This is a genomic window from Sphingobium cupriresistens LL01 (assembly GCF_001046645.1).
Taxonomy (GTDB): Bacteria; Pseudomonadota; Alphaproteobacteria; order Sphingomonadales; family Sphingomonadaceae; genus Sphingobium; species Sphingobium cupriresistens.
On record NZ_KQ130434.1, the window covers coordinates 2,465,031 to 2,521,733 of the forward strand.

At 62.4% G+C, this 56,703-nt stretch carries 55 protein-coding genes and 1 tRNA gene (2 of these 56 running past the window's edge); 21 read left to right on the forward strand and 35 right to left on the reverse strand.

Annotated features, from left to right (window positions below):
• Positions 1–146 carry the 5' portion of a ComF family protein gene (locus tag V473_RS11890; RefSeq protein WP_066604235.1) on the reverse strand. 595 nt of this gene lie to the left of the window's left edge, so the window shows 146 of its 741 coding nt (coding positions 1–146); the start codon lies at positions 144–146; the stop codon falls past the left edge of the window.
• 41 nt (positions 147–187) lie between these two features.
• On the opposite strand from V473_RS11890, the gene V473_RS11895 reads away from it, so the two are divergent.
• Complete coding sequence (locus V473_RS11895; RefSeq protein WP_066604237.1) at positions 188–1,039, forward strand: methyltransferase domain-containing protein; 852 nt, start codon at positions 188–190, stop codon at positions 1,037–1,039.
• A gap of 12 nt (positions 1,040–1,051) precedes the next feature.
• Here V473_RS11895 and V473_RS11900 read toward each other — a convergent pair whose 3' ends face one another.
• Positions 1,052–1,834 (reverse strand): helix-turn-helix domain-containing protein, encoded by a 783-nt coding sequence (locus tag V473_RS11900; RefSeq protein ID WP_066604240.1) that lies wholly within the window; start codon positions 1,832–1,834, stop codon positions 1,052–1,054.
• A gap of 78 nt (positions 1,835–1,912) precedes the next feature.
• Positions 1,913–2,791 carry a metallophosphoesterase family protein gene (locus tag V473_RS11905; protein ID WP_066604242.1) on the reverse strand — a complete coding sequence of 293 codons (879 nt, stop codon included), beginning with the start codon at positions 2,789–2,791 and terminating at the stop codon, positions 1,913–1,915.
• Positions 2,792–2,872: 81 nt separating this feature from the next.
• Between V473_RS11905 and V473_RS11910 the strand changes: the two genes are divergently transcribed.
• Entirely contained in the window at positions 2,873–3,769 is an 897-nt protein-coding gene (locus V473_RS11910; protein ID WP_066604244.1) for a diacylglycerol/lipid kinase family protein, read from the forward strand.
• Between the two features lie 70 nt (positions 3,770–3,839).
• Here V473_RS11910 and rpsI read toward each other — a convergent pair whose 3' ends face one another.
• From rpsI to V473_RS11930, 4 genes are all read right to left on the reverse strand, one after another.
• On the reverse strand, positions 3,840–4,400 hold the full coding sequence (gene rpsI, locus V473_RS11915) for a 30S ribosomal protein S9 (protein ID WP_082679078.1): 561 nt from the start codon (positions 4,398–4,400) through the stop codon (positions 3,840–3,842).
• On the reverse strand, positions 4,400–4,879 hold the full coding sequence (gene rplM, locus V473_RS11920; protein WP_082679079.1) for a 50S ribosomal protein L13: 480 nt from the start codon (positions 4,877–4,879) through the stop codon (positions 4,400–4,402). The genes rpsI and rplM overlap by 1 nt, the downstream gene beginning before the upstream one ends.
• Positions 4,880–5,015: 136 nt before the next feature.
• Positions 5,016–5,804, reverse strand: coding sequence for a hypothetical protein (locus tag V473_RS11925; RefSeq protein WP_066604247.1), 789 nt, complete (start codon positions 5,802–5,804; stop codon positions 5,016–5,018).
• Positions 5,801–6,844, reverse strand: a complete 1,044-nt coding sequence (locus V473_RS11930; RefSeq protein WP_066604250.1) for a COX15/CtaA family protein — start codon at positions 6,842–6,844, stop codon at positions 5,801–5,803. The genes V473_RS11925 and V473_RS11930 overlap by 4 nt, the downstream gene beginning before the upstream one ends.
• A 149-nt stretch (positions 6,845–6,993) precedes the next feature.
• Here V473_RS11930 and V473_RS11935 point away from each other — a divergent pair, with 149 nt between their 5' ends.
• Positions 6,994–9,036: a hybrid sensor histidine kinase/response regulator gene (locus V473_RS11935; RefSeq protein WP_066605611.1), complete on the forward strand. Its 2,043-nt coding sequence runs from the start codon at positions 6,994–6,996 to the stop codon at positions 9,034–9,036.
• 3 nt (positions 9,037–9,039) lie between these two features.
• Here the strand turns inward: V473_RS11935 and V473_RS11940 are convergent, their stop codons facing one another.
• Entirely contained in the window at positions 9,040–9,672 is a 633-nt protein-coding gene (locus tag V473_RS11940; RefSeq protein WP_066604252.1) for a 2-dehydro-3-deoxy-6-phosphogalactonate aldolase, read from the reverse strand.
• A gap of 4 nt (positions 9,673–9,676) precedes the next feature.
• Entirely contained in the window at positions 9,677–10,573 is an 897-nt protein-coding gene (locus V473_RS11945) for a 2-dehydro-3-deoxygalactonokinase (protein ID WP_066605613.1), read from the reverse strand.
• A 154-nt stretch (positions 10,574–10,727) separates the two neighbouring features.
• Between V473_RS11945 and V473_RS11950 the strand changes: the two genes are divergently transcribed.
• The 4 genes from V473_RS11950 (at position 10,728) to V473_RS11965 (ending at position 15,922) form a co-directional block, all read left to right on the forward strand.
• Positions 10,728–12,530, forward strand: coding sequence for an IlvD/Edd family dehydratase (locus tag V473_RS11950; protein WP_066605615.1), 1,803 nt, complete (start codon positions 10,728–10,730; stop codon positions 12,528–12,530).
• Positions 12,531–12,672: 142 nt separating this feature from the next.
• Complete coding sequence (locus V473_RS11955; protein ID WP_066604254.1) at positions 12,673–14,250, forward strand: aldehyde dehydrogenase (NADP(+)); 1,578 nt, start codon at positions 12,673–12,675, stop codon at positions 14,248–14,250.
• A complete protein-coding gene (locus V473_RS11960) occupies positions 14,247–15,170 on the forward strand; it encodes a Gfo/Idh/MocA family protein (protein ID WP_066604257.1) in 924 nt (307 codons plus the stop codon). The genes V473_RS11955 and V473_RS11960 overlap by 4 nt, the downstream gene beginning before the upstream one ends.
• Positions 15,171–15,187: 17 nt before the next feature.
• A complete protein-coding gene (locus tag V473_RS11965; RefSeq protein WP_066604259.1) occupies positions 15,188–15,922 on the forward strand; it encodes a FadR/GntR family transcriptional regulator in 735 nt (244 codons plus the stop codon).
• A 96-nt stretch (positions 15,923–16,018) separates the two neighbouring features.
• On the opposite strand, the gene V473_RS11970 is transcribed toward V473_RS11965, so the two are convergent.
• From V473_RS11970 to V473_RS11985, 4 genes are read right to left on the reverse strand one after another with little or no spacing between them, the layout of a single operon-like run.
• Positions 16,019–16,708, reverse strand: a complete 690-nt coding sequence (locus V473_RS11970) for an aspartate/glutamate racemase family protein (RefSeq protein WP_066604261.1) — start codon at positions 16,706–16,708, stop codon at positions 16,019–16,021.
• 36 nt (positions 16,709–16,744) lie between these two features.
• Positions 16,745–17,398: an NAD(P)(+) transhydrogenase (Re/Si-specific) subunit beta gene (locus tag V473_RS11975; RefSeq protein ID WP_066604262.1), complete on the reverse strand. Its 654-nt coding sequence runs from the start codon at positions 17,396–17,398 to the stop codon at positions 16,745–16,747.
• Entirely contained in the window at positions 17,395–17,691 is a 297-nt protein-coding gene (locus tag V473_RS11980) for a hypothetical protein (RefSeq protein WP_066604269.1), read from the reverse strand. Before V473_RS11980 ends, V473_RS11975 begins: the two co-directional genes overlap by 4 nt.
• A 37-nt stretch (positions 17,692–17,728) precedes the next feature.
• On the reverse strand, positions 17,729–17,851 hold the full coding sequence (locus V473_RS11985; RefSeq protein WP_066604273.1) for an aa3-type cytochrome c oxidase subunit IV: 123 nt from the start codon (positions 17,849–17,851) through the stop codon (positions 17,729–17,731).
• A gap of 152 nt (positions 17,852–18,003) precedes the next feature.
• On the opposite strand from V473_RS11985, the gene V473_RS11990 reads away from it, so the two are divergent.
• The 3 genes from V473_RS11990 to V473_RS12000 all read left to right on the forward strand — a co-directional run bounded on the left by V473_RS11990 (position 18,004) and on the right by V473_RS12000 (position 20,654).
• On the forward strand, positions 18,004–19,446 hold the full coding sequence (locus V473_RS11990) for a sigma-54-dependent transcriptional regulator (RefSeq protein ID WP_066605617.1): 1,443 nt from the start codon (positions 18,004–18,006) through the stop codon (positions 19,444–19,446).
• A 79-nt stretch (positions 19,447–19,525) separates the two neighbouring features.
• Positions 19,526–20,161: a hypothetical protein gene (locus tag V473_RS11995; RefSeq protein WP_066605620.1), complete on the forward strand. Its 636-nt coding sequence runs from the start codon at positions 19,526–19,528 to the stop codon at positions 20,159–20,161.
• A gap of 13 nt (positions 20,162–20,174) precedes the next feature.
• Positions 20,175–20,654, forward strand: coding sequence for a GNAT family N-acetyltransferase (locus V473_RS12000; protein ID WP_066604276.1), 480 nt, complete (start codon positions 20,175–20,177; stop codon positions 20,652–20,654).
• Between the two features lie 21 nt (positions 20,655–20,675).
• Here the strand turns inward: V473_RS12000 and folP are convergent, their stop codons facing one another.
• Both folP and V473_RS12010 read right to left on the reverse strand, forming a co-directional pair.
• Positions 20,676–21,800 carry a dihydropteroate synthase gene (gene folP, locus V473_RS12005; RefSeq protein ID WP_066605623.1) on the reverse strand — a complete coding sequence of 375 codons (1,125 nt, stop codon included), beginning with the start codon at positions 21,798–21,800 and terminating at the stop codon, positions 20,676–20,678.
• 121 nt (positions 21,801–21,921) lie between these two features.
• Entirely contained in the window at positions 21,922–23,064 is a 1,143-nt protein-coding gene (locus V473_RS12010) for a site-specific DNA-methyltransferase (protein ID WP_066604279.1), read from the reverse strand.
• Between the two features lie 292 nt (positions 23,065–23,356).
• Here V473_RS12010 and V473_RS12015 point away from each other — a divergent pair, with 292 nt between their 5' ends.
• Positions 23,357–23,695: an ArsR/SmtB family transcription factor gene (locus V473_RS12015; protein WP_129927089.1), complete on the forward strand. Its 339-nt coding sequence runs from the start codon at positions 23,357–23,359 to the stop codon at positions 23,693–23,695.
• Positions 23,696–23,838: 143 nt separating this feature from the next.
• Here V473_RS12015 and V473_RS12020 read toward each other — a convergent pair whose 3' ends face one another.
• The gene (locus V473_RS12020) at positions 23,839–24,291 is read right to left on the reverse strand and encodes a hypothetical protein (RefSeq protein ID WP_408021511.1); all 453 of its coding nucleotides are present in this window, start codon (positions 24,289–24,291) and stop codon (positions 23,839–23,841) included.
• A gap of 148 nt (positions 24,292–24,439) precedes the next feature.
• Between V473_RS12020 and betI the strand changes: the two genes are divergently transcribed.
• The 3 genes from betI (at position 24,440) to ahpF (ending at position 27,556) form a co-directional block, all read left to right on the forward strand.
• On the forward strand, positions 24,440–25,057 hold the full coding sequence (gene betI / locus V473_RS12025) for a transcriptional regulator BetI (protein ID WP_066604287.1): 618 nt from the start codon (positions 24,440–24,442) through the stop codon (positions 25,055–25,057).
• Between the two features lie 146 nt (positions 25,058–25,203).
• Positions 25,204–25,767 (forward strand): alkyl hydroperoxide reductase subunit C, encoded by a 564-nt coding sequence (ahpC, locus tag V473_RS12030; RefSeq protein ID WP_066604289.1) that lies wholly within the window; start codon positions 25,204–25,206, stop codon positions 25,765–25,767.
• 208 nt (positions 25,768–25,975) lie between these two features.
• Positions 25,976–27,556 carry an alkyl hydroperoxide reductase subunit F gene (gene ahpF / locus V473_RS12035; RefSeq protein ID WP_066604291.1) on the forward strand — a complete coding sequence of 527 codons (1,581 nt, stop codon included), beginning with the start codon at positions 25,976–25,978 and terminating at the stop codon, positions 27,554–27,556.
• 20 nt (positions 27,557–27,576) lie between these two features.
• On the opposite strand, the gene V473_RS12040 is transcribed toward ahpF, so the two are convergent.
• Positions 27,577–28,887, reverse strand: coding sequence for an MFS transporter (locus V473_RS12040; RefSeq protein ID WP_066604293.1), 1,311 nt, complete (start codon positions 28,885–28,887; stop codon positions 27,577–27,579).
• Positions 28,888–28,978: 91 nt separating this feature from the next.
• Positions 28,979–29,587 (reverse strand): L,D-transpeptidase family protein, encoded by a 609-nt coding sequence (locus tag V473_RS12045; RefSeq protein ID WP_066605630.1) that lies wholly within the window; start codon positions 29,585–29,587, stop codon positions 28,979–28,981.
• Between the two features lie 325 nt (positions 29,588–29,912).
• Between V473_RS12045 and ilvD the strand changes: the two genes are divergently transcribed.
• Positions 29,913–31,763 (forward strand): dihydroxy-acid dehydratase, encoded by a 1,851-nt coding sequence (gene ilvD / locus V473_RS12050; protein WP_066604296.1) that lies wholly within the window; start codon positions 29,913–29,915, stop codon positions 31,761–31,763.
• A gap of 687 nt (positions 31,764–32,450) precedes the next feature.
• Here ilvD and V473_RS12060 read toward each other — a convergent pair.
• Positions 32,451–35,846: a glycosyl hydrolase gene (locus tag V473_RS12060; protein WP_082679081.1), complete on the reverse strand. Its 3,396-nt coding sequence runs from the start codon at positions 35,844–35,846 to the stop codon at positions 32,451–32,453.
• 63 nt (positions 35,847–35,909) lie between these two features.
• Positions 35,910–38,576, reverse strand: a complete 2,667-nt coding sequence (locus V473_RS12065; protein WP_066604304.1) for a TonB-dependent receptor domain-containing protein — start codon at positions 38,574–38,576, stop codon at positions 35,910–35,912.
• 843 nt (positions 38,577–39,419) lie between these two features.
• On the opposite strand from V473_RS12065, the gene V473_RS24390 reads away from it, so the two are divergent.
• Together V473_RS24390 and V473_RS12075 are read left to right on the forward strand one after the other, a co-directional pair.
• Positions 39,420–39,509, forward strand: coding sequence for a hypothetical protein (locus V473_RS24390; protein WP_244884419.1), 90 nt, complete (start codon positions 39,420–39,422; stop codon positions 39,507–39,509).
• 477 nt (positions 39,510–39,986) lie between these two features.
• Positions 39,987–40,265 (forward strand): hypothetical protein, encoded by a 279-nt coding sequence (locus tag V473_RS12075; RefSeq protein ID WP_066604309.1) that lies wholly within the window; start codon positions 39,987–39,989, stop codon positions 40,263–40,265.
• Between the two features lie 256 nt (positions 40,266–40,521).
• Here V473_RS12075 and V473_RS12080 read toward each other — a convergent pair whose 3' ends face one another.
• The 14 genes from V473_RS12080 to V473_RS12145 all read right to left on the reverse strand — a co-directional run bounded on the left by V473_RS12080 (position 40,522) and on the right by V473_RS12145 (position 52,247).
• Entirely contained in the window at positions 40,522–42,624 is a 2,103-nt protein-coding gene (locus V473_RS12080) for an EAL domain-containing protein (RefSeq protein WP_066604311.1), read from the reverse strand.
• 51 nt (positions 42,625–42,675) lie between these two features.
• Positions 42,676–42,954, reverse strand: a complete 279-nt coding sequence (locus tag V473_RS12085) for a hypothetical protein (RefSeq protein ID WP_066604313.1) — start codon at positions 42,952–42,954, stop codon at positions 42,676–42,678.
• Positions 42,955–42,969: 15 nt separating this feature from the next.
• Complete coding sequence (locus V473_RS12090) at positions 42,970–43,620, reverse strand: TadE/TadG family type IV pilus assembly protein (protein ID WP_066604316.1); 651 nt, start codon at positions 43,618–43,620, stop codon at positions 42,970–42,972.
• Complete coding sequence (locus tag V473_RS12095; protein ID WP_066604318.1) at positions 43,617–44,204, reverse strand: TadE/TadG family type IV pilus assembly protein; 588 nt, start codon at positions 44,202–44,204, stop codon at positions 43,617–43,619. Before V473_RS12095 ends, V473_RS12090 begins: the two co-directional genes overlap by 4 nt.
• A 26-nt stretch (positions 44,205–44,230) precedes the next feature.
• Positions 44,231–46,210: a pilus assembly protein gene (locus V473_RS12100; RefSeq protein ID WP_066604321.1), complete on the reverse strand. Its 1,980-nt coding sequence runs from the start codon at positions 46,208–46,210 to the stop codon at positions 44,231–44,233.
• 605 nt (positions 46,211–46,815) lie between these two features.
• Positions 46,816–47,982, reverse strand: a complete 1,167-nt coding sequence (locus V473_RS12105) for a site-specific integrase (RefSeq protein ID WP_066604323.1) — start codon at positions 47,980–47,982, stop codon at positions 46,816–46,818.
• Between the two features lie 287 nt (positions 47,983–48,269).
• Positions 48,270–49,532 (reverse strand): VapE domain-containing protein, encoded by a 1,263-nt coding sequence (locus tag V473_RS12110; RefSeq protein WP_066604325.1) that lies wholly within the window; start codon positions 49,530–49,532, stop codon positions 48,270–48,272.
• A 2-nt stretch (positions 49,533–49,534) separates the two neighbouring features.
• Positions 49,535–49,831 (reverse strand): hypothetical protein, encoded by a 297-nt coding sequence (locus V473_RS12115; RefSeq protein ID WP_066604327.1) that lies wholly within the window; start codon positions 49,829–49,831, stop codon positions 49,535–49,537.
• 311 nt (positions 49,832–50,142) lie between these two features.
• Positions 50,143–50,385: a hypothetical protein gene (locus V473_RS12120; protein ID WP_066604328.1), complete on the reverse strand. Its 243-nt coding sequence runs from the start codon at positions 50,383–50,385 to the stop codon at positions 50,143–50,145.
• Complete coding sequence (locus V473_RS12125; RefSeq protein WP_066604330.1) at positions 50,376–50,765, reverse strand: hypothetical protein; 390 nt, start codon at positions 50,763–50,765, stop codon at positions 50,376–50,378. The genes V473_RS12120 and V473_RS12125 overlap by 10 nt, the downstream gene beginning before the upstream one ends.
• Positions 50,766–50,860: 95 nt before the next feature.
• Positions 50,861–51,238, reverse strand: a complete 378-nt coding sequence (locus tag V473_RS12130; protein ID WP_066604332.1) for a hypothetical protein — start codon at positions 51,236–51,238, stop codon at positions 50,861–50,863.
• Positions 51,239–51,293: 55 nt separating this feature from the next.
• A complete protein-coding gene (locus V473_RS12135; RefSeq protein ID WP_148648370.1) occupies positions 51,294–51,524 on the reverse strand; it encodes a hypothetical protein in 231 nt (76 codons plus the stop codon).
• A gap of 26 nt (positions 51,525–51,550) precedes the next feature.
• Positions 51,551–51,880 (reverse strand): hypothetical protein, encoded by a 330-nt coding sequence (locus tag V473_RS12140; protein ID WP_066604336.1) that lies wholly within the window; start codon positions 51,878–51,880, stop codon positions 51,551–51,553.
• A gap of 4 nt (positions 51,881–51,884) precedes the next feature.
• Entirely contained in the window at positions 51,885–52,247 is a 363-nt protein-coding gene (locus V473_RS12145; RefSeq protein ID WP_148648371.1) for a hypothetical protein, read from the reverse strand.
• Positions 52,248–52,431: 184 nt separating this feature from the next.
• Between V473_RS12145 and V473_RS12150 the strand changes: the two genes are divergently transcribed.
• Both V473_RS12150 and V473_RS12155 read left to right on the forward strand, forming a co-directional pair.
• On the forward strand, positions 52,432–52,605 hold the full coding sequence (locus V473_RS12150) for a helix-turn-helix domain-containing protein (RefSeq protein WP_244884396.1): 174 nt from the start codon (positions 52,432–52,434) through the stop codon (positions 52,603–52,605).
• A gap of 44 nt (positions 52,606–52,649) precedes the next feature.
• A complete protein-coding gene (locus V473_RS12155; protein ID WP_148648372.1) occupies positions 52,650–54,110 on the forward strand; it encodes a hypothetical protein in 1,461 nt (486 codons plus the stop codon).
• A gap of 148 nt (positions 54,111–54,258) precedes the next feature.
• On the opposite strand, the gene V473_RS12160 is transcribed toward V473_RS12155, so the two are convergent.
• Positions 54,259–54,331: transfer RNA gene (locus V473_RS12160), tRNA-Thr, on the reverse strand.
• A gap of 193 nt (positions 54,332–54,524) precedes the next feature.
• Between V473_RS12160 and V473_RS12165 the strand changes: the two genes are divergently transcribed.
• Positions 54,525–55,835 carry a PAS domain-containing protein gene (locus V473_RS12165; protein WP_066604346.1) on the forward strand — a complete coding sequence of 437 codons (1,311 nt, stop codon included), beginning with the start codon at positions 54,525–54,527 and terminating at the stop codon, positions 55,833–55,835.
• A gap of 312 nt (positions 55,836–56,147) precedes the next feature.
• Positions 56,148–56,703: the start of an NAD-glutamate dehydrogenase gene (locus tag V473_RS12170; protein WP_066604349.1), read on the forward strand. 4,109 nt of this gene lie beyond the right edge of the window; only the first 556 of its 4,665 coding nucleotides appear in the window; the start codon lies at positions 56,148–56,150; its stop codon lies off the right edge, out of view.

Genomic DNA, 56,703 nt, shown 5'->3' on the forward strand with positions numbered 1-56,703 from the left:
CCCAGCAATTCCATGCCGCTCCAGCAGGACAGGCAGAAGGCGAAATCCGCCCCCACGATGGCGCCGCAACCGGGGCAGCGCGGTGGCAGCGCATAATCGACCGCAGGCTGCAAAACGCCCTTGAGAAGCGGGAGGAGCGACATCATCTGCCTTGTCCGCACTTCGCGCCCGATGCACAAGGCCCGCCATGGATGACCGCCCCGACATTTTCGACCGCGCCCGGCGTGCGCGCCAGCGCGACCGGATGCTGCCCGTCTTCGCCGATCATGACTTCCTCTATCGCGCGATGCTGGACGAGTTGATCGATCGCTTGGCCGATGTGCAGCGCGACCTGCCCGAAGCGCTGGTGATCGGCTGCCCGGACGGCAGCGCGAAGGCGGCGCTGGAGGCGATAGGCAAGCGCGTCGCCTGCGCCGATCCCGGCTTCCTCGCGGCTAAAGCGGCGGGCGGCGTCCAGATGGACGAAGACGCCCTGCCCTTCGCCGACGACAGTTTCGATCTGATCGTCGCCTGCGGCACGCTAGACAGCGTCAACGACCTGCCCGGTGCGCTGATCCTGATGCGCCGCGTGCTGCGCCCCGATGGGTTGATGCTCGCGGCCTTTGCGGGTGCGGGCAGCCTGCCCCGCCTCAAATCCGCCCTGCTCGCCGCCGAAGCCGACCGGCCCGGCCAGCATGTCCATCCGCAGGTCGATGTGCGATCGGCCGGTGATCTGCTCAGCCGCGCCGGATTCGCCATGCCGGTCGCGGACGGCGAGACGCTGGCCATCCGTTATGGCGATGTCGTACGCCTGATGCACGACCTGCGCTTCATGGGCGCGGGCAATGCGCTGAACATGCGCGCGCCGGCGCTGACCCGCGACGCGCTGACGCGCGCGGCGGGCCATTTCGCCGATGCCGCCGACCCGGATGGGCGGACGGCGGAGCGGATGGCGCTGGTCTATCTGTCCGGCTGGAAACCCGATCCCAGCCAGGCCGGACCGGCCAGGCGCGGCAGCGCGACCATGTCGCTGGCCGCCGCGCTCAAAGGGGAAGCCTAGCGCTTTCGCGTGTCACTCGATCATGACGGCCACCACACGCCAGACGCCATTTTCGCGTTCCAGCGTCACCGACTCCGTCGCCTCGGCCTTGTTGGCGAAGCGCGTGCGAAACTTTACCATCTCAAAGCCATTGGGCGGTGCGAGCAGATATTCCTGGCTGAGCAGGTCGCGGGATATCAGCGTACCCAACGGCGTGCGCACCTTTTCCTGCACCGATGCCCAGAGCTGGGGCGTATTGGCCTTGCGAAAGGATGATCCGGTCGTCCGATAGCCATCGTCCCAGCGCCCCTGATCCCCTAGCGCCAGCCATCGCCGCGCCGCATCGACCACTTCGGCGTTTGACGCCGCCTGGGTGACGGCCGGCGCTTGGGACGACGGCGCGGAAGCAAGTTGCGGCAAGGCGGCAAGCGCCAGCAGGCCAAGAACAAACGTCATGAGAACTACTCCGATGATGAGCCGGTAAGGACGGGTTGCCCGTCCCGCGCCGCCGGTCGGCGCGCTGTCCTCATCCATCTCAGTCGCAGCCACGTCTGCCCCGATTTCTCTGTCCCCCACATAATCGGGGGCCTCCCCCGGATCGCCACTCTCAGCCTCCAGCAGCATCCGGGCGGCCTCCCGGCTGCTGGACACCGCCATCTTGCGCCGCGCGTCGCGGAGCCGCTCGTTGATCGTATGGACCGACAGGCCCAGGCTGCGGGCGATCGACTTTGCGTCATGGCCGCGGACGATCAGGCGCAGCGTCTGCTTCTCCTTCTCGCTCAGCGCCCAGCCCATATCCGTCATCTGCGTGCTCATAATGAAAAGACCTATGTCAGGCCTTGGGTGGCAGCTACCCCGAAAAATTTGTATCGTAACCGGCAGATCGCTCCGCCATCATCCCAGTCCCCGCCGCCCCTCCAACTCACCCACGGTCGGCGCCTCCGCAACCTCCCGTGATGCCCATGCCTCGCCGTCATGCCGATATTCCACATGGCTCGCGCGCCGGAACGCCGCCCCGTCCCACACGATCACCTGCAACTCCATCTCGTTGTTGCGCCGCACATGCAGCCAGTTGAAGCTTTGCGGCTCGGCGTTGCGCAGCCGGGTCGATGTCGCCGTGCCGGCCTGAATCACCAGCGCGCCGCCGCTATGCTCGACCATTTTGCGCGCAGCCTCCGCATAGGTGCGGTGGAAATGGCCGGCGAGCGCCAGATGCACCCCGGCTTCGCACGCGGCCTTGATCGCGTCGTCATGCTGACCCACCGCTTCGCTCAATTCCCCGCCCCGGCCGATCGGCATGGAAAAGAGCGGATGATGGGTCACGAGGATGCGGGTCTTGTCCGGAGCGACATGGGCGAAGCGCGCGCGCAGCATGTCCATCTGGTCATGGTTGATCCGCCCGTCCTTTATCGTCAGCGAACGGGCGGTGTTGAGGCCCAGGATCGCAACCTCGCCATCTTCGTAAAAGGGGCACAGGTCGTTGCTGATATAGCGTTTGTAGCGGTCCAGCGGCGCCGCGAAACGCCGCACCACGTCGTAAAGCGGCACGTCATGATTGCCCGGAATGACCAGCGTCTTGAGCCCCGCGGCCTTTAGCCGCCCCAGCCAGACTGCGGCCTGCTTGAACTGCTCCACCCGCGCGCGCTGGGTGAAGTCGCCGCTGATGACTACCAAGTCGGGGCGGCGCTCCTCCAGCCAGGCCGTGGCGGCATCAACGATCTTGGGATCGTTGGCGCCGAAATGAATGTCGGAGAGATGTGCGATGCGAGCCATGCCAGGGTAACGAATCCATGCCCTATGGTTTCCCTGCGATTTCCGATGCACCCTAAATCGATCTGGCGGAGTTATTGCGGCATGGAAACGAAACCACTCCCCAAAGACGCCATATTGGTCGTCAACGCCCATAGTCGCCGCGGGCAGGATAATTTCGCGCAGGCGAAGGAGAAGCTGGAGGCCGCTGGCGTCCGCCTGATCGCCGCCCATGCGGTGGAAGAGCCGGAGAAGATGGCGCAGATCGTGCGGGACGCCGTGGCGAGCGGCGCGCCGATGGTGATCGTGGGCGGTGGCGATGGCTCCATGTCCGGCACGGTGGACGAATTCGTCGGCAAGGATTGCGTCTTCGGCGTGCTGCCGCTGGGGACCGCGAACAGTTTCGCACGGACACTGGGCCTGCCGCTGGACCTGGATGGCGCGGTGCAGGCGATCGCGACTGGCCAACGCCGCCGCGTCGATCTGGGCATGATAGATCAGGATTATTTCGTCAACGCGGCCTCATTGGGCCTGTCTCCGATGATCGGCCAGACCGTGCCGCACAAGCTGAAACGCTATCTGGGACGGATCGGCTATCTGATGTGGGCGGTGAAATGCTCGGTCGGCTTCCGCGCCTTTCGCCTGACGATCGACGATGGCGAAAACCAGCGTCGCATGTGGTCGACCGAAGTGCGTGTCCTCAACGGTCCCTATCATGGCGGGGTCGAACTGTCGGACCATGCCGATGTCGATACCGGTGAAATCGTAATTCAGGCGGTGGTCGGGCGCAGCAAGCCGCGCCTGGCCTGGGACTGGTACGCCAAATTCTTCAAGCTGCGCGATCGCGACGCCCATACCGAGGAATTTCATGGGCAGTCGTTCAGGATCGAAACCAAGCCGCGCCAGCGCATCTCGATCGACGGCGAAGTGCTGGCGAAGACGCCCGTGACCGTGAAGATCGCGCCGGGTGCGGTCGATGTGGCGGTGCCGGCGAACGGATAGCTCCATCTGTACGCGCAACAAAAAAGGGACCGGAAACCGGCCCCTTTCCTGTTTTGATGTTCGAAAAAGCTTAGCGCTTCGAGAACTGGAAGCTACGACGGGCCTTCGCCTTGCCGTATTTCTTACGCTCGACGACGCGGCTGTCGCGGGTCAGGAAGCCTTCGGCCTTGACCGCGCTGCGCAGCGCGGGCTCATACTTCGTCAGCGCCTGGGCGATGCCATGCTTGACCGCGCCGGCCTGGCCCGACAGGCCGCCGCCCTTCACGGTGGCGATCACGTCATACTGACCGTTGCGATCGGTCACGCCGAACGGCTGGTTGATCACCAGACGCAGGGTCGGACGGGCGAAATAGACTTCCTGATCGCGACCATTGACCGTGATCTTGCCGGTGCCGGGCTTCACCCACACGCGGGCGACGGCATCCTTACGACGGCCGGTCGCATAGGCGCGGCCCTGGGCATCGATTTCCTGCTCGCGCAGCGGCATGGTCGAAACCGGGGGCGCGATCGGCGCAGCAACGGCTTCTTCACCTTCGACCGCTACGGCAGGCGCGGCGGCGGCGACCGGAGCGGCGGCGGCTTCGGCGGCGATCGCCGCGAGGTCGGACAGGGACTGGCGGTTATCGGACATTATGCACCCACCTTGTTCTTGCGGTTGCGCGACGCGAAGTCGAGCACTTCGGGGTTCTGGGCTTCGTGGGGATGCTCGGTGCCGGCGAAGACGCGCAGGTTGCGCATCTGCTGGCGGCCCAGCGGGCCACGGGGGATCATGCGCTCGATGGCCTTTTCAAGCACGCGCTCGGGGAAACGGCCTTCCAGGATCTTGGCAGGCGTGGTTTCCTTGATGCCGCCGGCATAGCCGGTGTGCTTGTAATAGACCTTGTCCGTCAGCTTCTTGCCGGTGAACTTGACCTTGCCCGCGTTGATGATGATGACATTGTCACCGCAATCGACATGGGGCGTGAAGCTGGTCTTGTGCTTGCCACGCAGGATATTCGCCACGGTCGAAGCGAGACGGCCCACGACGAGGCCGTCGGCGTCGATCAGGACCCACTTCTTTTCGACCGTCGCCGGGGTCGCCGGCTTGGTGGTCTTCATCAGCGCCTTCATGGTGCCAATACTCCAGAATGAAAAAATGAAACCGGGCGCCGTCGCCGACACCCGGAAGTGGGGCGCTAATGACGGGTGAGGCCCGACAAGTCAAGAGATTCGGTCGCTTTGCTGACGGGTAAAATAATACCGCCCTTCATTTGACTGGGGTCAACATCCGGCTTTCGGTCAGGGCGAGCGATCCCACGGCCAAGCTGCGCTGCTGCGTTTCCACCAGCCCGCTGGTGCGCGACAGGCGATAATGGATGCCGACCTGTACGCCTGCGCCCGCCAGTTTCTCCTCCAGGTCCAGCGCATCGGCCGGCTGCCCCACGACGCGCAACGTGCCTTCGACCGGCACTGGCCGGCCCAGCGGCGATCCCGCCACGGTGCGCAGCCCGCGGCCCTCGCCCCCCGCCACGCTGCTGCCTGCGAACAGGAAGAGCGGCTGGACTTCGCCCGCCAGCAGCGCAAGCCGGCCGTCGGGCGACAGGCTGGCGAACAGCGCCTTTACATTGGCGGCCGCCTTGTGCCGCGGGGTATCGGGCGCGAAATTGGCCAGCATCGCGTCGATCCCCGCCTGCGCCGCGCCCCAGGCGGCGTCGACATTGTCGAGGCCGACGATCCGCCCCTGCCCGTCCAGCCGGAACCGCAGAACCACGCCGATCAGGGGGGTCAGCGCAGCGCGATAGGGCTCCGCCCCGGCGGCCGGCGCATCGCTGTCGATGTCGCGCAGCGTCACCTGCAAGATATAGCCCTCGCCCGCCCGTTCGAACCGCATGTCGCGGGTCGCGCTGAACATGCGGGTCGCGCCTTCCACCGGCCGATGCTGCTCGATCCGATAGATTAGCGCCCGGTCGGTGGGCGGTGCGAAAGGGATGGCTATGCCCTGCGCCGCTGCAGGCTGGCCGAGGGCGACAAACGCGGCGACCAGCAGCCGCCTCAACGGCGCGCGCCCACGGCATGGGCGCCCCAGGCGGCGGCGGCGACCAGCAGCGCGCCGACCGCCTGGTGCAGCACGGCGAGCGGCAGCGCGATGCCGCTGATGACGGTGGCGATGCCCAGCAGGATTTGCGTGCCGACCGCCGCGTTGATCGCGATCGACGCGCCCCGCCGCCCGGCCTGTTTCGCCCGCCGCGCCAGCAGAATCAGCGCCACGGCGGCGACCCAGGCCCACCAGCGATGCAGGAAATGGACGAGATAGGGATCGCTCGACACCGTGGCCCAGAGCGACCCCAGCCACTGGATGCCTTCGGGCACGACATGGTCGTTCATCAGCGGCCAGGTGTTCGACACATAGCCCGCATCCAGGCCGGCGGTGAAGGCCCCCAGCATCAACTGGACCAGCAGCACCAGCAGCACCAGCAGCGCGAAAGGACGCAGCGCAGCAGGACGCGCCCGCGGCGATCGCGCCAGCGCGCGCAGGTCGAGCGCGGTCCACACCAGGCCGCCGATGATGAACAGCGCCGTCAGCAGATGCACCGCCAGCCGGTAATGGCTGACGTCGGTGCGCACCGACAGGCCCGACTTCACCATCCACCAGCCGATCGCCCCCTGCAACCCGCCCAGCGCCAGCAAGGCGACCAGCCGAGCGCCATAGCCCGCGGGGATCGCCCGCCGCGCCGCGAACCAGAGCAGCGGCAAGGCGAAGGCGACGCCGATCAGGCGGCCGAGTAGCCGATGCGCCCATTCCCAGAAGAATATGAACTGGAAATCGCCCAGAGTCATGCCGCGGTTGATCTGCTGATATTCGGGGATCTGCTGATAGAGGCGAAACGCCTCCATCCACTGGTCATGGGTCAGCGGCGGAATGGCGCCGGTGATCGGCTTCCACTGCGTAATCGACAGGCCGGATTCGGTCAGCCGGGTGATGCCGCCCACGACCACCATGCAGAAGACCAGCAGGGCGACGACCAGCAACCAGCGGGCGATGGCGGCGGGACGCGAAACGGGCGGAGCGGCGCGGGTGAAGGGAGACACTGTCATGCCGGGTCCATGCGCTCATGCCCTGCCCTTTTCAAGCCGTCCCGCCCGACATTGCCCATGGACAAATCAGCCCAGCCGCTGGCAGGGGTGGGGAAACAAAAGCCCCGGCGGGCGTATCATCCTAACTTGGTTTAATGCAGGGACTTTTCATGATCGCCGCATCGACGGGAACAGCCGCGATGATCGCCGCACAGGGACCGATCGGCGCTCTGACCGCCCGGCTGGACACAGCCTCCCCCCTCGGCCCGGTCGATGGCTGGTCGCCCATCCTCGTCTCTACCGTGCGCCTCATGCTGTCTTCTAAAGCGGAGATCGTGCTGTTCTGGGGGCCTGATTTCTGCGCGCTTTATAATGAATCCTACGCGCCAACGATCGGCGACAAGCATCCCCTGGCGCTGGGCCGCCCGGCGCGTGAAGGCTGGCGTGAATTGTGGGACGATCTTGGTCCGCTGCTCCGGTCCGTCCTCGACACCGGAGAAACCATCCACGCAAAGGACCGCGCCTTCTATATCGAGCGTGACGGCGGGCGCGGCGAGGACGTCTATTTCGACATCAGCTATTCCCCCGTGTTCGAAGCCGACGGGTCGATCGGCGGCGTGTTGTGCATCGTCAGCGAGACGACCAAGCGCGTGCTGGCGGAACGGGCCATGCTGGCCGATCGCAACCGGCTCTGGGCGCTGGCGCGCGACCCGTTCCTGATCGCCGACACGACCGGCGTCTGGCTCGCGGCCAGCCCGGCCTGGACCGAGATATTGGGCTGGACCGAGGCGGAACTGATCGGCCGCAACGCCGAATGGATGGAGCATCCCGACGACATCCAGCCAACCCGCGATCAGATTGACGGGCTGGCGCACGGCCAGCCGGTGCTGCGCTTCGACAATCGGTTTCGCACCCGCGACGGCGATTATCGCACCTTCAGTTGGACCGCAGTCTCCCAAGACGACATCGTCTATGCCGTCGCCCGCGACGTCACTGAGCAGCGCGCCCATGCCCGCGCGCTGGCCGATGCCGAAGCCGCGCTACGCCAGGCGCAGAAGATGGAGACGCTGGGCCAGTTGACCGGCGGGGTCGCGCACGACTTCAACAATCTGCTCCAGATCGTGACCGGTAATCTGGAGCTGCTGCAACGCGCCTTGCCCGCCGACGACACAAGGCTCCAGCGTATGATCGGGCGCGCCGCGGCCGGGGCGGACCGCGCGGCGGTGCTGACGCAGCGGTTGCTCGCCTTCTCCCGCCGCCAGCCGCTCGACCCGCGACCGACCGATCCCAACCGACTGGTCGCCGGCATGTCCGACATGCTACACCGGACGCTCGGCGAGACCGTCAGCGTGACGACGATGGACGCGCCCGAACCCTGGCCCATCGCCGTCGACGTCAACCAGATGGAAAATGCGCTGCTCAATCTGGCGGTCAACGCCCGCGACGCAATGCCGGACGGAGGCAAGCTGACGATCGAAGTGTCCAACAGCTATATCGATGCGCAGCAGGCCGCGCGCGAAACCGACCTGGCGCCCGGCCCCTATGTGATGATCGGCGTGTCGGACACCGGCGAAGGCATGGACGACGCGACGCTGGCGCAAGCGATCGAGCCTTTCTTCACCACCAAGGATGTCGGGCGCGGCACCGGCCTTGGCCTGTCGATGGTCTACGGCTTTATCAAACAGTCCGGCGGCCATATGCGGGTCTATTCGGAGCCGGGTCAGGGCACCAGCGTCATGCTCTATCTGCCGCGCCATCATGGCTGCACGACCATGGAGGACGCGCAGGAAACGCCTGCGTTCGCGGCGACGGGCGGACAGGAAACCATCTTGCTATGCGAGGATGACGATAATGTCCGCGCCTATTCGCATGAAGCGCTGCGCGACCTTGGCTATCATGTCATCCCTGCGGCCGACGGCGCGGCCGCGCTGGCGGCGCTGGAGGCGGCCGAGGGACCGGTCGACCTGCTTTTCACCGATGTCGTGCTGCCCGGCGGCATGACCGGCGCCGATCTGGCCGCCACGGCCAAGCTGCGCTGGCCTGGCCTCAAGATCCTGTTCACCACCGGCTATGCCCGCAACGCCATCGTCCATCACGGCCGGCTGGACGAAGGCGTCGACCTGCTGACCAAGCCCTTCAGCTATGCCGATCTGGCCGCCAAGGTCCGGGATGTGCTGGACAGGCCTGCGGACGTGCCGGAAACGGTCGCCTGACTGTCAGCGCAGCGTCGCCTGCCACGCCGCGACCAGATCGCGGCCGCGCTGGCCGACCGTCGCCGCGTCGTCACCCGGCTTGTAGAGCGCGCCGCCCACGCCGATGCCTTCGCAGCCGCCCGCCAGCCATTCGCCGATCGTGTCCGCGCCGGTGCCGCCCACGGCCCACACGCCCACCTCGCGCGGCAGCACGTCCTTGACCGCCTTCACATAGGCCGCGCCCAGACGGGCCGCCGGGAACAGCTTGATCCGCTTCGCCCCTGCCGCGATGGCGGCGAAGGCTTCGCTGGGCGTCATGAAGCCGGGCAGCAGGTCCAGCCCCAATGCCGCGCCGCGCGCGATCACCGCCGGATTGGTGTTGGGGGTGACCATGATGCGCCCGCCCGCATCATGTAGCGCCTCGACCGCCTCGACGCTCAGCACCGTGCCGGCGCCGATCAGCCCGCGGTCGCCAAATTCGGCCTGCATCGCCGCGATGCTGGCCAGCGGATCGGGCGAATTGAACGGCACTTCCAAAATGCGGATGCCCGCATCGACCAAAGCGGCGCTCACGTCGATCGCCTCGTCGGGCCTTATGCCGCGCAGGATCGCGCAGATGGGCGGCGCGCCATCGGCCAGCAGGTCGTCCAGGGTCATGCTATCAAATCTCCCTCAGGCCAAGGCCGGCGAGCGCACAGGCGTCGCCGTCCAGCATGTGCGTGGCCACGCCCTGCCTGTCCAGCGCCTGCGCATAGCGGGCGGACAGGCGCGCGTCGCCGATCAGGATGATGCTGTCCGTTACCCCCAGCGTGTCGCGCATCTCCGCGACCTCGCATCCGATCAGCAGGCCCGACAGATAGCCCAGCGCCCAGTCGGGCGAGCGGCCCTGGCGCAGCCGCATGGCGCGCGCTGCGAACAGCGACTGCAACAGCTTCCCGTCGCGCGCGCGGTCCAGCCCCTCGGCGAAGCCGGCCGCTTCTTCGACCGGGTTGGCGGCACCGACCTTCGGCCCCAGGGTCGAATGGTCGCGCAGCAGCGCGAAGATTTCGCCGGTGGGCATGGTGCGAAAGGCGGTGATGCGGCCATCTTCAACCAGCGACCATTTATTGTGGGTGCCGGGCAGGACGATCATGTGCCGTCCCGCACCCAGCGCCGGGTCACGGGCAATCGCCCCGAATATCTGGGTTTCCTCGCCCCGCATGACATCGGCGATGCCGTCAGCGCCCTGGCAGGCCAGGCCCGCCATGATGGCGACCGGCGCGCCGCTCCAGTCGAAGCGCATCGCCGCCTGCCGCCATAGCGCCGCATCGGCGGGGCAATCCGCGTAGGGCGCCTCGACCCAACCGTCGCGCGCGCCGGCCATGCCGCACAGGGTGATCGATTCGGGCGGGCCGTCGGCCAGCCAGGGGGCGATCGTGTCGGCGAAGGCCGCCTCCGCCGCGCCGCCCACCGCGCCGATCCCCGGCCCGTCGCGCCGCGCCGCCAGCACGGCCTTTTCGACCCGGAACAGCCGCAGACGGCTCGTCCCCCAGTCCCCGACGACGGAATAACCACTCACCAGCACGCTCTCCGGCCTTTATTTATGGTAGCGCTCACATTTCCCCGCTTGGGGTGCTTGAATTTCTATTTGTCTGAGTATATCAGGAGGCGGAGCGCGTCAACGCGCCATGCCCAATTTTTGCGTCAGCCATTTCTTGAATCAGGATGCCCCGATGAGCGATTCGCCCAAGACCTTCCCCAAGCTGCGCAGCCGCGCCTGGTTCGACAACCCGGACAATATCGACATGACCTCGCTCTATCTGGAGCGCTATCTGAACTTCGGCCTGAGCCTGGACGAACTGCGCAGCGGCAAGCCGATCATCGGCATCGCCCAGACCGGCAGCGACCTGTCGCCCTGCAACCGCCACCATATCGTGCTGGCCGAGCGGATGCGCGAGGGCATTCGCGAAATGGGCGGCATCGCGCTCGAATTTCCCGTCCATCCGATCCAGGAAACCGGCAAGCGGCCCACGGCCGGCCTCGACCGCAACCTCGCCTATCTGGGCCTGGTCGAAGCGATGTACGGCTATCCGCTCGACGGCGTGATCCTGACCACCGGCTGCGACAAGACCACGCCTGCGCTGCTGATGGCCGCCGCCACCGTCAACATCCCCGCCATCGCTCTGTCGGTCGGCCCGATGCTGAACGGCTGGTTCAAGGGCGAGCGCACCGGGTCGGGCACGATCGTCTGGAAGGGGCGCGAGTTGCTGGCCGCCGGCAAGATCGATGACGAAGGCTTCATCAAGCTCGTCGCCTCCTCCGCGCCGTCGACCGGCTATTGCAACACGATGGGCACGGCATCGACCATGAACAGCCTGGCCGAAGCATTGGGCATGATGCTGCCGGGTTCCGCCGCCATCCCCGCCCCCTATCGCGATCGCCAGGAAGTCGCTTACCTGACCGGCAAGCGCATCGTCGACATGGTCGCCGAAGACCTCAAGCCGTCGGACATCATGACGCTGGACGCCTTCCACAACGCCATCGTCGTCAATTCGGCGATCGGCGGATCGACCAATGCGCCGATCCACCTGTCCGCCATCGCCCGCCATATGGGCGTCGACCTGCCGCTCAAGGATTGGGAGACGGTCGGGCATAAGGTGCCGCTGCTGGTCAACCTCCAGCCCGCCGGCGAGTATCTGGGCGAGGATTATTATCGCGCCGGCGGCGTTCCCGCCGTGGTCAGCCAGTTGATCGACCAGGGCCTGATCCGGACAAGCGCGATGACCGTCAATGGCAAGACCATGGGCGAAAATTGCAAGGGCGTGGAGATCGAGGATGAGAAGGTCATCCGTCCGTTCGACCAGCCGCTGGTCACGGACGCCGGCTTCCTCGTCCTGTCGGGCAATCTGTTCGACGCCGCCGTCATGAAGACCAGCGTCATCAGCGTCGAGTTCCGCGATCGTTACCTGTCCAACCCCGACGATCCCGAAGCCTTCGAAGGCCCGGCGGTCGTGTTCGACGGGCCGGAGGATTATCATCACCGGATCGACGATCCGGCCACCGGCATCACCGCCAACTCGCTGATGTTCATGCGCGGCGCCGGGCCGATCGGCTATCCGGGCGCGGCAGAAGTCGTGAACATGCGTCCGCCCGCCTATCTCATCACCGAAGGCGTCAGCGCTCTGCCCTGCATCGGCGATGGTCGCCAGTCGGGCACGTCGGGCAGCCCGTCCATCCTCAACGCCTCGCCCGAAGCGGCGGCAATGGGGGGCCTGGCCCTGCTGGAAACCGGCGACCGGGTCCGCATGGACCTGAAAGCCGGTACGGTGAACGTCCTGATTTCGGACGAGGAACTGGCCGAGCGCCGGGCGAAGCTGGAGGCCGCGGGCGGCTTCCAATATCCCGCCTCGCAAACCCCCTGGCAGGAAATCCAGCGGTCGGTCGTCGGCCAGTTGAACACCGGCGCCATATTGGAAGGCGCGGAAAAATATCAGCGCATCGCCCAGACCATGGGCCTGCCGCGCGACAACCACTGATCCGTTGAAGGCGGGGGCGTCCATCGCCATCTGCGGCGCCCCCGCCTTAACCACCTTTGCATCACCTGCGCCGGAAATCGATCAGCGCTTCCCGGCGCGAGCATCTAACCAAATTCCATTGCCCCCTATTCAGGAGAACATCATGTTCAACGGAGCCATCCTCATCGGCGCGAGCGAGCGCACCGGCGGCGCGCCTTTCTACGCCATCGACCCATCGAGCGGCGCGAAGGGCGAGGTCGCCTTTTCCAACGCATCGATCGCCGATGTCGCGGATGCGACCGCGCTGGCGGACGCTGCGTTCGAAAGCTTCTCCACCCTGACCCCCGACGCGCGCGCCACCTTCCTGGAAAGCGTCGCCGACCAGATCGTCGCCATCGGCGACCTGCTCATCACCACCGCGATGAGCGAATCCGGCCTGCCGCGCGGTCGTCTGGAGGGCGAACGCGGCCGCACCGTCGGCCAGTTGCGCCTGTTCGCCAGCTATGTCCGCCAGGGCGACTGGCTGGACGCCACCATCGACAAGGCGCTGCCCGACCGCACGCCGCTGCCCCGCAGCGACCTGCGCCGCGTCAACCAGGCGCTTGGTCCCGTCGCCGTGTTCGGCGCATCCAACTTCCCGCTCGCCTTCTCGGTCGCGGGCGGTGACACCGCGTCCGCCTTCGCCGCCGGTTGCCCGGTCGTGGTGAAGGGCCATCCCGCCCATCCCGGCACCGGCGAACTGGTCGCCCGCGCGATCATCGCGGCGGTCGCGGCCTGCGGCCTGCCCGAAGGCGTCTTCTCCTACCTGCCCGGCACCACCAATGATCTGGGTGGCGCGCTGGTCGCCGATCCGCAGATCAAGGCGGTGGGCTTCACCGGATCGCGCGGCGGCGGCATTGCGCTGATGCAGATTGCGGCCAAGCGCGAAGAGCCGATCCCGGTCTATTCGGAAATGTCGTCGATCAACCCGGTCGTCCTGCTGCCCGGTGCGCTCGCTGCGCGCGCCGAAGCACTGGGCACCGCATTCGTCGGTTCCATGTCGCTGTTCGCCGGCCAGTTCTGCACCAATCCCGGCATGGTGATTGCGCTCGACAGCCCCGATCTCGACACGTTCGTCGCCTCAGCGGCCAAGGCGCTGTCGGCCAATGCGGCGCAGGTCATGCTGACGCCCGGCATCCACGCCGCCTATGAAAAGGGCGTCGAGGCACTGGCCAGCGCGGACGGCGTCACTACCGTCGCGCGCGGCACCGAAGCGGACGGCGCCAATCGCGGCCAGTCCGCCTTCTTCGCCACCGCGTCCGACCAGTTCCGCGCCAACCCGGCGCTGGCGCATGAAGTGTTCGGCGCGTCCTCGATCCTGGTGAAGTGCGCCACGATCGAGGACGTGATCGCCACCATCGCCGATCTGGAAGGCCAGTTGACCGCGACGCTCCAGATGGAAGCCAGCGATGCGGACAATGCCGCCAAGCTGTTGCCCACGCTGTCGCGCAAGGTCGGCCGCGTCCTCGCCAATGGCTGGCCCACCGGCGTCGAAGTGACCCATGCCATGGTGCATGGCGGCCCCTTCCCCTCGACCTCGGACGGCCGTTCGACCTCGGTCGGCACCTTGGCGATGATGCGCTTCCTGCGTCCCGTCTGCTATCAGGACCTGCCCGACGCGCTGTTGCCGCCCGCATTGCAGGCCGCCAACCCCTGGGGCCTGACGCGCCGTAACGAAGGCAAGCTGGAACTGGCCGCATGACGATCAGGGCAGGTCTGGTAGGGCTCGGCAAGATCGCGCGCGATCAGCACCTGCCCGCCATCGAAAAGATCGACGGCATCGACCTGGTCGCCGTCGCCAGCCGCAACGCGCAGGGGGAAGGGGTGAATAATTACCCCGACCTCGGCGCGATGCTGGCGGGCGAACCCGACCTCGACGCCGTCATCCTGTGCCAGCCGCCGCAGGTCCGCTATCATGCGGCCCGGCAGGCGTTGCTGGCGGGCAAGCATGTATTTCTGGAAAAACCGCCGGGCGCGACCGTGTCCGAAGTGGAGGCATTGACGGCGCTGGCCAAGTCGCAGGGCGTGACGCTCTATGCCAGCTGGCACAGCCGCTATGCCGCCGCCGTCGCGCAGGCGAAAGCCTGGATCGCGGAGCGCAAGGTCGAGCGGATCGACATTCAGTGGCGCGAGGATGTCCGTCACTGGCATCCGGGCCAGCCCTGGATCTGGGAAGCGGGCGGCTTTGGCGTGTTCGATCCGGGCATCAACGCCCTGTCGATCCTGACCGAAATCGTCGGCGAACCGATCACCGTGCTATCGGCCGAACTGGAAGTGCCGTCCAACAAGCAGGCGCCGATCGGCGCGACGCTGGCCATGGCGACGGCATCCGGTGCCGCGATCGACACCCTGTTCGACTGGCGCCAGACCGGGCCGCAGACCTGGGACATTGCGGTCGAGACGGACAAGGGCAGCCTGCTCCTGTCCGAAGGCGGCAATACGCTGCGTCTGGACGGCGAAGTGCAGATGAAGGCGCAGGACGAGGAATATCCGATCATGTACCGCCGTTTCGTGCGCCTGGTGGCGGACAGGGCGATCGACGCCGATACCGCGCCGCTGCGTCTGGTGGCGGACGCCTTTCTTTGCGGACGGCATTGCCCTACGGCAGCATTTGAGGACTAGACTATAGGAGCGGGGATTTGGGTAGCGGGCGCAAGATCGGATCGGAGGAAGGCGTGCTGCGCATCCATCAGACGATCGCCCGCGACCTGGGCACCGCGATCCTTACGGGCAAGCATCGCCCAGGCGAATTGTTCGAGGGTGAGATCGAGGCGTCGGAGCGCCTCGGCGTCTCCCGCACCGCCTATCGCGAGGCGGTGCGCATCCTGATCGCCAAGGGGATGCTGGAAAGCCGCCCCAAGGCCGGCACCCGCGTCCTGCCGCGCAGTCGCTGGAACGTGCTCGACCCCGAAATGCTGGCCTGGATGTTCGCAGGGGAACCGGACGCCAATTTCATCCACGACCTGTTCGAACTGCGCGGCGTGATCGAACCGGCCGCCGCCGAATTCGCCGCCCGCCGCCGCACCGACGAGCAACTGGCGACGATGGAGGCCGCGCTGGCGGAAATGGGCCGCTTCGGCCTGTCGACGCCCGACGGCCGCGCCGCAGACCAGCGTTTCCACCATGCCATCCTGGCCGCCACCCATAATGACGCGCTGGAGGCGCTGGCCAGTTCGGTTGGCGCGGCGGTCAGTTGGACCACGACCTTCAAGCATCGCAAGAAGCTGTTGCCCCGTGATCCCCTGCCCGACCATCGCGCCGTGTTCCAGGCGATCGCCGCCCGCGACACCGCCGCCGCGCGCACAGCCATGGCCGAACTGCTGCGCCTGGCGCTGGCGGACATGGATATCGCGCTGGCGGAGCCGGGCCGATAAATACATCACGATTTCCTCGCGCAGGCGGGAACCCAGCACCGCCCTCGCGATCATCGGCCGGCTTGGGACTGGGCTCCCGCCTGCGCGGGATGGCGCTCACCCCAATATGAATTCCACCCCCGCCTTGGCGTGGATGCTGGTGCAATCATAGATGGGCAGGACATTGGCCTTCACGTCCACGATCAGCTCCAATTCGGTGCAGGCCAGCACCACCGCCTGCACATCCTCCTTCGCGATGTCGGTCAGTTCCGACTTCATATAGCGTTCGGATTCCTTGCTCACCTTCCCCACGGTCAGTTCGTCATAGACGATCCTGTCGATCCGTTCGGCCAGTTCCATGTCGGCGGGCAGCAGCGAAATGCCATGCGCGACCAGCCGCTGGCGATAGAATTTCTCGGTCATCACGTTGCGCGTGCCGATCAGCGCCGCCTTTTCGATGCCGTCCGCCTTCATCTTCTTGCCGACGATATCGGCGATATGCAGGATCGGGATGCCGACCGCCACCTGCACCCGGTCATAGACGCGATGCATCGAATTGGCGCAGATCAACAGCGCGCCTGCGCCGCCCTGCTCCAGCCTCTGGGCCGCGCCGATCAGCTGCCCTGCCGCGCAGTCCCAGTCATTTTCCGTGGCGCAGCGCGCGACTTCGGCGAAATCCAGGCTCTCGATCAGCAACGGCGCACTATGCTGCCCGCCCAGCGCGCGGTGGACCGCCTGGTTGATGATGGCATAATAGCGCGCGGTGGAGGTCCAGCTAAGGCCGCCGATCAGGCCGAGTTTGTGCATATACGTCTCCGCTGCGGGAATGATTTGCCCATAGCGTTAGGGTAAGCCCGCCCCGCTGGGCAAGGCTCTTGATGCGATCCGCCGCGCGCGCCATGCCAGACGCAGCCCGGCGACGCCCGCCATGCCGCCCGCCACGACCATTGCACTATTGCCGATAGCAAAGCCCAGCGCCGCCGCCGCCCAACCCGCGCCGCTGCCAAGCAGGGCAAGTCCGCCCGGCCTGCGACCGACCGCCAAGGTCAGCGCGCCCGCCAGCGTCGCCACGCCCAAAGCAAAGCCGAGCGTCAGCAATAGGCCATCGTCGGCGGCCAAGCCGAAGGCGCCGGGATTGCGCCACAGGGTCGCGGCCATGGCCATCGCCGCCACGCCCAGCAGGCCGTGGCCCGCGAGCATCAGCCGGGGCAAGGCCGCCACCGCGCTGCGCCGCGCCAGCAACAGGCCGATGCCGCCGCCGATCACGACCACGCTCACCATTTCCGGCAGGTTGACGACATCATGGCTATAGACCGCCGCCGCCGCGCCGGTCGCGATCCCCGCCATCGCCCAGCGATTGCCGTGGCCGCCGTCTCGCATCCACAATCCCACGAACATCAGCGCGACGGACAGGAGATAGGCGCCCGCCACCACGGGCGACGGATCGATGCCGTCCAGTTGCGCGCCCAGCCATGCAGGGCCGACAGGGGGGATCATCCGTCCACCCCGTCATCACCGTCACCATCCGGCGTCAGGCCGCGTTCTGGCACGCCCAGCAACAGGACGCTCGCGGCGCTGGCGCATAGCAGGGCGATCAGGGCGATGTAGCGCGCCGTCGCGCTGCCCGCTTCGGCGGCGGCGATCAGCGCGCCGACGAACAGGATGGCGGCCACGCCGCCCGTTCCCGATCGCCAAGCCGGACGATCGGAGTCCGTCCCCGGCCGGGCAGCGATATAGCCGCCCGCACAGGCGGCCAGGAACAGGGGCAGCAACGCCAGCGCGCCCGTCATGCGCGCGCGCCTGTCATTACGCCCTGCGGCAAGCGGGTCAGGCGATCAGCAGCACCACCAGCGCGGCGAGCGCGACGCTGACGATCGTGCCCCATTTGACGAAGCCGACGAAGCTTCCATAAGTCTGGTTCGCGGCCTTCATATTGCTGTCCGACGCCATATCCTGTCCCCTTGTCCTGTCGATGCTGGCCCACCTCTTATCGTCTGGGGGCCGCGCCCTCAACCCGCCGCCTGCAAGAAAATTCGTCGCAGTTAAGCCCGCCTTTACCCCCTGCGCTTACCATCGCCTGCGGGTTGCATATGAGGGATTTGATGGCGCGCGACGGCGTACCGATGCTGATGCTGATCGACGATGAACCGGCGCAGCGACGTCTGGTGTCGGCGCTGGGAGCGCGTGCGGGATGGCGCACCATCTTCGCCGCCGACGGCGAAACCGCCATTGCGACGCTAGGCACGCAGGACGGGATGCAGCTTGACGCCATCATCCTGGACCAATGGAGCCCGGACTATGAGCCATCGGGCCTGATCCGCGAAATTCGTAGTCGGCGCCCGGCGCTGCCGATCCTGATCCTGACCGCGCATAACAATGTCGCCATCGCCGTAGAGGCGATGCGCGCGGGCGCTACCGATTATCTGTCCAAGCCGATCGCGCCCGAAAGGTTGCTCGCCGCCTTGAACGCGACGCTGGCCGAAGGCGCCGCGGCGGGCGAATTGCGTCCGCTCACCGAAAAGATCACCGCCCCCCTCTCCTTCGAGGATGTGGTCGGTTCCGCCCCGCAATTCCGCGCCGCCCTGGCCATCGCGGCCAAGGCCGCCCGCGCCCGCGTGCCCGTGCTGATCGAGGGCGAAAGCGGCGTCGGCAAGGATGTCATCGCCCGCGCCATCCATGCCGCTTCCCCCCGCCACAAACAGGCGATGGTGACCGTCAATTGCGGCGCGATTCCGGCCAACCTCGTCGAATCGGAACTGTTCGGCCATGAGCGTGGCGCCTTCACCGGCGCGTTCGACCGCCATGTCGGCAAGTTCGCCAGCGCCGACATGGGCACGCTCTTCCTCGATGAAGTCAGCGAAATGCCGCTGGACGCGCAGGTCAAGCTGCTGCGGGTGTTGCAGGATGGCGAAGTCCAGCCGATCGGCGCGCGCCGCCCAGTCCATGTCGATGTCCGCGTCATCGCCGCGACCAACAAGCGGCTGATCGAGGAGGTCGAGGCCGGCAATTTCCGCGAGGATCTTTATTACCGCCTCAACGTCGTCCAGCTCACCGTCCCGCCCTTGCGCGAACGCATGGGCGACATTCCCGCGCTTTGCCGCCATCTGCTCGCCCGCATCGCCACCCAGCCGGGGCTGCGCGGGCTGGGCGTCACCGATGATGCGCTGGCGCTGTTGATGCAACATGGCTGGCCGGGCAATGTCCGCCAGCTCCAGAACGCCCTCTTCCGCGCCGCCGTCCTGTGCGAGGGCGATGCGCTGACGCCGCAGGATTTCCCGCAGATCGCGTCGCAGATCCAGGCCGGGGCCAGCATATTGTCGTTGCGCCCGCGCGCCGCCAGCCAGCCGCATCGCGACGGCGCGGGCATCACTTTGTTCGAAGGCGACGGCCATGTCCGCCAACTAGCCGAGATCGAGGCCGACGTCATCCGTCTCGCCATCGGCCATTATCGCGGCCGTATGACGGAAGTCGCCCGGCGGCTGGGTATCGGCCGCTCAACCCTCTATCGCAAGCTGGCCGAACTGGGCATCGACAGCGCCGCCTGAACGGCAGATAAGAACGGATAAGCGAAGCGGCCGGCTTACGCCGTTGAATTATCCGCGTGGCTATGCTTTGGATTGCGCCATGAAAAACGCCGCCCGTTCCGCCTCTTTGGCCGCCTGCCTCCCCCTCCTCCTGCTATTCGCCTGTGGCCGGTCCGAACCGGTCGCAGACATGCCGACCCAGGAGGAACTGGCCGCGGCCGCCAACGCCGCAGCGGCCAATGCGATCGCCAACGCCACGGCCGAGGACGCCGACAATCGCAATTATGTGAACCAGACACGCGGCTTTTCCATCACCTTCCCCGAAGGCTGGACCGTAGACAAGGCCGCCAGCACCGCCGACGGCGCGGTCTATCAAGACCCCGGCGCCGGCGCGGACGTGCGGGTATTCTGGCAGAAGAACGACAATGACCAGACGCTCCAGCAGATTGTGGAAGCGGTCAACGACAGCGCCGAAGGCGTGGATGGCGATTTCGTCGGCGAGAATGAATATCGCGGCACCGCCAATGACGGCGAAGGTAATAATGTCGCGATCCGCCTGCTCAAGCAGCCCGACGGCGCGATCGTGACCGCCACTTTCGTCTATCCCGAAATGCTGAGCGAACAATATCAGGGTATCGCCGAGCAGACGCTGGCCAGTCTGCGCAGCTTCGCGCGGAAGGACGGGACGACGCCTGCGCCAGCGGCCGTCCCCGCCCCGGCGGCCAACGCCAACTGACCCCGCGCCGCGCATGATCGGCCCGTTCGCTCCCGCCGACCAGCAGGGCGTGCTGGACCTGATCCTGTCGATCCAGCGCGACGAATATGGCATCGCCATTACCGCGGCCGACCAGCCGGACCTGAGCGACATTCCCGCCTATTACGGGCCGGGCGCGGGCGGCTTCTGGGTCGCGCGGGCAAACGGTCGCTTGGTCGGCACGGTCGCGCTGAAGGATATCGGATCGGGCGCTGTCGCCCTGCGCAAGATGTTCGTCGCCGCCAGCCATCGCGGCCGCGCGGCGGGCGTGGCGCAGGCGCTACTCGACACGGCTCTGGCGGCCGCCCGCGACCGGGGCGTGACCCAAATCTGGCTTGGCACCACCGACCGCTTCGTTGCCGCGCACCGCTTCTACGAGAAGAACGGCTTTGCGCGGGTGGAGGCGGAAGCGCTGCCGCCCGACTTCCCCAAAATGGCCGTCGATAACCGATTCTATGCGCGCTTGGTAGTTTGAAGTCGGGCCGGCCAAACCCGCCTAAACCGCGCTCAATCCCGCATCCGCCAGCCCGCGCCACAAGTGAAGCGCCTGCACGCTTTCGCGGACATCGTGCACCCGCACCATCTGCGCGCCCAGTTGCGCCGCGCGGAAGCCCAGCGCGACCGATCCGCCCAGCCGATCCGCCGCCGGCGCTTCGTTCGACAGCGCCCCGATCAACCGCTTGCGGCTCCCTGCGAACAGCAGCGGCACGCCCAGCGCCTGGAAAGTCGCCAGGCCGTTCACCAGCGCCAGATTGTCGGCCAGGCTCTTGCCGAAGCCCAGCCCCGGATCGACCATGATCCGGTCGCGCGCAATCCCCGCCCCCTCGCACGCGGCGATCCGCGCCTCCAGATGGTCGAACACGTCGGCGACGACATCGCCATAACCGCCCGGATTGTCATGCGGATCGTCGCCAGCGGATGGGGCGTGCATCAGGATCACCGGGCATCGCGCGCGCGCCACCACCTCCAGACTGCGCGGATCATGCGCAAGCGCGCTGACATCGTTGACGACAGCGGCGCCCGCCGCCAGCGCCGCCTCCATCACGCCCGCCTTGCGCGTATCGACCGACACCGGCACGCCCGCCGCCGCCAGCCGCTCGATCACCGGGGCGATGCGCGCGATCTCGTCGCCCTCCCAGACCTTAGGCGCGCGCGGCCGGGTCGATTCGCCGCCCACGTCGATCAGCGCCGCCCCCGCCGCCGCCATCGCGAAGCCGGCATCCGCCGCCGCCTGGGGATCGCCGACATGCTTGCCGCCGTCGGAGAAGCTGTCGGGCGTGACGTTCAATATCGCCATCACCTGCGGCGCGTCGAAGCGGATCGTGCGGTCGCCCAGCACCAGCGGAGCGCGGAGCGCGGAGATATGCGCCGCCAGCCGCTGCGCCCGCGCCGCCAGCGCATCGGGCAGTCCCGCAATGGCCGCATCGAAATCCGCCACCGGCACCACGATCCGCGCGATCCGTCGCGCGCCGTCGAAGGCGCTCAGTTCATAGCCCTGGAACCAGATCAGCCCATTGCCCATCCGCGCCACCGACCCGTCGGGCAAGCCGATCGGCGTCGGCACGAACCATGTGGGCTTCAGGTAGAGGCGGGCGTGGGGCGGGATGGCAGGAAGGGTCATCATTTCTCCCGTTCGCCCTGAGCGAAGTCGAAGGGCCACACTGAGCGGAGCGAAGTCGCTTCCCTTCGGTCAGCGGAAGGCTTCGACTTCGCCCAGCCCAAGCGGAATTGCAAGGATGAGGCTAAGGCTCGTTCGCCAGCAAATAGGTCTGCCGCAGCGTGTCGATCGGCTGCAACTTGCCCTCGACCTCCACATGCCAGAAGGTCCAGCCGTTGCAGCTTGGCGCATTTTGCAGCGTCGCGCCCATCTTGTGGATCGACCCGGTATCGGCCCCCACCAGCAGCGAACCGTCGGCGCGGACCTCCGCTTGCCAGCGACGCTTGGCATCGCGCAATATAGCGCCCGGCGTCAGATAGCCCGTCTCGACCAGCGTGCCGAACGCCACCTTGGGCTGCTGGCGCGCGGTCTGCATGATGGTCAGTGCGCTTTCGTCCAGCGGCAGCGCCGCCTCGATCCGCTCCAGCGCGACCTCGATATAGTCATCCTCGCGCTCGATGCCGATCCATTTGCGGCCCAACCGCTTGGCGACTGCGCCCGTAGTGCCGGTGCCGAAAAAGGGATCAAGCACCACGTCGCCCGGCTTGGTGCAGGCCAGCATCACGCGATAGAGCAGCGCTTCGGGCTTCTGCGTCGGGTGCGCCTTGGCGCCGTTGCGCTTCAGCCGTTCCTGCCCGCCGCAAATCGGCAGCACCCAGTCGGAGCGCATCTGCAATTCATCGTTCAGCGTCTTCATCGCCTTGTAGTTGAACGTATATTTAGCGTCCTCGCCCTGGCTCGCCCAGATCAGCGTCTCATGCGCATTGGTGAAGCGCGTGCCCTTGAAATTGGGCATCGGGTTGGACTTGCGCCAGATGATGTCGTTGAGGATCCAGAAGCCTTCGTCCTGGAGCGCGGTGCCGACGCGGAAGATATTATGATAGCTGCCGATCACCCAGATCGAACCGTTGGGCTTCAAGATACGGCGCGCCTCGCGCAGCCACGCCTTGGTGAAGCGGTCATAGCTGCCCAGCGTGTCGAACTTGTCCCAGTCATTGTCGACCGCGTCGACGCGGCCGCCTTCGGGCCGGAACAGGTCGCCGCCCAGTTGCAGATTATAGGGCGGATCGGCGAAGATCATGTCGATGCAATTGTCGGGCAGCTTGGCCATTTCCGAGATGCAATCGCCGCGCAGCAGGGTGTCGGTCGCGATCTGGGCCGCGTCGACCACGACCGGCCGTGCCGTCTTCTTCCGCCGCGGCGCCGCGACGCGCTCCATTACACCCATATGCAAAAGCCCCCGAATTCGTTCTAAGGACCAGCGATGAGTCCTTGGGAGTCCGCCGTCAAGATCAGCGGCTTATCACAGGCACTTCAGGAAATGGTTAACGTGCAGGAGAACGAAGGGTGGACCCACAAGATATAGAGTCGCGCGACTCGCCGCAGACTCCATATCGGGCGGTGTGACTCAAAAGACTCTATCCCCCGCTCCGCCGAACTTTTTTTGGTTAACGCCGGTGCGAGACGGTTAAGCGCTCAGAAACTTGACCAATCCATAACCCAATGATTATGGGTTAACCATGATGACTGATTCACGCAGCGCCGATCGCGACGCCGCCACCGATGCCCTGTTCAAGGCGCTGTCCGACGGCACCCGCCGCGCCCTGCTGGAAACGCTGGTGCGCGAAGGCGAACAGAATGTGCAGGCGCTGACCCAGCAATCGGGCGTATCGCAGCCGATGGTGTCGCGCCATATGGCCAAGCTGAAACGTGCCGGCCTCGTGACCGCCCGCCGCACCGGCCGCGAAACCTGGTACGCCGCGCGGGTGAAGGGACTGGCGCCGGTAATCGGATGGATGGCCGTCCATGGCGCGCTATGGTCGCAGCGCTTTTCGGCGCTGGAGGGATTGGGCAAGTGATGGCGGGGACGGCGGACCAGAATTTGCCATGATCCCCCTCCCGTTGGCCGGAGGGGGACGTCTTCTACCCGCCCATGTCGGTCTTCTTCTACCCGCCCATGTCGGGCGTCGCGCCAAGACTGGATAGGAACGGCGCCTCCACCCTATCGGCAATAGCCCTCCTGCCCCGCGATCACGATCAGGCAGTCCTGCTTGCCCGCCAGATATTTGAACCCCGTCTCATCGCCATCGCCCGGCCGGATCGCCATATCCTTGCCGTCGCGCACGAAGCGGATCGTCGCGCCTTCGGCGATGCCGCTATAATCGCCCTGCCGATCGAGATTGTCCTTGTTGGTCAGCGCATAATGGCCCGGCTTGCCGTCGGGCGAAGGCTGGATGTCGAGGAACAATCCCTCCGGCCCGATCCAGCGCCCGACCCAATCGTCTGTCGGCAGACGTGCGTCTGCCGCCTGCGCGTTCGCCGGCACCGCGTCCATGTCCTCGATCGTCTCTACTGCGGCGGCGGCGTTACTGTTCGCGACCGCGACATTGTCGTCGCTCTTGGCGCAGCCTGCCAACAACAGGGGCAACGCAAGCAAGGGGGAAAGGGCGCGCATCATCCGTCAATCTCCTTCATGTCCCAGGAAGAACCAACCGGGCCGCTGGTTCGATCCCTCGCTTGAGACGCCATCTTGCCAGCCGCACCGTCAGCGCGCAAAGGATGAAACGGGGGGATTGGACGTGAACGACAAGAGGGACGGTGGCATGGGCAGGGCGCGACCCAGGGCGCGATTTGTCCGGGAGACGGCGGATGTGCGGCGCCAGGCGCTGATCGAGGCGACGGCCCGCTGCCTGGCCGAAAAGGGCGTGGGCGGCACGTCGGTCCGCGCGATCTGCGGCCATGCGGGGGTGTCATCTGGGCTGCTGACCCATTATTTCGACGGCGTCGATGCGCTGATCCTGGCCACTTATGCCGAAGTCGGCGCGAAAGTCTCCGCCGCGCTCGACGCCGCGATGGAGGCGGCAGGCGACGATCCGCGCGACCGGCTGCGCGCCTGCCTTCAAGCCAATTTCCTGCCGCCGGTGCTCGATCCCGATTTGCTCGCCACCTGGATCGCCTTCTGGAGCCTGGTGAAGTCCGACCCGAAGATCGCCGCGGTCCATGCCGAAGTCTATGGCGGCGCGCGGGCGCAACTCGAAACGCTGCTGCGCGCCGCCGCCCCGGCGATGAGCGACGCGCGGATAAGGGTCGCCGCGATCAGCCTGACGGCGCTGGTGGACGGGCTGTGGCTCGAACTCTGCCTCGACCGATCGACCTTTTCGCCAGAAGAGGCCCAGGCCATGGTCGAAGACGCTATGTTACAGGTGCTGGCGGACGCTTGAGGACAGGCGAAGCGATCGATCAGTCCGATGGGCTGTGATCGCTTTTCTCACTCAGGCCATCCGAGAAAACCAATTTCCCCCGAATCGACCGCATCCCTACATGGGTGTTCGCAACTGCAACATCATTATGAGGATTTGGACAGCCAATGGCTCTCATCAACACCACCATCAAGCCGTTCTCCGCGACCGCCTATAAGGAAGGCAAGTTCGTCGACGTGACCGACGCTGACGTGAAGGGCAAGTGGGCGGTCTTCTTCTTCTATCCGGCCGATTTCACCTTCGTCTGCCCGACAGAGTTGGAAGATCTGGCGGACATCTACCCCACCCTGCAGAAGATGGGCGTGGAAGTCTATTCGGTGTCGACTGACACCCATTTCAGCCACAAGGCCTGGCACGACACCTCGCCGGCGATCGGCAAGATCAACTATTATATGCTGGGCGACCAGTCGGGCCAGATCACGAACAATTTCGACGTGATGCGTCCGGGCGTTGGCCTGGCCGACCGCGCGACCTTCCTGGTCGATCCCGAAGGCGTGATCCAGTTCATGGAAATCACCTCGGAAGGCGTCGGCCGCAACGCGACCGAACTGCTGCGCAAGGTCAAGGCTGCGCAATATGTCGCCGCCAACCCCGGTGAAGTCTGCCCCGCCAAGTGGGAAGAAGGCGAAGCCACCCTGGCGCCGTCGCTCGACCTGGTCGGCAAGATCTAAAAATACGCCTGGCCGCTTACAGCTCGCCGGGTTCCGCCAACAGGTGCGGAACCCGGCGGATCAGGCCCCCCTAGACAGACAAACCCTATTTCATCCGGGGCCTTAGGGTCGCACCATCCCCGGCGGCGGGCCGTCTTGCGCCTATCCGTTCCTCTCCCTTCGGACAGGGCAAGGCGGCCCGCTCTCTTCACGCAACGGAGTGAGAACGATGTTGGACGCAAATCTCAAAGGACAGCTCAAGGGCTATCTGGCGAACATCACCCAGCCGATCGAGTTGGTGGCGTCGCTGGATGATGGCGCAAAGTCGCGCGAACTGGACGAACTGTTAAATGACATTGCCACCCTGTCCGACAAGGTGACCGTAGTCAGCGGCGTAGATCAGCGCACCCCTAGCTTCATGATCCGCCGGGTCGGCACCGACATCGGCGTGCGCTTCGCCGGCCTGCCGATGGGCCATGAATTCAGTTCGCTGGTGCTCGCCCTGCTCCAGGTCGGCGGCCATCCGTCGAAGGCGGCGCAGGATCTGATCCAACAGATCAAGGATATTGAGGGCGACTTCGCCTTCGAAACCTATTTCTCGCTTTCGTGCCAGAATTGCCCCGACGTGGTGCAGGCGCTGAACCTGATGAGCGTCCTCAATCCCCGCATCAGCCACGTCGCCATCGACGGCGCGCTGTTCAAGGAAGAGGTGGACAGCCGCAAGGTGATGGCCGTCCCCACCATCTTCCTGAATGGCGAACCCTTCGCCAGTGGCCGCATGGAGTTGGAACAGATCGTCGCGAAGATCGACAGCGGCGCGGCGGTCCGCGCCGCGGAGAAGATCAAAAGCCAGGACCCGTTCGAAGTGCTGATCGTCGGCGGCGGGCCGGCGGGCGCGGCGGCCGCCATCTATGCGGCGCGAAAGGGCATCCGCACCGGCGTCGCAGCCGAACGCTTTGGCGGCCAAGTGCTCGACACGATGGATATCGAGAATTTCATCTCGGTATCGCACACCGAGGGGCCGAAGCTGGCGAGCGCGCTCGAAGCGCATGTGAAGGATTATGACGTCGAGATCATGAACCTGCAAAAGGCGGCGAAGCTGATCCCGGCCCAGACCGAGGGCGGCTATCATGAAGTCGTGCTGGAGAACGGCGCGTCCTTGAAAGGCCGCACGCTCATCCTGTCCACCGGCGCGCGCTGGCGGCAGATGGGCGTCCCCGGTGAGGACGAGTATCGCAACAAGGGCGTCGCCTATTGCCCGCATTGCGATGGTCCGCTGTTCAAGGGCAAGCGCGTGGCGGTGATCGGCGGCGGCAATAGCGGCGTCGAAGCGGCGATCGACCTGGCCGGCATCGTCGCCCATGTGACGCTGATCGAATATGACAGCCAGTTGCGCGCTGATGCGGTGTTGCAGCGCAAGCTCGCCAGCCTGCCTAATGTCAAGATCATCACCTCGGCCCTGACGACCAAGGTGGACGGCAATGGCGAACGGGTGACGGGCCTGTCCTACAAGGATCGCAACCATGGCGCCGAACATGATGTCGAACTGGAAGGGATTTTCGTCCAGATCGGCCTGGTGCCCAACACCGAATGGCTCAAGGACGCGATCGCCCTGTCTCCCCGTGGCGAGATAGAGATCGACGCGCGCGGCGAAACCAGCCAGCCGGGCATCTTCGCGGCGGGCGACTGCACAACGGTTCCGTACAAGCAGATCGTGATCGCGATGGGCGCGGGATCGACGGCGGGTCTGTCCGCCTTCGACTATTTGATCCGCCTGCCCACCAGCGAAGAAGCGGCCCAGGCGGCATAAGAACAACCCTGAGCGGGGTTTTACGAGAAAGGCCGGTCCGGCGACGGGTCGGCCTTTTTGCGTATCCGCGGCGCGGTTTCGGGCAGCGTCAGCAGTACGGGCAGCACGCACAGCGCCACCAGCGCGATCATCGCGCCGGGCGCCGGGGCCCAGCCGCTGCGTTCGATCAGCCAGTGCGCCAGCCATGGCGTCAATCCGCCGAACAGGGCCGTCGCGCTGGTCGCGCCGAACGCCAGGCCGCTCAAACGCCCCTCGCCGGGAAACTGCTCGGCCGTGGCGACCGCCCCGACGGCACTCACCGCCCCGCCCAGGCAGGCGAGCACCACGGCCCCCGCCAGCGCCACGCCGAAGCCGCCCTGCATCAGCAGGAACATCGCCGTCGGCAGCAGCGCGCCCGCCAGCGCCAACGCGATCAGGACCGGCCGCCGCCCGACCCGATCGGTCAGCCATCCAACCAGCGGTGTCACCAGTATCACAGCCAGCGCGGCCAGGGTCGACAGCCACAGGGCGTCCCTTTCCCCCGTCGTCCCCATGGCGGATAGGAAGCTCGGCACATAGGTAATGCCGACATAATAGGTGATCGACCCCAGCGCCGAAATCGCAAAACCCCGGCCGATCGCCGCCCTGTGGTGGCGCAGGCTGTGGGTCAACGGATTGGTGGGCGTCGCCGCCTGGGCTTGCTGCCGCAGGAAATCGGGTGATTCCTCCATCGTCGATCGCGCCAGCAGGATCACGCCCGCCAACACCGCGCCGACCAGAAAGGGTATCCGCCAGCCCCAGTCGGTCAGGCTCCGGGTGTCCAGCGAAGCAACGGTGATCGCCGACACCCCCGCCGCCAGCAGCGCGCCGACCTCGCTCGCCGCCGACGCCAGCGACGTCACGAACCCGCGCCGCCCGGCCCGCGCGCCCTCCAGCAGATAGGCGACGACGCCGGTATATTCGCCACCGACGGAGAAGGCCATGACACAGCGCAACCCGATCATCAGCCATCCCGCCAGCGGCCCGACCTGCGCATGGGTCGGCAACATCGCGGTGGCCAGCATCGCGGCGGTCATCATCCCCATCGACAGCAGCATCGTCACCCGCCGCCCGTAGCGGTCGCCGATATGGCCGAACACGATCGCGCCGACCGGCCGCATCAGATAGGCCAGCGCAAAGCCCGCCAGCGCATCGCCCAGCCCTACCGCACCCCCGCCGAAGAAGGTCCGCGACAATACCGTGGCGAAATAGAGATAGAGGGTGAAATCATACCATTCGACGATGGTGGACAGCGCAGCGACCGCCAGGGAGCGGGTTGGCAGGGATCGGGCAGATAAGGGGCTGGCCTGCATCGACACTCCTTCTCGCGTCACGCCAGATGGGCGTGGATGGCGCATCGGGGACGATGACCAGAGACAATAAACCCTGCAACCCCCTAACGGTTCAGCCGCCCCAATTGCCGAAAATCGCCGGATCGACCTCCAGCCTCGGCGCCCCATTCCCGCCAGCAGGCACCGGCGGCAATGTCATCCGCTCGCTCCGCGCCGGCCCGAACGTCACCACTTGGCTCGCCGGATCGCCCAGCACCAGCGGATCATATTGCAGCGCCGCAGTCAGGCGCGCCTGCGTCACTTCCACCAGCGTCCCCATCTTCGTCAGCGCGAACAGGTCGCGGGCGAAGGCATAGGGCAGGCGGATGCAGCCGTGGCTCGCCGGATAGCCCGGATTATGCCCGGCATGGAGGGCGATCCCGTCCCAGGTCAGCCGCTGCATATAGGGCATGGGCGCATTGCTGTAGAGGTTGGAGCGATGCCATTGCCGTTTCTGCAATATGGGGAAATCGCCGGTCGGGGTGCGATGCCCCTTCATGCCCGTCGACACGCTCGCCAGCCCGATCAACTGGTCGCCGCTATAGACATGGATCATCTGCTTTTCGATGCTGATGACCATATAGATGGGGCCGTCCCATGGCCCCTGCCCCAGCCAGCGATAGCCGCCCGGCGCCAGTTGTTGCGCGCCGTTCAAGGATTGCGCCGGCGCCGTAGCAGGCATGACCAGCGCCCATGCGCCAGCCAGGATCAAAGGGCGCAGCATGGACAGGCGTAGGCGAAAGGCAGGCATAAGTGTTTATTAACCATGATATTCGCCAGCGCCAGCCTGCTGTTGCGCGGCCGTGCGCCGCGATCCCATGATGGGACAGGAACCGCATCAAACATCGCGCTGTCCGTTCCGGCGCATCGCTCGCAACAAAATGACCCAGCGGCTGCACCATGGCGCGCCAAAAGCGCGACAAGGGCGCATAAGAGGAATAATATGTTTCACACCGTCGCCCGCCCCTGTAGAGGGACCGCGACGATCTTCTGAAGGACTCTGTGCAATGCCCGCCTACCGCTCCCGCACCACCACCCACGGCCGCAACATGGCGGGCGCGCGCGGGCTTTGGCGCGCGACGGGCATGAAGGACGAGGATTTCGGCAAGCCGATCATCGCCATTGCCAATTCATTCACCCAGTTCGTGCCGGGCCATGTCCATCTGAAGGATCTGGGCCAGCTTGTCGCGCGGGAGATCGAGGCGGCCGGCGGCGTCGCCAAGGAATTCAACACCATCGCTGTCGATGACGGCATCGCCATGGGCCATGGCGGGATGCTCTATTCGCTGCCCAGTCGCGACCTCATCGCCGACAGCGTCGAATATATGGTCAACGCCCATTGCGCCGACGCGATCGTCTGCATCTCCAACTGCGACAAGATCACGCCCGGCATGTTGATGGCCGCGATGCGCCTCAACATCCCCGTCGTCTTCGTGTCGGGCGGGCCGATGGAAGCGGGCAAGGCCACGGTGCGCGGCAAGAAGGTCGCGCTCGACCTGGTCGACGCGATGGTCGTCGCCGCCGACGAAAATTACACTGACGAAGAAGTGCAGACGATCGAGCGCTCCGCCTGCCCGACCTGCGGCAGTTGTTCGGGCATGTTCACCGCCAATTCGATGAACTGCCTGACCGAAGCCCTGGGCCTCTCGCTGCCGGGCAATGGTTCCACGCTGGCGACCCATTCGGACCGCGAGCGGCTGTTCCGCGAAGCCGGTCATGTCATCGTCGACATCACCAAGCGCTATTATGAACTGGACGACGAGAGCGTCCTGCCGCGCAGCATCGCCAATTTCGCCGCGTTCGAAAATGCGATGAGCCTGGACATCGCCATGGGCGGGTCGTCCAACACGGTGCTGCATCTGCTCGCCGCCGCCTATGAAGGCGGGATCAACTTCACCATGGCCGACATCGATCGCCTGTCGCGCCGCGTGCCGTGCCTGTGCAAGGTCGCGCCCGCCAAGAGCGACGTCCATATGGAGGATGTCCATCGCGCCGGCGGCATCATGGCGATATTGGGCGAACTGGAGCGCGCCGGCCTGATCGACGCCAGCCTGCCGACCGTCCATGCGCCGACCATGGCCGCCGCGCTCGCGCGCTGGGACATCGGCCGCACCAATAGCGAGGACGTGCGCAACTTCTATCGCGCCGCGCCCGGCGGCGTGCCCACCCAGACCGCATTCAGCCAGTCGGAACGCTGGGAGGAGCTGGACACCGACCGCGAAAAGGGCGTGATCCGTTCGGCCGACCATGCCTTTTCCAAGGATGGCGGCCTGGCCGTGCTGTTCGGCAATCTGGCGCCCGAAGGCTGCATCGTCAAGACGGCGGGCGTGGACGAAAGCATCCTCGTCTTCCACGGCACCGCGCGTGTCTATGAAAGCCAGGACGCGGCGGTCGCGGGCATCCTGGGCAACGAAGTCAAGGAAAAGGACGTCGTCGTCATCCGCTATGAAGGGCCGAAGGGTGGCCCCGGTATGCAGGAAATGCTCTATCCCACCAGCTATCTGAAGTCGAAGGGGCTTGGCAAGGCCTGCGCGCTCATCACCGACGGGCGCTTTTCCGGCGGCACATCGGGCCTGTCGATCGGCCATGTCTCGCCCGAAGCGGCCGAAGGCGGCCTGATCGCGCTGGTGCAGACCGGCGATCCGATCGTGATCGACATCCCGGCCCGCGTCATCAAGGTCGATCTGGACGACGCGCTGCTGGCCGAGCGCCGCGCGGAAATGGAATCGCGGGGGGCGAAGGCCTGGAAGCCCTTCGGCCGCAAGCGCGAAGTCTCACCCGCCCTGCGCGCCTATGCCGCCATGACCACCAACGCCGCCAAGGGCGCGGTCCGCGACGTCAGCCAGATCGAGCGCTGATCCGGTCGCCAGGTCCGTCGCTGCCGACAGGCGCGACGGATCGGGCGGCGTCAATGCCCGCCAAGCACAATGACGGGGAAAATGGCGCCGCGTAGAGGCAAAAGATGGATGGACGGCAACCATTTGTTGGCGGCCGATTGATGGCGGACTTCGACCATCTTATGTATCGCTCCTGATCGCCTTCGCTACCAGTTTGTCGATATGGCGAATCGCCTATATTCTTAGGAGCGCGCCGATCGAAGCGTTGATAAATGCGCGCAAATCGGTCGAGGCTACTATCGCGATCCGGGCGACGGTCTTCGGGACATATATAGGGCCGATATAAGCAGGGCTTCCGCATATTTATTGTCTGCAACCTATTGCATTACTCTAAATCATGTATCGCTGTGGGGGTTTCATATCCCCAACCCGCATAATTTCTGACGACGACTTCCGTCAGAACGGCCATTTCTGGTGAGTGATCGCCAAAGCGATGGCTCATGATTATGGGCGATGTGACGGGTTCGACCAATTCTCGATAGGCGACATCGTGGCTGCGCGCGCGGCGGACGGACTCCGGCACCATCGCCATTCCTTCGTCAACCATCTCGATAAGATACGCGACGTGGGTTTGAGAAACAATCCTAGAGCGCCTCCGGCCTTGTCCCGTGGTCGATTGTCGCCTGGTTGTGACTTGCACCAACGCCGTTATAGTTTTCGGCGCACGAGGGGAACAAGGCTGACAGGTCCCAGCAGGCCAGCAGGAAGCAACGGCGTATCGACTGCTATTTTCGGCGGTGAGATAAGGCCCAGCCGGTTGTCGAGGATCCAGCTTTCACGGTCGGCTTCGGCTTTGCCCGCGTCGCCGACCAACCGGTTGCGCCAGGTGTTCGCTACCATGATTGCGATGCTGTTACGGCCTTTGCGCAGCGCTTTTGTGGCGTTCAACCCGGTGCCGGGCACCCAGACCACGCCCAGGTCATGGCCATTGATCTGCACTTGCAGGACATTAGCAAAAGTTGAGGGTTCGATGCTCCAGTCGCAACCGCCCGGTGAAAAGTCGAATTCGCTCTTATAAAGCGCGCGGCCGGAATAATGGCGGATATCCAGATCGTCGAACTGGCTCCAGTCTGTCGGGGTGTCCATGCGGACATGGACCGGCTTACCCCGGATGGTGAAGGTTACGGTCCAAGGCGCCGTGACAACCATCGCGGGAGGGAGCCGAGGGACGGATATGGCATGCACGCGGCCCTTGCCCGTGTCGATGCTCCAAGTCCCAGCGGTGCGGGTTTCGAGCATAAGCGACCGGCCGTCGGTGACCAGTGCCGCACCGTTTACCTCGCCAGTGATGCGGGGAAACGAAGACGCATCCTCAAAAATTACGAACAGCGCCTCCGCCGGCGTCATGTCGAGCACGACGCTGGTGGCGCCCGCTTCCAACGCGGTAGTGGCAGGCAAGCTTGTACGATCGGCCACGGGATCGTAAATGCTGGCGCGTCGTCCCTGGATTCGGAAGATCGCGTCGAAAGCCACGCGATCCGGGCCACGGTTGACCAGAAAATATATGTCTTTCCCCTCCGTTCGCCGATGCGTCCAAAGGATGTCGACGCCCGCCGGCAGCCTAATATCTGGCGCTATTCCTGCCGCTGAAAGAGTTGCGGGCAGTTCGGACAAGGCGATCGCCGGCGCGGAACCGCCCCACAGTTTTTCGACGATAGTCTTTGCCGCCGCTATGTCCGCGTCATTATCTTCCAAGGTCGGAGAGACATCCGGCCGTCCGCCGATGACGCGCGCGCCTGAAGCGACAAGCCGGGCCAGCGCCTGCAAACTCTTGAGGCTCATGGCGTGCCGCACGGGCAGAACCATCACGGCATAGGATGCGCCGCCGGGAAATGTGATGCGGTCGCCCCGTGCCTGAGCCAGCGTCAGCAGCGCATCGCGGTTTACCGAGTCATAGGCGTAGCCGGCGGGCAGCGGCGGTTCGAGCCGGGCCGGCACGAAGGCGCGCGATGGAATGTCTTCGCCGGTATAATAGCATATGTCGACGATAGCCGTGCCTTGCTGAAGCAGGGTCTGGCAACGGGTGAGATAATCGATCCACGCGCCCGCCATCGGCCACCAGGGCTGGTTTTCACTAAAAAAAGAACCGAGGCCAAAAAGGGTGACGCCCGGCTTGTGCTTTTCGGGAAAGGCCTGAAGCGGCCATACGTGCAGGATCAGTCTGTTGGCGCCATAAGCGAATGTCTCGTCCCCGCGCGCCTTGAAGCTAAAGGGATGCTCGGTCCAGTCAAGGCCGCCGGTCCACGCTTCCGAAGAGGCAAGCCGCTTCCCGTAGATACGCGAAGCGGAAATCGCTTCGCGCAAGTCGCTGGGCTTGTCGCTTTCGGGTCGGTTCATCCAGAATTCGCCGCAGGGCAGGTCGACATGGCGAAAATGCTGCATCCCGTCGCTGGGGAAACTGGCGTTCATGGCCTGCGCGCTGAACAGGCAGTCCTTTTGATGCGCCAATCGTTCGAGCGTAGCGAAAAAATTGTCGCGGATAAGGTCGGCGATCGTGCGGCGGACATCGAACAGGAAGCGTTCGCTATAGTCGGCGCTGTTCACCGGAACCCCGGTCAAAGCAAGTAGGCCCTGCCGAATGTCATAGCCGCGCCGCGCCCTGAATTCCGCCGCGAATACCGGCGACCAGTTCTGGGTGCGCGCCTCCCAACTGTCGATGTGGAAGACCTTGAGGACTTTGCCGGCAAGGTCCGGCCCCATTTGCCGCAACGCCTCACCGAACCAGCCGTCAAACTGCATTGCGACGGTGGCGGGATCGAACTTGTCGCATTCAAGTCCGCCCGCAAGGCCGGACGGCTCGGTCGATTTGCCCGTGCTGGTCGCGCCAATCCGCATGATCGACCACCTGCCCTTGGGCGGTCGCCAGTCCAATGCGCCATCGGCAGTCACCTTGTCCGTCAGATCAACCACCCTGTCCCAGGCGATACAGTCGCGATCAGGGAGCAAGTCCGCCGTCATGGGACGTCCGATGCCCCATGCGCCGGCCGCCTTTACAGGCAATTGATCGACGACGGGACGGCTGGACAGGGTCATGGACGCAAGGTTCAGGCGCGGGGTCACCCCAAATTCGCCATCGGTGGTATGCAATGCGACATCTTCCGGGCGATAGCGAAAACGGAAATAGCGCGCTGTCGTCGGCGGTATCGCATGTGTCAATGTGGTGACATTGGATTGCCAGCCGAGTTTGGGCGGCGTCATCCGATGGACGGGTCGGAAATTCCTGCCGTCGTCGCTCGCTTCGATCGCAAAGCTGTTTGCCGCGCCATTATAGCCAACCGACAAAAAGGGCAGGATGGAGATTGACGGGGTTCGCACGGTAACGGATCGGAGGGTGAACGGCGCGTCGAAGCGAAATTGTAGCCAGCCTTCATGATCGGTATCGATCACATTCTTGGCTTGGGCGGGATTTGCGATCTGCGCGATCGCATCAATGTCCCAACTGCTGGTGACATGCGCATCGACGTCGCTGGTAGTCGCCCAGTCATCGGGCACGGGAAAAGCGAAAGTTGCGATATCGCGATAATGGTCCAGACGCGTAAGCGGCCGGGCGAGGATGGGAACGGGCCTGTCGGGGTCGAGCGGCGTTTCGGTCCATACCACTTCCTGTGCCGATGTCGCGGGGGTGATCCATGATCCGCCGGCGGTTCCCCAGCCGTCGCAGATGTTCATCGCGACCGTCATCCCATGGGCGCCCGCGCGCGCGACCGCGAAACGCGCCATATCCCACCAATCGGTCGTCAAGCTCTCGACGGGCGCATCGACAAGGGTCGCAGCACTTTTGCCGCCGATGTTGAACAGGAAGACGCCGACAATGCCCGCATCGTGCATGGCGTCGAGATCGGCAATAATGCCCTCGCGGGTGATATTGGCGTCCAGCCAATACCAGTAGACCCAGGGACCTTCGCCGCCCGATCCTTGCACCGCATCGCCTGTGGGAGATGCGGCCATGGACATTGTCGCCCCACTTGGCAGCGTGGCCAATGCCGCCGCGCCGACCAGACCTTTGAGCAATTCTCTCCGGTCTGGCCCATGATTTGCGCTCATCGGTTGCACTCTTTCTGTTTGGCAGGACGATCAGCGCCGCGCATCGTCAAAAGCCCATGATGATCAGAATTTATAGCCCGCCGTCAGGAAGAAGGAACGCGGCGGGTTTTGCAGAATGCTGAAAAGCTGGTTCGGATCTGCCGCGATCTGCGCTTTGGTCAGCGCTTGACGATCGAGCGCGGCAAGAACCGAACCAGAGGGGGAGAAAGAGAGTACACCGCGCGAATTGAAAATGTTGTTCACATTGGCGCCCACAGTCAATTGGTCGGTGACATCGAAGTTCACGGCCATGTCGACCTCATGATAGCCCGGCAGGTTAAAGGCATTATACCGGTTGGCCGGCCGCTTGCCCATGTACCGCCACGTCAACATGCCGCTCAGCCGTTCCGTCGGTTTATAGGTGAGCGCCGAGGTCGACATGATCTTGGGCGTGTTGTCCTGATCGCCGTCCGGTACGCTGGTTATGGTGTCGTCGGCCTCGCCTGGGCCGTTGAAGACGTAGAGCGAGAAATCCGTCGATCGCGACTTTTGCAGGGTCAGCGCGGTCCGTAGGTTGAGCGTGTCAAGCAGATCGACATCGCCTTCAAATTCGATGCCATAGGTGGTTGTGGAAGAAAATAGAGTTGGTGGCGTATAGGCCGTGCCGTCGGCCCGCGTGCCGAGCTGGGCGGACCCCACATTGCTCAGCTTGGAATAGAAGGGCGTCAGAACGACGTTAAAGCCCGTGCCGCTATGGCGAAGACCGGCTTCGATCTGCTGGATTTTTTGAGGGATCGGCGTGAGATTGTTGAGTTCATCAAGCGTGTCATAGGCTTGGAAAAAAGTCAGATCTGGCGCTTTCTTGCCTTGCGAATAGCGGGCGTAGATCGCGGTGTCGCGGCTGAACGTATAGGTCAGCGCGCCGGAGAAGGAGACATAGTCCAGGCTGAAACGATAGTTGAACGGCCTGACATAAGTGGCCGCAAAATTATCGTACAGCGTGTTCACATCGCCATCGATGCCGCCATAGGTGGGGCTGGCTGACAAGGGATTGCCCACCTGTACGCTATTGGAACCCTTGGCCCGGATATAGTCGTAGCGGATGCCGCCATCGATCTTGAGCGCCTCAGTGATTTCGAAGTCGCCACCGCCAAAGACCGATGCCTGCAACTGCTTGGTATCGAAGGGATTGCCCAGGAACCGCTGGCCTATACCTGCAAACCCCTCCGGGCTGGTGACTTGTTGCACCAGGCCATCGGGCGCGGTCCGGGTGATGTCCAGCAAATGCGGCTGGTCTTCCAACGTCGCCAGCGCAAAACCTGCGCCGCCGCCGCGTTGTTTCACGTGCGAGTTGGCAAAGAAGCCGCCCAGCGTCACGCTGCCGCGATCGAAGCGCTTGGACAGGGCGAACTGGTCCATCACTTCCCTGACCCTGGGATTGAAATTGAACGCCGTCTGCGTGAGGACGCCGTCGGCCAGGACCTGCTGATTGGGGAGGTTGTTCAGCGTCACGGTCGGAACGCCTGCGGTCTGCTGGACCTGCGCGAGCAATTGTCCAGTCGCGTGATCCCGATAGGAATAGAGGCCGTCGGCCGGCTTGTTCAACAGGATGTTGGCCAGGAAATCGGTGATCGGCACGGCAAAGGTGACGGCCGAGGAATTCCATTGCGCCTTGTTCTGCGACAGTTTCAAATTGTTGCGAATGGTCCAGCCGTCGCCGAAATCATGCTCATTCTTTATCCCAAAGACGATCGCCGTCGAATGGACGAGATTTCGGCCATCCCAGCTCTTCTTGGGTCCGCCTAGCGTTTCGACGAAGTCATGCCTGGAGCGAGGGATCAGGAAGGAATCATAGCGCGAAATGCCAGGTGCAAGGTCAGGCTTATCGAAGTTGCGGGCCGGTAGAAACTCATTGAACCCGTTGTGATCGTCCAGATATTTGCCGTAGAATTGCACGTCCCCATCGCCATAGTCCCAGACCAGATTGCCCTTGATCTGGCCGCCGCGATTGAGCGGATAGCCTGGATCGCGCGAACCGATGCTGTAGCGATAGAATCCGCCGACGCTGTAATAGAGGTCTTGCGATCCGATCTTTCCGCCGAAGATCAAATCGCCGCGATAATAAGGATTGCGACCGTCGCCTTCCAGGCCGACGCGCGCCCGCACTTCGGCCCCCGGGCTATTCTTTCCCGTCTTGGAAATATAGTTGAATATGCCGCCAGGCGCGTTGGGACCGGTGATCGTCGCCGTGCCACCGCGCAGCGCTTCGAGGCGTTGCAGGCCGAGATCCTGACGGTAGAAGAAGTCGGGGCCGTAATTGTTGAAGGTTACATTGGTGACCGGCAGCCCGTCTTCCTGAAGCGAGACATAATAATAGCCCGATGCGGCCTCGTTGGAATTGGCCGATATGCCGCGCGAATAGACGACGTTGCGGATTTCACCCAGGGCCGAGTTCACATAGATGCCCGGCACATTGCGCAACAGGTCTGCGGCACTCTGCGGCGTCAACTGGGCGACGGCATCGCCGGTCAGGGTGGAAACGGCCACGGATGCGGGCGCGCGTGCCGAAAGCGTGCCGGTAACGATGATGTCTTCGGAACTGGGTGCCGACGCATCGTTGAGCGCCGCCGCGGTAGCGGGCATTCGCATCGCATCTGTCGTCTGCGCTGCAGCGGGCGCAGCAAGCGCGACAGCCAGCGCACCGAATGCGCTTCCATGGATAATCGTCACCAGTAAATCTTGAGCTTTCATGATCCCACTCCCATTTTTTTATGAAAAAACGCAAGAATCTACAGTTCTGACGATGCAAATATCGTCAAAAAACCAGAAATCTCGATAATCTTCCAATATATCTCTCTAAGGAGATTTAATTCACTTAATCCCGATTCCAAACGTCTCCGTCAATATATTTCTCATTATTTAATTTATCGTCTCATTATATGAGATAATATCAACGACATCATCGCATGAGCCGTTCAACTGTCGGCCTTACTGACCTTAGGTCCAGGTTCTTTTTTGCTGAGACGGTCGGCGAATCGCCTGCATCGCGACAATCGCGATGGTGGACGATGCGTCCACGATAGTGGCGAATGGGCCGCGTGCGGGAACCATGGTGGCAACCAGGATGGCCAGCAGGAGAGCGACGATAAATGGGTCGGGCGAGAAACGGCGTATTATGGGAAACATGTCTGAGCTGCCTCTATGGTTCGCGTTGCGCATCTCACTCGACCAGATAAGTAGGCGAGAGCAGCTTAGTTTACGGACCTGGCGATGATTTTCTTGCCCGGTCACGCCAGCAGATAGAAAAACCGCGCCATCCCGCCGCCCGCTACGGTTCACCCCCGGCATACCGGCTACTGCGGGACAGCGACCTTCTGATCCCGGCGCACTGCTGTCGCTGGTTCTGTCAAAGCAAAAATCGGCGCGGCATCAGCCCGTTCCGCTATTTCAATTCGTCCCCCGAAGTGATCCGCCTGGTGAAGGTCGAGATATTGTCCTCGACTCCGATCCTCAAACAGGCCGGTCCATGCCGCAACTTGGATCGATAGGACCTCCGGGCGCTTCGCGCTGATCGAGCGCGCACGCGACTTTATCCTGGCGCCGTGGCGCGACGATCTGGAACGCCATGTCGGCAAACCGTTGTCCAGATCATGCGCGAGGGGCGGTCGATCAACTGGACGATAGACAGTGGACGGCGCGGTCCCAGCATCGGCGGTATGCGAGCCAACATGACCCAGGTCCAATGAGCCAAGGCGGACGACACCGGAAAGCCGATGCCTCAATATACCAGTATTTCCGGGGTTTCGAGGATTTTCAGCCCCGCAGACGGGGGGATCCTGGTGCCGCTTACAGGACTCGAACCTGTGACCCCCGCATTACGAAGGCCTTGGAAGCAATCCCCGAAAAGCGAGGTTTTTAGCCAGTTCTGGGGCAAAGCGGAAAGGTATGTCCGCCCTCACCCACGCCAGACCCAAACGCAGCGGAAGCCCGGTATGGATCGTTTCCTACTGAAAGCACTTTGCTAGGAAGCGACCTCGAAATCCGACCTGCGCTATACCTGTAAGCACCCCATCATCGCGTCCCCCGAACCTATAACCTTTCGTATCCGGAACAGAACTCAGTTCCCACCGTTTCTGCATTCTCAAAGTAGAGGAGGATAGGATGGTCGATAACCGATTTGATAACCGCGTAATCGTGGAAAAGAGAGGGCCAGGCCGAACGCTCATCATATTGCTCTTGGCGGTTGTGGCGATTGTCGGCGTCCTCTTTGCAACAGGCTTCTGGTCCGCCGACGTGAAGGAAGGCGACCTTCCTGAGGTTAGTGTCAAGGGCGGCGAATTGCCAAAGGTCGATGTTGATTCAAAGGCGGTGGTCGTTGGAACGAAGAAGGAAGAAATTGACGTTCCAACGGTCGGCGTCAAGGACAATGGCGAAGAGTAAAACTGCGAGGACCAGCGTCCGCTTTGCGCGATCTTATCTGTGACGGAACTAATAGGCAGGAAGCAAGTTTATGCAGCGGATGAGCATATTGGCCCCCAGCTATCATCCGTGAACAATGGCCCTGTCAGAAATGGCGGGGTCTTTTTTCGTGGCACCGCATCTGATGGCACAGACGCTCTTATCGTCCTAAAACCATTCTACTGCCTGAATTAAATACGCGCCAGGATGATAATCTAGATATACACTAGATAATCCATTATCTATTCTTTAGAGTCTTTGGATCAAGTCGTGATTTATCCGCGTATAAGTCACTACTATCTTGAGAGAGGTAGTTTGGCACAAAGGCTTTGAACGCGGCTTTTGGTTTGGCGAGTAATATTTCTTCAAGATCGATGGGATGCATGAATTTCAAGCCAGCACGTCCATCTTTAATCCAGCGCACATCGGCATCGAGAGTGTTTAGAAGACCAATTTCCAGCGAGACCACTTCGCCGATATGTAAGGGGAGGCTGGTTTCAATCATGGCACCCGTGCAAGAAATGTTACGAAGCCTGACCGCTTCACTTGAGGCGCGCGCCGTTATTTGACCCGTTCTGATAAGTCGGCGGCGCTCGGCGCGATCATTACGGTATCCGCTGGCCACCGGGCCATTGCCTCGAGCGCGTTCCATCGCCGATGCACAGTCCATTGGCCGACCATATATGTAGCCTTGGATTAGCGTGCATCCAAGCTCGCGAACGAGGGCCAGTTGGTCCTCTGTTTCTACCCCTTCTGCCGTCGTAATCATGCCAAGGTCGGTAGCAAGGCTGACTATCGCCTTTATGATAGGGATATTGTTGCTACCCGGAAGGGTCGCACCCTTAATGAAAGACTGGTCGATCTTGATTTTGTCAAAGGGGATTGTCTTGAGATACCCAAGACTGGAATACCCGGTGCCAAAATCATCTAGCGAAATTTTGACACCTAGCCCTTTCAAGGTCGCAATAGCGGCACGCGTCTTTGCGGTGTCATTGAGTAGTGCACCTTCTGTAATTTCAAGTTCCAGCCTGTCCGCAGGGAGGCCTGCAAAAGCTAGTGCGCTGGTCACCAATGTCGGGAGTGCCTGGCTTGAGAACTGAACGGGAGAGATGTTGACAGCAACGCTCACCGAATCGGGCCATTTCGCAGCCTCCAGGCAAGCGGTCCGCAACACCCACTCGCCTAACTCGTTAATAAGGCCGGATTCTTCGGCAATTGGAATGAATATGGCAGGAGACATCACGCCGCGTATACCATGGGTCCAACGGAGCAACGCCTCAAATCCCGCCAGCGCACCGGACTGTGTGTTGACCACGGGTTGATAAGCGAGATGAAATTCCCCCCGTTCCAACGCTCTTTGCATGTCTTCTTCGATCTGCTGGCGCAACCGAGCCTGCTCGTGCATCTCCGACGCGAAAAACCGATAGGTTCCTTTGCCTGCCGCCTTTGCAGCATATAAAGCAAGGTCCGCATCTCGCACCAGGTCAATAGCGGACCGATGATCGTAGTCTGAGGTAGCAATCCCGATCGAGGTGCCGATAGTGATTAATTGGGTTTTTATGACATAGGGTTGGGACAGGCTGTGAATTATATCAGCTGCAATACTTGAAAGAATATTTTCTTCGCATATGTCGGCGAATACTAGCTGAAACTCATCACCGCCAAGGCGGCCGACTTGCCCTCTCCCATCGACAGTCTTTACCAATCGCTCTGAAACGGCCTTCAGCAGTTGATCGCCGACAAGGTGGCCGAATGTGTCGTTGACGAGTTTGAACCTATCGAGATCCAATATCATCGTGGCACATCGTTGTTTGCGATGCGCGCAAGAGAGAATGCTATTTTCCAGCGCCTGCCGCATCGTGTCCCGGTTCGCAAGGCTAGTGAGCGAATCGAAGCGCGCCAGTTGCAGTAGTTTGATTTCAGAATTTTTCTGATCGGTAAGATCGACCGCGAAACCGACAAACCCACAATATCGACCAGCTTCGTCATGATAGGGTCCGCCGGTGAGCGACCACCAAAGATCGTCGTGCCCCTTGGCCTTTAGAACCAGGCCGTCGAACGGTATGCGCGATGCGATATAGAAACTCAGGCTTCGCTCCGACGCTTCTTCTGCGAGACTGGTGTCGCTATCGACCAGATCGGACAAGCTGGCCGGGTAGACGCCAAAATTTGCCATGGCGCTGCCTATCTTCGCGCTGAGATAGGATAGAGAGCCATCTCTATGCGTTTCCCAGAACCACCCTTTGCCGCTTTCTTCATATTTGGCGAGCAGACGCGCCGCTTGGCTCTCCGCCAGTGGGACATTCCCGGCGTCGATGAAACGGCTCAAGCGCACGGGCATGCTCCCGATCTCTGAGAAGGGTTGCGCCTACGGCCAACAAAAAGCGCCAGCTTAGCCATCCGGCTGAAACCGATCGTCGATTATTTTACCGCCCAGGGCATCCGCGCGCGGGATCGGATTTACTGGTTGGAATGCGGAAAGTGTATCGGGAGGAGCAGTCTCGGTGTAAGATAATGAGCTGGCCTCTCCGATGGCTGAGGAAGCAGACTGAGCCGTATCAGTAACGGCAACGACGGTCGGCGACGTCGCTTGCCCTGCGTTGTTCGACTGGTCGACCGCGGCGATGAGGAGCACGCCTACTCCCAACGCCACGTAGATAAACTTATCCATGGTTTTGCCTATCCTTCAGCATGTCGATGGGACGACGTTTTCGTTGTTGTAGATGCCGTTTGAGCCGCCGCCATAATCTCTCTGATCACGCACGGTCATGGCGGCGACTGCTGTAATTTGATCCTGAGGAATGAAGAGGCGCGCGATAAGAGGCTGATAGTCATAGACTATCTCAACGAACATAAGTGCGCCGTCATCAGGTGCAGTTGCGGTTTGCCCGCCCACGGTTATCCCGCTCAGGTTGCTGTCGCCGGACCGCCCATAGGAGGATGGCCAACTTTTGCTGCCGCGGCATCGCTGCCATCTGATACGGTATCGGTTGGTCGGATTCGGATTGGCCACCGGCTCGATACTGCTTAGGATCACACGCCCCTTGCCGTAAAGATCAAGACGGCCACCCTGAAGGTTCGCGCCAGTCAGAAGATCGTTGATCTGCGCCTCAGTGATCTGCTTGTTTGCAAGCACAGTTCCGGTGCCGATACGGGCCGCATTGTCCGCAACGTGCAAAGCAAGCTGGCTGATCCGCATCTTTGTGGTCACGAAGTTCGTCAGTTCCGCTCCAGTAAATGCAATGGCCGTCATCAGCGGCAAGGCGAGGCCGAACTCCACGACGGCAACAGCTCTGGATTCACGAATGAGGCGCCTGAAAAATGCAGCGATTTTCATGTGCAATGCCCCACAATCGGGCTGCCATAATCGCCCTGCTCGCCGAACGGCTGGTTTTCCAGCACTGTCCGGGCTTCGACCGTCACATTCTCGGATAGTCCTACCAGCTTCGCGATCGGCAAAAGGCGCGGGTAGGTCATCTTAACCGTGTAAACCACATCATCTTTTGCCCCGCCCTGCCCGTTGTCGCCACCATCCCGATCCCAAACCGTGTTGCGGTTGTTATCCTGGAAGGGTTCATCATTGTCGCAGAGACCGTTAGCGTTGATGTCCTGAAACGCTTCCGCCGTCGCCTGCGCTGCTTTGGTAAAATCCCGGAAATAACGACGAGAGAAGGTGACAGTTGAATTAGTGGCCAGAAGCTGGACACGTTCGCGCACGGCCGCGTCCAGAAGCTGCTGCTGAACGTCCACTTTTCCGCTTTCCAGCGTGGCGTCGCGGGCGCTTTTCTGCACGGTACCCTGCAACACGGACTGCACGTACAAGCTATGTCCAAGATCCATGAAGCCCAGTAGGGTCGTCACGAGCACGATCGAAATCAGGCCAAATTCGACAATCGTCGCGCCTGCCTGGTCTTTGATCAATCTGCAATCAGAAAGTCGAAGAGCGATCACTTGGTCAGCCTCAACTGCGATATTTCGTCCGCAATCTGCTGGAAGTTGGATATCAATGTCGCGCTGTTTGCGGCGACATAGTACCGGTTTGGCGACGCGCAGGACTCCAGCAACGCCTGCGCCCCGGAACTGACACCCGATCCGAAAGAGATGACCCAGAGGGTGATATTCTTCGATTTGATGGCGGAGCATAGCGCCTTGGTGCGTTCGTTGACGACAGATGTGAGGAGATTAGAGCTCGGACCCGCGTTGCTGCGCGTCTGCCGTCTGTCCCACCAGCCAATTCCATGGGCGGTATAACCCTGATTGCTCGTAACCGTGTCGCCGTCGGTCATAAAGACCAGATGGCGTTCGATCTCGCCGCCGGTGGACGTGAACGCATTTTCCGGTCCGAACAGGCCGGTCGGCGACATAAGCCGTGCACCCCAAAGCAGGCCGATATCGTGATAAGTGTTACCGTTCGGGTATAACGTGTTCACATAGGATTCGAACGTGTTCGCAGACGAATAGGCCTTGAGCTTTGATGCCGCCGTAGGACAGGCGTAGGTGTAGTTTCGACTAAGGTCCGAACTGGTCTTCACCTTTGCGGTGGTCCAGTTGCCGACACTATCATAGCGCCCCCACACAAGGTCCGGCAGAAGCGGACGCCATTTACTGGCATCCGACCCAGTAGGGACCATATCAATGTTCATGTCGAGAGCGCTGGCGGGGATTGGGCTGAACTCGCCCGTCGGATCGTCATCGCTGTTCTGATATGTCTGTCTTTCCTCAATGCAGCCGTCCCAGCCGATCGTCGCAGTCTGGCCGAATGCGCCAACGGGCGCAGTGATGCCGGTGCTCCAACTGCTTCCTCCAGCCTTTAGGCCCGACACGTTGAAGGTCAGCTGATCATATTCATATTCCTTGAAGCCGGTTGTATCGGTCCGTTGATAATTCCGCTTCAGATAGCCATTGATATAGCGCCGCTGAATCTGGCATTTCCCGCTGACCATCACGCCTCGATAATTGTAATAGCGGCCATCCTGATTGGTAGACCAGCTAACCACTCGGCTAGCGCCGCCGCCGCTTACAGTCTCATTGTAGGGGGCGCTTTCGCTGCCGGTCATTTCAGTCGCATCCGCCGGAATTTTTCCCGTGCAACTCGCGCCGCTGGCGCTGCCGAAATTTTCCCAAGCGCTCCAGTTCATGCTGTAAGGCACTTGTTCTGTAGAGACGACGTCGGCCTTGCCTTCCTTGTAGCCATCAACATCGGTGTTGCCGGTCGTCTTAGCCTTGCGAGACTGATAAAGCGCGCTATCCACCATCCAATCGTTGCGCAGCAGGCGTCCGACATTCACGTTGGAGGAATAAGGCACGAAACCGAAGCGCAGTTGCACATCATTGTTCCGGGTGCCAGTCGGATTGCTCCCACAGTCAGCGGAGGTATCGACCTTCGCCAAGGCCTCATAGAAACATTTGACCGCCTTTTTCAGCCCATTGATTTTAGTGTCGCTGTCGCCACTATTGATCGATGCCATCGACCCTGTTGTGTCGAGAACGAACATGACGTCCGTGTTGGGTATGCGCATTTCCGCGTCGCATGTGACCGCAATCGTTTTGGAGGATTGACCAAATATCACCATGATCGTCATGGGGATGGTGACCGAAGCTGTTCCCGTCACCTTGCCCTGATTTTCGATGAAGTTTTTAGATAGGGTGTTCGACCCGTAAGAGCCGGGCACGTAGTTGATATTGAAGATGCCTTCGGCGGTGGTGCGCGCCTTATCGCTGTTGGCATTCCAGGCACCGCCAGCCATCTGTTTGCGACCCGCCAGCGCCCCTGCGTCGCAAGCATGCTGAAGACGCGTTTTGACCAAATAGATGCGCGCCATATCGACGCCCCCGCCGATGAAGCCCAGCAAGGGGATGAAACCAGCAGCGACCATCACGAGAACATTGCCCGCTTCGTTGTCGCGCAAGCGATTAAGGAAACCCATGAACGCCCTCCACAAGATGCATCCATGGCGGATCAAGGTTTAGATCCCGTTAAGTCTATGGTTTTTTTAGTTAATGCAAGTTAGAGCATGCCACTGAAAAGCATCGGTGTTATAAAACCGATACCGTAACGAAATGCTCGTTGTTGCGGTACCGAAACCAATAGTAACGATTACCAATTGGTTTGATACATTGTCGCCATTTGGCGCATTTGGGACGAGCGCGATCGGAACAATATGCTTTCGCAGCCTCGACCGCGTCCTAGGCGATTTGAGGGGCACAGTTGATGCAGAAAGCAGGCAACACAGCCCATCGGACCGAACGCGCTTCCTGCCTTAGCCAAAACGGCGTTTTCGGGCATGGTGGCGATCCCTTCCGAAAAAATATAGCCGCACTACCCCCACCCATGAATGTCCATGAGCGGGGGAAGCGGTCATCTTAGGGCAGGAGCGTCACCTCCTCATAATCTTTTCGGCTTTTTCCTCGTATGATAATCGAACTACATTTCAGACATTCCAGCTCGACCTCATCTCGCACCGTTCGCAGATACCATTTGGCTCGATGCTTGGCAGAGCAGAATGGGCAGACCAATTCCTCTGACCCTTCTTCAAATGCCATTGCCAACGCCCTTCATCTTACGTGCCCCAGCCTCGACAGCGGCCATCAAAGTATCGTTCGCTAGATGACTATACCTCATCGTACTTTTATGATCTGCATGGCCCAGCACCCGCCCAACAGCGAACAGGTCAACTCCAGCGTTGATCATGAACGATGCGGCGGAATGTCGCAGGTCATGGATGCGTAGGTCAGGCAGCTTCGCTTCATCCCGCGCCGTCTGCCATCCGTGTTTGATCGACACGAAGGGTTTCAGGGTTTCCGGGTTCGGCAGGACATAGTCGCATTTATCGAACCTCGGCACGGCACTGAGGATGTCGATCGCGGGTTTGGACAGAGGCACATGCCGGGGCTTGCCGGTCTTGGATGTCGGGATCAGCCAGACACGCCGATCCAGGTTGATATGCTTCCATTTGGCATTCAGCAGTTCCGACACCCGCGCGCCGGTCAGGAGGAGCAGGCCAACGATGAACTTGAGCTGCGGATTGCGGGAGGCCTCCACAGCCGTCATCAGCCGCTTTGCTTCGGCGGCATTCAAGTAGCGGTCCCGCGCATTGTTGATCGGCTTGCGGGGAATGCCCCTTGTCGGATTCTTGTCGCTACCCGCCATGCCCCACTGCTTTGCCAGTTCGAACGATCGGCCAAGGATGACGCGCATCTTCTCGACCGTGGCAGGAGCAAGCCCCTCCCCTGCCTTGTCTGCCAGCCATTGGGCAACACCCTGCTGGGTAATATCGGTCAGCCGGTGCTTGCCCCATTTGGGGACGATGTGCCGGTTCACATACATCGCCGTCGTGTCGTAGGATCGCTGGTAGGTCTTGGCATGGGCAAGATGCTGGTCGGCAAGGGTCGAATAAAGCGGGATGGCCTTCTTCTGCTCCTTGGTTGCAGCCGGATCACCGCCAAGGACCACCTGAGAGCGGAGCCGCTGGGCCTCCTTTTTGGCCTTGTCGAAGCTGATATCCGCATAGGCCGCGATCTTGTGCTGCTTCTGGCGACCATGATCGTCCTGATAACGCAGATAGTAGGTCTTGCCCCCGTTCGGGCGGACTTCCAGCACGAAGCCGGTGATAGACGTGTCATAGTAATCGATCTTGCGCTTCCCCGTTTCGCACGCGGCGAGCAGGCAGAATGACGCATCAAGCTTTTGCTTGGGCATGAGTGGTTCCTTTTTGAGAGTTGGGATGTTGGGTATCGCCAGCGCGCGATTGGCGGCGCGGATGGGTCAGGCCCGGAAAGGGGGGCAATCGGCGCTGTGGGATTACGCAAATCGCCGAGAACTGTGCCTCGCCCCCGAAAGGGGCGACATCTCCGCCTTGGGTAGCGAGACAGCAGCCCAGTTTGGTGGGGGAGGGGCAGCAGCGCGAGCCGCCTTTCCCCTATATTATGCTGATCTTCTTTCAGCCATTTCTAGGGTTTTTCCCTACCCCTCCCCCCACCTTGGGGTCAGTATTCGTCTTGTTTCAGGATGATGCTATTGAAGAGTCTCAGCGCCTCCGCGTGTAGATCAATCAGCGGCACTGCCCATTTCTCCCGGCCATTGATCCTTTTGGGCGGCCCAAAGAGTTCTCGCAGCAGCGATCCACATTCCCGGCATTGCGGGTTGGTAGGTGTCTTGATCCCCGCCAGCCGGAGCAGCTCGGATGCCGTCATGTTCTGGGTTGCCTTATACCCCGTCCGCTCAAGGTCGATCCAGGCCATCACCATGTCTTCGACGGCACTGGCCACCTTATGGCGACTGTTCCAGCCTTCGAGCTGATCTTCCTCGGCCTTCGACAGCCACCACTGCCAGCCGTTTCGAAGTTCGACGGCCAGTTGGGCGTAGAGTTGCTGCATGTCGATGCCGTGGTCCTTGCGCAATCCGCGAGCAGCAATCGTCCACCATCGGGAGTTGCCGGTCGGATCGACCAGGAATTTGGCATCATTCACTGTCGCCACGAAAACGGTGCGGCGGGGATATTCCGATTCCGCCCTTGCGTAGGGGCGACGGACCCGATCGGCGTCTGAGGTGAGAAACCCCTTCAACCGGGCGATGTCCTTGCGGAATGAGCTGTCCAGTTCGCCTATCTCCACGATCCAGTTTGTGACTGCCCCAAGGATCGAATCCTTGTTGCCGCCGTCCAGATGGTGGTCGAGTTTGATGACCGACTCTCGTAGCTCAGGGTCATCGATCAGCGAGCGAACCCAACTGGTCTTGTTGATGCCCTGCGGCCCTTGAAGGGTCAGCACCCCCCGACAGTGGAAGCCCTTAGGCACCATGACCGCCGCAACGGCGCTGAGCAGCCATTTGTGCATCAGCGTTTCCTTGAGGTCGGCCGGATACCCTTCTTCTTCCCACACTGTCGCGTAAATGTCCGGGAGCCGGTCCACCCCGTCCCATGGCTTGCTGTTGATCCAGTCGACCACGGGGTTGTAAGCATTCTGGTCGGAGATGGCCTGCACGAAGTCGGGCACCAGACTGGTGGCCAGCCCATATTGCGATGCAAGGCTCACCACCCGCGTCATCGTGACATTGCTCAGATTGTCTGAGGTGCCAGCGTGACCGGGGATGCTGATCTCGTCGCGCTTCTTTATGACATTGTACCGGGGCACGATGCCTTCGGCTTGCAGTATGTGCGCGATGTTCGCAATCGTCGTCGGTGGTTGATTTCGAGTGGATCGTGGTCGGTCGGGCAATCCTGCAAGCACGTTGTCTTTTTGGTCGGTCATGTTCACCCTCGCGACCAGAGGGTGAGACGGTTGAACCCGTTATGTCGCCATAGGGACCGGCTGGGATCATCGCCGCACATGATCCTCATCATGCGCCATGCGACCAATTCCTCAACCTGCGGTACCTTGCAGGCGGCTTCAATTAGCTGATCTTTGTCGCTTACGCCTTCATGCATGAGAGCGAAGAGGACGGACACTGCTGCGTCCGCCTGGGACCAGACGACCATGCTGCCATCATCTTGCAGCAAGGCTTGACCCAGAGCCAACATCTGGCTGGGGTCGAAAAGTTGGGTAATCATTATATTCCTTGGGGTTGTGCAGTTGTTGTTATGGCACTTGCCGAAGAAACGGAGGCCCGGAGGCCCAAGTTTGTGCATCCTCTCTGGTTGTCAGCCAGCGACGACGCGGTAATTGTTCCACGATGTCAAAGACCCTTCGCGCGAAGCGAAGAGCAGACTGGAACACGACACAAATGTGAGATTTCTCGGCGCAAGTGTGGCGTGTTCTTAAGTCTGAACAACGCCCTCAATGCACTTGCGGAGGACTTTTCGGCGGGTCATCTCGCTGCCCATTGCCGAACCCGCCCTACATAGAATTGGGTATCGATTCGTCAAGATGGTTTTGACGCTGTTGCGCAAATTGCCGTAGCGATCAGCCCGGCCCCGGCCGCCCATGGATGCGCCTCCACAAGCGACACCGTGGTCATCATCAACATGAACCCGATCGCTGCCCCTGGATGTTTGACCGTGGCAATGAGCAACCCGATGCCGAACACGATCAGCAGCGCCATGATCGCCACCTTGATGACAGCCAGAGCGACGGACAGGATGAGCAGGATATAGATTAGCTGCATGGGCTGAACTCCCGCAGCAGCGCCAGCAGTAGCGGATCGATACCCTCTACGTCCGGCACGAGGATGATGAAGGCGAACCCATCATTGCCGATGGTGTGGATCGCTTCCCAGCCCCAGGCGTCCAGGCGATCAAGCCAGCACCATGGCGGTTCGAAGTAAGGATCGCCGTAGCGGGTTTCAGAAAGCGAATTGTGGAACGGCGAGAAAGCGGCCTCCCTGATGAAGTCGGTTTCCGTGTCGCCCGGTTCCACGACGATGATGTGGGTGAGGTCAGCAAGGCCGGAAGCTATTGCGTCCTGGATGCGGTCAGTCAGCAAGCGATGAAGGGTTGGGTCCAGCCGTTCGGGAAGATCGGCGTGCAGGTCGGTGATGGAAAGCATGGTGCGATTCCTTTGGACATAAAAAAAGCGCCCCGGAGGACGCTGCGATGGTTTTGATGGGATTGTGCCGCGAGAGATGTCGCGAGGACGATGCGTTAAACGGCTTCTGTTCCGTCTTCTGGATCGCCCTTCAACTGATCGGCATAGGTGCGGCAGAGATTGAGCAAGTCGGTGTCGACACCTTCTGCATCAGGCACGATAAGGACATGTCCGGCTCCTGAATCGGACAGCACAATGGGCATCTCGAATATGCTGCCATGCCGCTGCACCCATTCGAAGGTCGGCAAGCCGTCAATGACGAGGGGCCAGTCGATCGTGTCGCCCGGCTGGATGATGATGAAGTCGCCCAGTTCGGACAGCTCGCCATATTCGATCAGCTGCTCACGGCGGTTTTGCAAAAGGGCTTTGAGGTCAGGGCGGATTGGGCCGGTCAAATAGGTGTCCAGCTCCGCCCATGTGCGAATGATGTCCATGTACGTTCTCCAGAAACGAAAAACCCCGGCGGGTTAGGCCGGGGCTGATGTGTGTTCAGGTTGTTGAGGGAGGATCATCGGGCGGCTTTGCCATCACCCGGTAAATGCCGATCAGCACTACAATGCCTATCGGAATGCCAGCCGCGATCGGATATCGGCCCGCAAGCGTGATGACCAGCATCGCACCTAGAACCGCGATCGTTTCCTTCGGCCATCGCATGAGACAGACGATGATAGCCACGAAGATCGCGACCTTGATAGCAACCACCATCAGTCCGATCAGCATGAGAGCGCCGATGATCCTCGCCACGGTCAGTTGGAAGTTTCGTCTTGCACGGCATCGGCAAAAACATTGCGGCAGGATTCTTGGGAAACGTCCGCGAACCCTATTGTCAGCCACCCCTTGTCGCCCGGCTCAACGTAAGCCTGCTGATCACCTGTGTAGCCACCCATCGAGTTTCTGGCATTGACAGTCAGGCATCCCTTCTTGGTCTTCTCGTTATAATAGAAGTCACCAAATTTAGCGGAATCGGGGTCTTTCAGGCTTCCCCGCACGGCATCTTCGGCTGCACTCCTGTTGCGATCGCAAGCGGCCAATGTCAGGGTCGCCACGACCATGGCGATGATGCGATAGTTGCGCATCGGCTTACCCCTCCTTCCAGACGGCTTCGACAAAGGCGCGGCAGGAGGTGCGACCATTGAGGATGTTCCGGCCGGTCGAGACGCGAAGGGTCTGTTCATTGATGGGCTGAATTTCCTTCCCCCGACGCTTGGCCTCCTCATAGGCGCGGGTGGTGGCAATCGATCGGCAGGCTACCAGCAGGGCGTCAGCTTCCGGCACGAACTGGTAACGGGAATAGCTCACGTCGATGGTGAACCCGTTTGCTGTGTCCTTGATGTCGAACTTGGCATTCTTGTCGCCGTCAGCCGTCAAAGGCTGCGAGACATCGGCAGGTGTGGTGCAGGCAGCAAGGAGCGCCAGACACAGTAAGGGTATAGTTTTCTTCATGGTATTTTCCCCTTTCGTGGGATGACCGCCAAAGTGACGGCGCGTTGAGGCACCCACATCCCGATCTGATTTATCGGAACATGCTGCCAAGGCCAGTAAAAATGAGATTCATAGTCCGTGGTTCAATCAACCACATTCCAGTTCAGTCTGGACGATGGACGTTAGGCAAAGATTGGCTGTGAATATGAAGCGGCTGCGCAAGGAGCGTGGTTGGTCCCAGGAGGCGCTGGCCGACGAGGCGCAATTGGATCGTACGTACGTAAGCGGGATCGAGCGAGTGGTGAAGAACCCGACTGTCACCGTAGTCGAACGGGTCGCGTGTGCGCTTGGATGCAGGTTGGGCGATCTGCTCGATTGATAGTTTTTGGATTTTACAATACGGTATATCATATCTCATATAAGATGCCGGATTTTCCGCGTTGGTCTTATCCAGAAGAATATGATGATATGAGAAACACGCTGGTTGTATACGGTAGAGATGGGATGCAGTTGTTAGTCAGGCTGTTGGTCGCGGCAGCTTTGCTCGCTTCTGCTCCGGCGTCGGCGGACAGCTGGATGCCAGCGATGCAAAAGACTTACCTCTCCTCCAATAAGACTGTTCGGCTTACTGTGATCCCCCGTGATCTTGAGGATCAGCTTTCCTACTTCAGCGACAAAGTGGATGGCAAGGAACCTGCTGGTCAACGCAAAGGCGGCGAACCACAGGCGCGCGCGATTTTGGAAAGACGCAACGGACGAGCCTGGACCAAAATCTGGCAAGCCCCACTTGCTAATGAGGTCGCACCTGTGAGCGCTCTGGTGACAAACAGCGCGAGCTATGTCGTCACCTTCGACAACTGGCACTCAGCAGGTTTTGGCGACAACGTCGTGGTAATCTATCGTGCGGACGGATCACAGGTGCGGTCAATGCGGCTCGTCGATATCTTGCCTGAAGATTACATACGGGCATTGCCGACGAGCGTAAGCTCGATCTGGTGGAGCGGCGAGCACGCACTTTCGAACGATGGCCGACAAGTAGAGTTGAAGGTCGTAATCCCGAACAGTCGTGGTGCGATTGACACGCCGCGCGGCTATCTCAACGTGCTGATCGATCTGGCGACCGGCGCTGTATCTCTCCCGTCAGGAGCCGAATGGGACGCGGCGATGGCAGCCGCAGCGCCGCTGACTGCCAGATCAAAGGCATCGGAAGCCACATGGCGCGCATTCGCCATCGCCGCGCTTACCGCACCGAAAGATGACAAGGTGGCTGATTGGCGGCGCTATTTATATCAGGCAGCAAAGCGCCTCGCTCCCAAAAATCAGAATGCAATGGGGTTCGGTCCCGAATGGATTCTGCCATCAGAGAATGAGCCTGATTTTGTGGAGCGAGCGAGAGATATTCGTTCGATATTTACGAATTGGGATAAGCCGGACGATCTCATGTTTGCAAGCCCATCGGCCCCTGAAGCTATGGCGCGCACATTGAAAGAGGGAGCAGAATCCGGCGTCCCAGGTCGCTTGGCCGGATCACGCTTGTTCGTTGCTCTGCCCGAAGCACTTGCAGGAGACGTTCGCTCGGCACTCAAGTCCACCGGAGCAACAGTGATTGTCTTCGATCCTTCAAATCCAATCCCACAGCGCTCGGAAACGCTGCGCGAAATGGGCGTTGCGCCAGATCAGGCTGAAGCGGAAGCGACGAAGGCAGCGGCAGCAGCAAAACAGTTTGAAGCCGATGCTGTCCGCTTAGAAGCCTTGGCGTCGCCTGCGCCTGCGATGTCGAAGAGTGATGACGCAGACACGGAAGAAGTCATGGCAGACGTGCTGGATGCGGCGGCAGACCATGCCACTGAGGACATTCAAAGGTCGGATAACCCACACGATTGACAACGATGGATAGTGGAAGCCACCCACACCCGACCCACTGGGAACCCATGGGGATCAGCCCAAAGGTACATAAACCTGCTCCCCTCCCAGCCATAAGCTGAAAGGCACTTTCGCTAGGTTTTCCGAGGGTTGCCTATCAAGGCGACGGTGCCGCTTACAGGACTCGAACCTGTGACCCCCGCATTACGAATGCGATGCTCTACCAACTGAGCTAAAGCGGCGTTCGGGCGGGCAGATAACAGCGGACGGGGCGAAGGACAAGCGGGCATTTCCCGCCCCCGCCCCTTTTTTCGACCCACGCCGCAACCGCCTCGCCCCGCCCGATCGCACTCGCCCTGTTTACACGAAATTTACCATCCCGTGCCACTGTCGAATCCCGGAATAGTATTTTTGACCTGAGGTTAGGACGATTGGATGGACACGCTGCGGGGGCGCGACGCCGCCAATGACGAGGACGATTTCGACTATGCCGGCGACGCGCTGATCGAAACGCCCCCTGCCGTCATTTCCGATGAGCGGCGGATGCAGGTGCGCGCCTATAATTATTGGGCCTCGCTGCTGGGTGATCGCGCCCTACCCTCGATCGAGGATCTCAATCCCGACCAGTTGGAGGATTTCGGCCCGCATTCGGTGTTGCTCGACTTCAGCGTCGGCCTCGACAATCCCGCCATCGTCTATCTCGGCACCGCGCTGCGCCAGGAGTGCGAGATTGAGGGGACGATCGACTATATCGATGACGTCCCCGCCCGCTCGCTGCTATCGCGCCTGACCGACCATTATCTGCAGATCATCGCCAATGCCGCGCCTATCGGTTTCGAGGCCGAGTTCGTCAATCAGCGCGGCGCGGAGATCATGTATCGCGGCATATTGATGCCTTTCTCATCCGATGACGAGACGATCGACTTCGTATTCGGCGTCATCAACTGGAAAGAACTGGCCAGCCGCAGCCTGTCCGACGCGCTGGCGCTGGAAGTCGACGAAGCGATGCGCAGCGCGCCCGCCGCGCGCGACGCCGCGCCCATCTGGGCCGATGGCCCGGCCGCCGATCAGCAGAGCAACAGCCTGGCGTTCGACATCGAAGAGGAAGAGGACGACACGCTCGACCTCACCGGCATGGAATGTCCGAGGCAGGACGCGCCGCTCGCCGACTGGCTGGCGATCGCCCGCGACGGCGCCGCGCGCGTGCGCATCAGCGAAGCGCGCAGCCACGCCGCCCTCTATCGCGCCGTCAGCCTGTCCTACGACTTCGCGCAGGTCGCGCAGGTCCGTCCCGACGATTATGCCGAACTGCTGCACGATTATGGCATCAAGGCGCAGGCGCGCAGCCCCATGACCGCGGTCATCAAACTGGTCTTCGGCGCGACCTATGACAAGACGCGCATCACCGAATATGCCACCGCGCTGGATCATGCGCTGACGGCCCGGCTCAGCGTCGGATCGCTCGCCGCCTATCTGTCCGCTTATGCCGGCGGCCTCAAGGCGCTGGTGCGCGACGAGCGCGCGTTGCGCCGATCGCAGAAGCCAGCCAAGCCCGATCGCCGTCAGGTGGCGCGCGACAGGGTCAAGGCCGCCGCCGCGCTCGATCCGGTCGCAGTCGCCACCGATGCGGATGGCCTGGCCGTCGTCATCGCCCGGCGCGAAGCCGACGGCACGCTGGCGATCGTCGCCGCGCTGCCGGGGGATAGCGACCTCAACCAGCGGGTGATCAGCGCCGCGGCGCGCTGACACGGCATCTCCCGCCGCCATAACGCCAGCATTCATGGTGAAATGCTGCACATAGCGCCGCATCGAGCCTCGACATGCGGCGCAGGCTGGTTGATAGTCGCCCCCAGTGACAGGCCCCGCGCCCTCCGCGCGGGCCGCGATGCGTTTCGTCATTTAATTTCAAGGATCAGAAATTTTATTTCCCGCTAGGGTTGAGCCGACTCCTGGCCGGGCGCATATAGGCGCTCCTAAAGCCGAGGAGTCGCATGGCGGCGATCCAGCACCTCCTCCGTTAAGATCGAAGCGGTTAGAACCGCGTTGAGAGGTGAGCGAATGACGGCGCTGGCGGAAGCGAAGAACAAGGAAGTCGACAAGACCATCCATGAGGCGCTGGAAGGCGCTCTCAGCCGGGGCGCCCTGCCCGGCGAAAGCGAGGGGTTTGACGCGGCAGCGCTGGCCGCCGCCGCCGCTTTCCTCGGACGCGCCGCCAATGGGCGCAAGGCGGGCCAGGCCGCGATCATGGTCGAAACGCTGGGCGAAGGCGCCAATGGCCGCTTCATGCGCCTGGCCATCGTCAATGACGACATGCCGTTTCTGGTCGATTCCATCGCCAATACGCTGGCTGCGGCCGACATCACCATTCACCGCCTGTTCCATCCCGTTCTGTCGGTGACGCGCGACGGCGACGGCGCGCTGTCCGCCATATTGGACGACGACACGCCCGGCGCGCGGCGCGAATCCATGATCTATGTCGAAACCGACAGGGCCGACGCGAAGGCGCGCCGCGCGCTGGAAAAATCGTTGCAGGAGACGCTGGCAGACGTACGCGCCGCCGTGGCGGACTGGCCCAAGATGCAGGCGGCCATGGCCGCCGATGCGGACGCCGTGC

Excerpts from the sequence above, each read along its gene's own strand:
- V473_RS11895 (WP_066604237.1), top strand. The coding sequence starts at position 188 with ATGGATGACCGCCCCGACATTTTCGACCGCGCCCGGCGTGCGCGCCAG.
- V473_RS11900 (WP_066604240.1), bottom strand. The coding sequence starts at position 1,834 with ATGAGCACGCAGATGACGGATATGGGCTGGGCGCTGAGCGAGAAGGAG.
- V473_RS11905 (WP_066604242.1), bottom strand. The coding sequence starts at position 2,791 with ATGGCTCGCATCGCACATCTCTCCGACATTCATTTCGGCGCCAACGAT.
- V473_RS11910 (WP_066604244.1), top strand. The coding sequence starts at position 2,873 with ATGGAAACGAAACCACTCCCCAAAGACGCCATATTGGTCGTCAACGCC.
- rpsI (WP_082679078.1), bottom strand. The coding sequence starts at position 4,400 with ATGTCCGATAACCGCCAGTCCCTGTCCGACCTCGCGGCGATCGCCGCC.
- rplM (WP_082679079.1), bottom strand. The coding sequence starts at position 4,879 with ATGAAGGCGCTGATGAAGACCACCAAGCCGGCGACCCCGGCGACGGTC.
- V473_RS11930 (WP_066604250.1), bottom strand. The coding sequence starts at position 6,844 with ATGACAGTGTCTCCCTTCACCCGCGCCGCTCCGCCCGTTTCGCGTCCC.
- V473_RS11935 (WP_066605611.1), top strand. The coding sequence starts at position 6,994 with ATGATCGCCGCATCGACGGGAACAGCCGCGATGATCGCCGCACAGGGA.
- V473_RS11940 (WP_066604252.1), bottom strand. The coding sequence starts at position 9,672 with ATGACCCTGGACGACCTGCTGGCCGATGGCGCGCCGCCCATCTGCGCG.
- V473_RS11950 (WP_066605615.1), top strand. The coding sequence starts at position 10,728 with ATGAGCGATTCGCCCAAGACCTTCCCCAAGCTGCGCAGCCGCGCCTGG.
- V473_RS11955 (WP_066604254.1), top strand. The coding sequence starts at position 12,673 with ATGTTCAACGGAGCCATCCTCATCGGCGCGAGCGAGCGCACCGGCGGC.
- V473_RS11960 (WP_066604257.1), top strand. The coding sequence starts at position 14,247 with ATGACGATCAGGGCAGGTCTGGTAGGGCTCGGCAAGATCGCGCGCGAT.
- V473_RS11970 (WP_066604261.1), bottom strand. The coding sequence starts at position 16,708 with ATGCACAAACTCGGCCTGATCGGCGGCCTTAGCTGGACCTCCACCGCG.
- V473_RS11975 (WP_066604262.1), bottom strand. The coding sequence starts at position 17,398 with ATGATCCCCCCTGTCGGCCCTGCATGGCTGGGCGCGCAACTGGACGGC.
- V473_RS11980 (WP_066604269.1), bottom strand. The coding sequence starts at position 17,691 with ATGACGGGCGCGCTGGCGTTGCTGCCCCTGTTCCTGGCCGCCTGTGCG.
- V473_RS11985 (WP_066604273.1), bottom strand. The coding sequence starts at position 17,851 with ATGGCGTCGGACAGCAATATGAAGGCCGCGAACCAGACTTATGGAAGC.
- V473_RS11990 (WP_066605617.1), top strand. The coding sequence starts at position 18,004 with ATGGCGCGCGACGGCGTACCGATGCTGATGCTGATCGACGATGAACCG.
- V473_RS11995 (WP_066605620.1), top strand. The coding sequence starts at position 19,526 with ATGAAAAACGCCGCCCGTTCCGCCTCTTTGGCCGCCTGCCTCCCCCTC.
- V473_RS12000 (WP_066604276.1), top strand. The coding sequence starts at position 20,175 with ATGATCGGCCCGTTCGCTCCCGCCGACCAGCAGGGCGTGCTGGACCTG.
- folP (WP_066605623.1), bottom strand. The coding sequence starts at position 21,800 with ATGACCCTTCCTGCCATCCCGCCCCACGCCCGCCTCTACCTGAAGCCC.
- V473_RS12010 (WP_066604279.1), bottom strand. The coding sequence starts at position 23,064 with ATGGGTGTAATGGAGCGCGTCGCGGCGCCGCGGCGGAAGAAGACGGCA.
- V473_RS12015 (WP_129927089.1), top strand. The coding sequence starts at position 23,357 with ATGATGACTGATTCACGCAGCGCCGATCGCGACGCCGCCACCGATGCC.
- V473_RS12020 (WP_408021511.1), bottom strand. The coding sequence starts at position 24,291 with ATGCGCGCCCTTTCCCCCTTGCTTGCGTTGCCCCTGTTGTTGGCAGGC.
- betI (WP_066604287.1), top strand. The coding sequence starts at position 24,440 with ATGGGCAGGGCGCGACCCAGGGCGCGATTTGTCCGGGAGACGGCGGAT.
- ahpC (WP_066604289.1), top strand. The coding sequence starts at position 25,204 with ATGGCTCTCATCAACACCACCATCAAGCCGTTCTCCGCGACCGCCTAT.
- ahpF (WP_066604291.1), top strand. The coding sequence starts at position 25,976 with ATGTTGGACGCAAATCTCAAAGGACAGCTCAAGGGCTATCTGGCGAAC.
- V473_RS12040 (WP_066604293.1), bottom strand. The coding sequence starts at position 28,887 with ATGCAGGCCAGCCCCTTATCTGCCCGATCCCTGCCAACCCGCTCCCTG.
- V473_RS12045 (WP_066605630.1), bottom strand. The coding sequence starts at position 29,587 with ATGCCTGCTACGGCGCCGGCGCAATCCTTGAACGGCGCGCAACAACTG.
- ilvD (WP_066604296.1), top strand. The coding sequence starts at position 29,913 with ATGCCCGCCTACCGCTCCCGCACCACCACCCACGGCCGCAACATGGCG.
- V473_RS12060 (WP_082679081.1), bottom strand. The coding sequence starts at position 35,846 with ATGAGCGCAAATCATGGGCCAGACCGGAGAGAATTGCTCAAAGGTCTG.
- V473_RS12065 (WP_066604304.1), bottom strand. The coding sequence starts at position 38,576 with ATGAAAGCTCAAGATTTACTGGTGACGATTATCCATGGAAGCGCATTC.
- V473_RS12075 (WP_066604309.1), top strand. The coding sequence starts at position 39,987 with ATGGTCGATAACCGATTTGATAACCGCGTAATCGTGGAAAAGAGAGGG.
- V473_RS12080 (WP_066604311.1), bottom strand. The coding sequence starts at position 42,624 with ATGCCCGTGCGCTTGAGCCGTTTCATCGACGCCGGGAATGTCCCACTG.
- V473_RS12085 (WP_066604313.1), bottom strand. The coding sequence starts at position 42,954 with ATGGATAAGTTTATCTACGTGGCGTTGGGAGTAGGCGTGCTCCTCATC.
- V473_RS12090 (WP_066604316.1), bottom strand. The coding sequence starts at position 43,620 with ATGAAAATCGCTGCATTTTTCAGGCGCCTCATTCGTGAATCCAGAGCT.
- V473_RS12100 (WP_066604321.1), bottom strand. The coding sequence starts at position 46,210 with ATGGGTTTCCTTAATCGCTTGCGCGACAACGAAGCGGGCAATGTTCTC.
- V473_RS12105 (WP_066604323.1), bottom strand. The coding sequence starts at position 47,982 with ATGCCCAAGCAAAAGCTTGATGCGTCATTCTGCCTGCTCGCCGCGTGC.
- V473_RS12110 (WP_066604325.1), bottom strand. The coding sequence starts at position 49,532 with ATGACCGACCAAAAAGACAACGTGCTTGCAGGATTGCCCGACCGACCA.
- V473_RS12115 (WP_066604327.1), bottom strand. The coding sequence starts at position 49,831 with ATGATTACCCAACTTTTCGACCCCAGCCAGATGTTGGCTCTGGGTCAA.
- V473_RS12120 (WP_066604328.1), bottom strand. The coding sequence starts at position 50,385 with ATGCAGCTAATCTATATCCTGCTCATCCTGTCCGTCGCTCTGGCTGTC.
- V473_RS12125 (WP_066604330.1), bottom strand. The coding sequence starts at position 50,765 with ATGCTTTCCATCACCGACCTGCACGCCGATCTTCCCGAACGGCTGGAC.
- V473_RS12130 (WP_066604332.1), bottom strand. The coding sequence starts at position 51,238 with ATGGACATCATTCGCACATGGGCGGAGCTGGACACCTATTTGACCGGC.
- V473_RS12135 (WP_148648370.1), bottom strand. The coding sequence starts at position 51,524 with ATGCTGATCGGACTGATGGTGGTTGCTATCAAGGTCGCGATCTTCGTG.
- V473_RS12140 (WP_066604336.1), bottom strand. The coding sequence starts at position 51,880 with ATGCGCAACTATCGCATCATCGCCATGGTCGTGGCGACCCTGACATTG.
- V473_RS12145 (WP_148648371.1), bottom strand. The coding sequence starts at position 52,247 with ATGAAGAAAACTATACCCTTACTGTGTCTGGCGCTCCTTGCTGCCTGC.
- V473_RS12150 (WP_244884396.1), top strand. The coding sequence starts at position 52,432 with ATGAAGCGGCTGCGCAAGGAGCGTGGTTGGTCCCAGGAGGCGCTGGCC.
- V473_RS12155 (WP_148648372.1), top strand. The coding sequence starts at position 52,650 with ATGCCGGATTTTCCGCGTTGGTCTTATCCAGAAGAATATGATGATATG.
- V473_RS12165 (WP_066604346.1), top strand. The coding sequence starts at position 54,525 with ATGGACACGCTGCGGGGGCGCGACGCCGCCAATGACGAGGACGATTTC.